Source organism: Oharaeibacter diazotrophicus (genome assembly GCF_004362745.1).
GTDB classification, from domain to species: domain Bacteria; phylum Pseudomonadota; class Alphaproteobacteria; order Rhizobiales; family Pleomorphomonadaceae; genus Oharaeibacter; species Oharaeibacter diazotrophicus.
Map to the genome: position 1 here is coordinate 2,501 of NZ_SNXY01000010.1, position 57,671 is coordinate 60,171.

Sequence of the window (57,671 nt, forward strand, 5' to 3'; positions counted from 1 at the left end):
ATGGCCCCGCGGGGTTTGACCGCACCGTGGTCGGATGGACATGTCTCGTGAAGTGAAAGGTCTCTGGTACGTCGCCCATTCTGCCGAGTGGTGGCGACGTACGGGATCGCGTCGAGTGACCCGAGGACGGGGAGGAGCAAAAGGCTCCCCGTTCGCGAGAGGGTGCGTCGACAATGAGAGCGATCAAGTGAAAGAAGGGCATCTGGTGGATGCCTTGGCGCTGAGAGGCGATGAAGGACGTGGTACGCTGCGATAAGCCCCGGGGAGCTGCGAACAAGCTTTGATCCGAGGATCTCCGAATGGGGAAACCCACCTTCAGCGACCGGAGTTGCGAACGACCGACGCGGATCGATCCTTCGGGAGAGATCGGCGGCGGGAGTTGGCATCTTCGGTTGCAAGATGAAGGTATCTAGCCCTTGAATCCATAGGGGGTTAGAGGCGAACGCGGGGAAGTGAAACATCTAAGTACCCGCAGGAAAGGACATCAACCGAGACTCCGCTAGTAGTGGCGAGCGAACGCGGACCAGGCCAGTGGTCATGGATGAAGAAGCGGAACCGGTTGGAAAGCCGGGCCACAGCGGGTGACAGCCCCGTACGCGTAGATGTCGTCCATGATCCTCGAGTAAGGCGGGACACGTGCAATCCTGTCTGAACATGGGGGGCCCACCCTCCAAGCCTAAGTACTCCTCAGCGACCGATAGCGAACCAGTACCGTGAGGGAAAGGTGAAAAGCACCCCGACGAGGGGAGTGAAAGAGCACCTGAAACCGGATGCCTACAAACAGTGGGAGCCCGCAAGGGTGACCGCGTACCTTTTGTATAATGGGTCAGCGACTTAGTCTGACGAGCGAGCTTAAGCCGGTAGGCGTAGGCGCAGCGAAAGCGAGTCTGAACAGGGCGTTCAGTTCGTCGGATTAGACCCGAAACGAGGTGATCTAGTCATGAGCAGGCTGAAGGTGCGGTAACACGCACTGGAGGGCCGAACCCACGCCTGTTGAAAAAGTCGGGGATGACTTGTGACTAGGGGTGAAAGGCCAATCAAACCTCGAAATAGCTGGTTCTCCGCGAAATCTATTTAGGTAGAGCGTCGGACGAACACTCCTGGGGGTAGAGCTACTGGATGGGCTAGGGGGTCCCACAGACTTACCAAACCTAACCAAACTCCGAATACCAGGAAGTGCTATCCGGCAGACACACGGCGGGTGCTAACGTCCGTCGTGAAGAGGGAAACAACCCTGACCTACAGCTAAGGTCCCGAAGTCGTGGCTAAGTGTGAAACGATGTGGGAATCCCAAAACAACCAGGATGTTGGCTTAGAAGCAGCCATCATTTAAAGAAAGCGTAACAGCTCACTGGTCTAAACAAGGGTTCCTGCGCGGACAATGTAACGGGGCTCAAGCCACGCACCGAAGCTTAGGATTTGGCAGCGATGCCAAGTGGTAGCGGAGCGTTCCGTAGGCCTGTGAAGCCGGACCCGTGAGGGCCGGTGGAGGTATCGGAAGTGAGAATGCTGACATGAGTAACGACAAGGGGTGTGAGAGACACCCCCGCCGAAAGTCCAAGGGTTCCTGCGTAAAGCTAATCTGCGCAGGGTTAGCCGGCCCCTAAGGCGAGGCCGAAAGGCGTAGTCGATGGGAATCAGGTGAATAGTCCTGAGCCTGCAGGTGGTGACGGATGCCGTGTGTGGTTCGCCCTTATCGGATTGGGCGGGCTTCGAAGGCGTTCCAGGAAACAGCCCCTGCATCATAGACCGTACCCGAAACCGACACAGGTGGACTGGTAGAGTATACCAAGGCGTTTGGGCGAATTGTGCTGAAGGAACTCGGCAAATTGCCTCCGTAACTTCGGGAGAAGGAGGCCCCGGTTCTGGGCAACCAGGATCGGGGGGCACAGACGAGGGGGTGGCGACTGTTTAACAAAAACACAGGGCTCTGCGAAATCGCAAGATGACGTATAGGGTCTGACGCCTGCCCGGTGCCGGAAGGTTAAGAGGAGGGGTGCAAGCTCCGAATTGAAGCCCCGGTAAACGGCGGCCGTAACTATAACGGTCCTAAGGTAGCGAAATTCCTTGTCGGGTAAGTTCCGACCTGCACGAATGGCGTAACGACTTCCCCGCTGTCTCCAGCACAGGCCCAGTGAAATTGAATTCCCCGTGAAGATGCGGGGTTCCTGCGGTCAGACGGAAAGACCCCGTGCACCTTTACTATAGCTTCACACTGGCATTCGTGTCGGCATGTGTAGGATAGGTGGTAGGCTTTGAAGCGGGGGCGCCAGCTCTCGTGGAGCCATCCTTGAAATACCACCCTTATCGTCATGACTGTCTAACCGCGGCCCGTCATCCGGGTCCGGGACAGTGTGTGGTGGGTAGTTTGACTGGGGCGGTCGCCTCCCAAAGAGTAACGGAGGCGCGCGAAGGTGGGCTCAGAGCGGTCGGAAATCGCTCGACGAGTGCAATGGCATAAGCCTGCCTGACTGCGAGACTGACACGTCGAGCAGAGTCGAAAGACGGCCATAGTGATCCGGTGGTCCCTCGTGGACGGGCCATCGCTCAACGGATAAAAGGTACGCCGGGGATAACAGGCTGATGATGCCCAAGAGTCCATATCGACGGCATCGTTTGGCACCTCGATGTCGACTCATCACATCCTGGGGCTGGAGCAGGTCCCAAGGGTTCGGCTGTTCGCCGATTAAAGTGGTACGTGAGTTGGGTTCAGAACGTCGTGAGACAGTTCGGTCCCTATCTGCCGTGGGTGTAGGAGTATTGAGAGGATCTGTCCCTAGTACGAGAGGACCGGGATGGACGTACCTCTGGTGGACCTGTTGTCGCGCCAGCGGCATTGCAGGGTAGCTATGTACGGACTCGATAACCGCTGAAGGCATCTAAGCGGGAAACGAACCTCGAAACCAGTGCTCCCTATCAGAGCCGTGGTAGACCACCACGTCGATAGGCCGGGTGTGGACGCACGGCAACGTGCGAAGCTTACCGGTACTAATAGCTCGATCGGCTTCATCGCTCTCATTGTCAACGCACCCTCGAGGCCAATACGGCCACGAGCAACAAACGAAACGATCCCCCGGGACGCCCCAACGGCAACCCGGACAGAGACCAACTTCCTGATCTTCGCCGGCCTGGTGGTCATGGCGGGGAGAAAAACACCCGATCCCATCCCGAACTCGGCCGTGAAACTCCCCAGCGCCAATGGTACTTCGTCATATAGACGCGGGAGAGTAGGTCGCCGCCAGGCCTGCAAAGCTCAGGAAACACACAAACGCAAGCGCGTCGTCGAAACATGACCGGCGCAGCCCAACTTCACGAACACGCCTTCTCACAACGACACCCGAACAATACCCGACACCATACCGACCAAGACGACATCAACCCGCCAGGCTAACCGCCGGCGGGCTAAACCCGCTCCGAAAACACACACACGACCACGCCCCGAACGGCACGCCGCAGCGCCCGAAGCCGCCGCAGAAGCCGCCCACCCGGCACGGAAGGGCGCCCGCCCGCACCCCGCGCTCAAAGTCTACCCGCACCGCGGCGACGCGCCGATAGGAGCGACGACAGCGCCGCGCCGTCCCGTCCACATTCCATGCAGATCCGCGACGGTCAGCGGGCGCATTTTGCGACCTTTCATTCGCGACGCGAGAGACAGGAAGAAGTTCTCCGGTCCAAAATACTGCCCGACCTCGACATGCCGCGAGGGCGGGCCGAACCTTCGAGTCAAACGCTCGATCAGAACGACCGCATCGTCGCCGTCTACGCCCAGGTCGAAGTTCACCCGTGACGTTCCGGCGACGTCCTCCAGCGGAATGCCGGTGATGGTCGACAGTTCCTCGCGAAACGAGAGCAGGTCGACGTCCTCGCGTTCCACGATAGCCTCGCGATGCGTTGCCCGGGCAGCCACTGTGCGGACCACTCGCAGCTGACGTCGTGGTCCATGTCACGTCTCCGGCGATGGCGGCGCAACCGCAGACGGCACGATCCCCGAGCCTGTCAGGGTGCCGACGAGTGTCTCGTCGACGCCACCGCCCGTCAAGCCTCCGGCCGTCCCCGCCACACCGCCGCCGCGCGGTCGCGCAGAGTAGGGGGCAGCGCCGCGATCACCGGCGGCAGCGCGCCGAGCGCGGCCCATGCGGCGCCCACCGCGAGGGAGCCGGCGAGCGACGTCGGCGCCGTCGCCTGCTCGAGCGCCCAGCCGACCGCGCCGGCCCAGACCGCGGCCGCCAGCGACAGTGCGCCGGCGCCGCCGAGTTCGGTCGCGAGGCCGGGGAAGCGTCGGCTGCGCGCCAGCGCCGGTAGGGCGACGACGCAGGCGAAGATCTCCGCGAGCGTCAGCGCCGCGGCGGCGCCGGCGACGCCGCTCGCCGCCAGACCGACCGGCACCATCGCGGCGGCGGCCACCATCTGGACCAGCCGCAACTGTCCGGGGATCCGGCTCTGGTTGGTGAATTGCAGCAGCGCCAGGATCTGCTGGAACGGCCCGGTCGCCACCACGGCCAACGCCAGCCACGCCGCGACCGCGGGATCGTAGAGCGCCGGCGACCCCGACCACAGCGTGACGACCTCTCGGCCGAAGCACAGCAGGCCGACGGACGCGACCGCCCCGACGACCGAGATCCATCGCCCGATCGCGGCCGACAGCCGCCACGCCCTGGCGAAGTCGCCGCCATGGGCGTGCGTGGAAATCTCGAGCCCGGCGCCGAGCGCGGCGAACTGGAAGAACTGCCGCAGCAGGTTGACCAGCGTGCGCAACAGCAGGAAGCCGGCGATCGCCGCGCCGGAGAGCCCGAACAGACCGAACAGCACGACCGGCAGCAACAGGAGCACCGTGGGCGCGAGGCTGACCGCGCCGAGCCAGCCGAGGTGGCTGCCGAGGTCGGCCAACTCGGCGCGGGTCGGCCGTGCGGGGCGGACCGCCGTGCCCGGGTGCCGGACGCTGCAGTCCCGCGCCGTCAACACCTGGATCACGACGCCGAAGAGCAGGAAGAACAGCGCCGCCAGCACGACCGGGCCGGCGCCGAGCAGAACGGCGGCGCTCGACGTCACCGTCAGTGCCAACTGCCCGACGGCACCGATGAGCGTGATCCGGGCGAAGTCGCCGAGGGCGATCGACCGCGTCGTGACGGCGGATCGCACCACCGCCGACAGGCTGCCGGCACCGATCAGGACAAGGACGAGCACGGTCTCGGCGGTGTCGAGCGGCGCGTTGCGGGCCAGCGCGGTGGCGAAGGGCAGGGAGGCGAGGCCGACCAGCGCGAGCGCCCCGCAGAAGACGACGAGCAGCCACAGGTGGATGGCGGCGAAGCGACGGAAGGCGGCGCGGTCGCCGCGGGCGAGGGCGCTGCGCTCGACGTTCTGGAAGTAGATCTGGACGCCGAAATCTCCGACCGCGAGCAGCGTCGCCCAGGACTGCAACACCGCGTAGTCGGCGAAGAGGTCGGGCCCCCATGCCCTGAGCATCAGGCCGACCAGGACGACGCGATCGACGAGAGAGGCGGCGAGGGCCAGACCCTGCGCCGCCACGTTGCCGCCGATCCGCTTCAGGCTCGCCATCGCGTCCCGCCTCCGCGCCGCGCGCCGAGCCGGCGCCGACGCGGCCGCCCGCCGGCGGGCGGACAGAGCGGCGCGGCACCCGTCACGGCGGCAGCACCTCGGGTTCGGCCGCCGCCGCGTCGCGCGAGCGGTGACGGCGCGTGCCGGTCAGCCCCGCCGCGAGCGCGAACAGCATCATGCCGGCGGCGGTGCGTAGCGGATAGTCCACCGTCGAGTGCACCGCCAGCAGGATGACGGCCAGGAAGGCCGACCGCCGGACCGACAGGTCGAGGTGACCGCCGCCGAGGTCGGGTCGGCGGAACAGGTCGACGCCGCGGCCGATCACCCAGGCGAGAACCAATGCCGCCACCACCAGGGCGACGGCGCCGGTCTCGAGCAGGAGCTGCAGCCAGTCGTCGTGGGCGGCGTTGACATAGGCGCGCGGAATGAGGTCGGCGGATTCCTCGTAGAGGGCGTAGACCTTCGGGAAGGAACCGAGGCCACTGCCGAAGGGAAAGAAGTCCTCCGCGGCAGCCAGCGTGTTCCGGGTGATGGCGAAGCGGCCGTCGACCCCGGTGTCGGAGGCGAGACGGTCCAGCATCCGGCCGAGACCGGCCTGCGCGGCGAACAATCCGACGCCGGCGAACAGGCCCGCGAACAGGACGATGCTGGTCCGGCGCCAGCGATTGTGCGGGCGCAGCACGAGCAGAACGCCGATCCCGACCACCGCCGCGAGGGCGAGCGCCGCGCCGGCGCGCGAGCGGGTCATCACCACCGCGGCGCAGAACAGCAGCGTCAGGGTCGCGGCCCCCATCAGGACCACGAGATGCTCGGCCCCGACCTCGCGCTTGCGCCGCGCCGCCAGGAAGCCGACGCCGCTCTCGATCAGGAACGGCGCCGCGAACAGGACGCCGACGTAGAGCGACGCCGCGAAGTGGTTGCGATTGGCGAAGAACCCGACGGCCTCGCTGGGATTGGTCATCGCGTAGAAGCGCAGCGGGCTCGCCGGCCCGCCCGCGAGTTGGGCGAGGCCGAGGAAGACGCCGACGGTCAGGAGCGCGATCGCAGCCAGCAGCAGCGCCCGCCGCTCGGAGCGCTTCAGCATCCTGATGCCGATGAAGAACACCGTCGGCGGCAGCAGCGACATCAGCGCGAGGCCGGTCGCCTCGACGTCGAGGCTGGCAGGGCGCCAGTCAGGCGCCATGCCGAGCGCGTCGAACGGCGCGAGGCGCAGATCCGCGCGCGGGAGCAACTCCCAGACCGCCGGCGGCAACGGCACGAGCTGGGCCACGGCGACCGCGGGACCGAGCAGCAGCAGCAGGATCTCGCCCCGCGACAGACGGGGCGTGCGACCGCGCAGGCGGCCCGCGAGGACGGCGAGGGCGAGGGGAATCGAGACGACCTGCACCACGAAGTCGCCGGGCATGCCCGGCAGCGAGGCGCCGCCGACGCAGAGCCCCGTCGCGAGAACCAGCAGGCACAGGATGAACATACCGGCTTCCCTGGCCGAACGGCGACGCGGTTACGATGGGCGCCGCGCCGGGACCGGCGGGCAAGCGGGACCGCGTCTCTCGGGGAGGTCGTTCGTCAGGGGCTCGAAGAGTTGTTCACCGCCAGGGCGGCGATGCCGCCCGCCGCGCCGAGGATCGCGAAACCACCCACCACCGCGGCCGTCGACACGCCGGCGCCGGTGCCGAGAACGGCAACGCCCGCCGCACCGGCGACGCCACCGGCCTTGAGCGCGCACGGCGAGGGAAGGCCGATCTTGACCGAGCTGTTCGGCGCGATGCTGATCTTGCAGCCGTCCTGATAGGAGACGATCGCGCTGCTGTCCTTGCCGGTGCCGATCAGGTCGCCGACGGCGAGGGCGCCGCCCGAAGCCTTGGCGCCGTTGACCGTCACGCTTCCGACGACCTTCAGGAGCTTGCCCGCGACCTGCGGAGCGGCGGCGAGGGCGGCCTGCCCCGAAACGATCGCCATCACCGCAACGATCAGAACTTTCCGCATCGCCCTAGAAACCCCCGCTGCGACCGAGTCGGCCGTCCCCGACAACTAGCAGAAACACCACCGCCTGGGAAGGCCGTGGCGACCCGGATCTCGCGTTGCGTGTGGATCGACGCGCTTGCATCCGCTTGCGATCGGTTGCGGCGTTGACCGCCGCGCCAAAGCGTGACACCTCACCGACCGCCGCCGACACGCCCGCACGGGATGTCGGATGGTTGTCAGGGGGGTGCATGGCCGAGGTCGTGTCCGGTTCCGTGGTGGCGCGTCTGCTCGCCGGCGCCTGGCGCACCGCGCCGCCGCCGCTGGAGGTCGACGCGGAGGCTCTGGCCGAGGCGGTACCGCGGATCGTCGCGCCCGGCGCAGCCGCTCTGGTGTGGCGCCGGATCGCCGCGGGTCCCCTCGTCGCCGACCCGCGCCTCGTCCCGCTGAGGACGGCCGCGGTGTCGGGGGCCCTCGCCAACGCGGCGCGACTCGACCGTTTCCGGCCCCTCGTCCGGGAGCTCGAGGCGGCCGGTGTCGTGCCGGTGCTCTTCAAGGGGCTCGCGCTGGCCGGCGCCTATCCCGGACCCAATCTCAGGCCGCTCGGCGACTTCGATCTCGTCGTCCGCGCCGCCGATCACGCCCGCGCCGTCGACGTCCTGTCGCGCGGGGCGACGGAACAATCCCTGCCGCACGAGGGCCAGTTCCGGTACGCCGGCCTCTCGGCCGGAATGCCCGGCGCGGCCGTCGACCTGCACGGCGGCCTGCCGGCCGCCTACGGCCTCGCGCCCGACAGCCTGTTCGGCGAGGCGGTCGCGCTCGGGGTCGGCGCGGACGTGCGGGTGCTGGCGCCGCGGCCGGAGCATCACCTGCGCCTCGTCGCGATGCACATGCTCCGCCATGGCGGCTGGCGTCCGCTCTGGCTGGTCGACGTCGCGGCGCTGGTCGAGACCGCCGGTCCCGGGTTCGACTGGGATGAGGCGCTCGGGCGCGATCCGCTCGCCCGGGCCTGGACCGCCACCGCGATCGGCCTCGCCGCCACCCTGCTCGACTGTCGCCCGCCCGCAGGCGTGGCGATGCCGCCGCCGGCCTGGGTGGTGCGGGCGGTGCTCGCCGAGTGGTGCGATCCGAGGGCCGCCCGCTTCCTGTCGCCGGCGGTCGAGTTCTCGCCGGGCTTCGTCCGTCGGCGCCTCGCCTCTTACTGGATCAACCCCGTCGCCGCCGCGATCGCGCGCGGGGTGCCGCCGTCGGTGTCGTCGCCGCGGGCGGTGCAGACCGCCCATTTCGCCGCCTCGGTGGCGCGGGCGGCGTTGAAGGCCGCGTCCGGCCGGGGGTGGCGGCCGTGACCGCCGACGCCGCCGCGCCGGCGCTCGGGGAGGTGGTCGCGCTGCTCGGCGACGCCTTGGCCACGGCGCCGCGGCGCTTCGGCGGGCTGGTCGCGCTGTCGATCGGCTCGGCGGTGCTGGAGAGCGCCGCGCTGATGCTGCTCCCGGTCGTGCTCGGCGGCCCCGCCGTGCTGCCGGGGCTGCCGGCGCTCGGCCCGGTCGCCCTCGGGGGCGTCTATCTCGCCCTGGTCGGCCTCGCCGCCGCCGCGCTCTACGGTCAGGCGACCGAGTCCGAGGTGCTGATCCGCCGTTTCGGCGAACGGCTGCGGACGCGCCTGCACGAGGCGGTGCTCGGCGCGGCCTGGGGCAGCCCCGCGCTGGCGCATCCGAGCGAACTCCAGCACGCGATCTTCGCCGAGGCGGGCCAGTGCGCCTTCGCCGTCCGGCTCGGCATCGACCTGGTCGGTCGTCTGGTGACCCTGCCGGCGCTGCTCGTCGCGGCCCTGGTGCTGTCGCCCGGCGTCACCCTGGCGGTGGGGGCGATGGCGCTCGTCCTCGGCCTGCCGACGCTGCGCCTCGCGCGGCGCGCCTACCGCCTCTCCGGCACGCTGGTGCGCGAGAACCGGGCGCTGGCGGCTACGCTCTCCGACGAACTGTCGGGCCTGAAGCCGATCAAGGTGCTCCGGGCCGAACCGGCGCGCGGGCTCGCCTTCGCGGCGCGGCTGGAGGCGCTCGGCGAGGCGACCGCCGCACAGGCGCGCGCGACCGCCGGCGTCCGGGCGTGGCAGCGCCTCGCCACGGCCTGCGCGGTCGCCGGCGGCGCCGGCTACGGGCTCGCCGTCATGGAGATCGACGGCGCCTCGATGATCGCGCTCGCGGTCGCGGCGCTCCGTCTCGCGTCCGGCGGGATGCAGACGGTCGAGACCTGGCGCCAGCTCTCCAGGCTGCTGCCGATCTACGAGCAGGTCCGCCGCCGCGAGGCCGACTGCCTCGCCGTCGGCGAACCCGCGGCGGCACCGACGCCGCCGCGGCTCCGCCGGTCGCTGTCGTTCGCCGCGGTCGCCTACGTCCACCCCGGTGCACCGGCGCCGACGCTCTCGGGCATCGACCTCGAACTGCCGGCCCGCGGCGTCACCGCGCTGGTCGGTCCGTCGGGCGCGGGCAAGTCGACGCTTGTCGACCTCGCCATGGGCCTGATCGCGCCGACGGCGGGGACGGTCGCGGTCGACGGCGCGGTGCTCGGTGCCGCCGACCGGGTGGCCTGGCGCGGGCGCGTCGCCTACGTGCCGCAGGACGGCTTCCTGTTCCACGACAGCATCCGCGCCAATCTCGCGGTCGCCGCGCCGGCGGCCGACGACGCCGCGATCGAGGCGGCGCTTCGCCGTGCGGCCGCCGATTTCGTGTTCGCCCTGCCGGACGGGCTCGACACCCGCGTCGGCGACCGCGGTTCGCGCCTGTCCGGCGGCGAACGCCAGCGCATCATGATCGCCCGCGCCCTGCTGCAGGACGCCGACCTCGTCGTGTTCGACGAATCGACGTCGGCCCTCGACGCCGACACCGAGGCCAAGGTGCTCGCCGCGGTCGCCGAACTCGCGAGCCGGGCCTGCGTGATCCTCGTCGCCCACCGTCCCGCGGCGATCGCCCTCGCCGATCGGGTGGTGCAGCTCGAGGCCGGCCGGATCGTGGCCGTCCGCGAGAGGCGGGGCGCCGCGGCGGGTTGACGTCGGCTCGTCAGGCGCCCCGGAAGTCCGCGGTCGCCGCGAGGAAATCGCGCTCGAACACCCCGTAACGATGGCGTTCGTGCCAGCGGTGGTGGCCGGCGGCGCCGAACCGCCGCGCGAGGTCGCCGTCGCGCAGGAGGTCGACCAGGGCGTCGACGACGGCGTCGGGGCGGGCGCGGCTGCGGGCGAAGCCGGTGACACCGTCGGCGACGAGGTCGCCGCCGGCATCCTCGGTGGAGCTCAACACCGGCAGGCCGCGCCGCATCGCCTCGATGAAGACCAGCCCGAAGCCCTCGCCGCGGCTCGGCATCGCCAGGACGCGGGTGCGCCGCCACAGCGCCTCGACGTCCGCGGCCGGCACGAAGCCGGTCACCTCGATCGACGCCGCGGCGGGCGAAGCGGCCGCGAGCGCGCGGACCGCGGCGACGCCGACGCCGCCGCCCGCCAGCACCAGACGGGCGCCGGGCACGGCGGCCGCCACCCGCGGCCAGATCGAGATCAGGAGGTCGTGCCCCTTCGGCAGGCCGTCGTCGATGCGCCCGAGCAGCAGCACCGTCGGCGGCGCGTCGGCGGGGCCGACGGCGTCCGGCGCCTCGTCCTCCTCGGTGGCGAGCCGGCAGAGCGCGACGCGCCGGCAGCGGCCGAGGCTCGCGGCCGCCCGCTCCAGCGTGTAGCCGCTGTTGACGAGCACGAGGTCGGCGCGCGCGAGGGCGTCGGCGTAGTCGGGCCGGGGGCGGTCCCAGATCTCCTCCCCGTGGGCCCAGGCGGCATGGCCGGCACCGCCGAGCGCGGCGAAGGGGCGGGCGCGCAGGGTGCCGGCGAAGTCGTGGTAGACGTGATCGGCCCGCGCGGCGGCGACGGCGAGGCGGGCGACGAAGCCGAGCCGGCTGCCCGCACAGCCGCGCACCGGCACGTCGTGGACGCGAAATGCGCCGGTCTCCATGCACGACAGGCCGCGCGCCGGACCGATCCGGCCGAGCACCTTCGCGGTGAGCCGGGCGACGACGGCGATACCGCCGGCGCCAGGGGCGAGATACTGCGCCGCCACCAGCGCCCGCGGCGTGCTCATGCGCCGGCGACCGGCGCTCGGCGCGCCGTCGCACCGATGAAGCCGAGGACGGCCGGCTCGACCTTGTCCAGGATCGCCATCAGCACGAAGACCACGGTCAGCATCGCGAATTGGGTCGTGGCGAAGTCGCTGTCCGAACGCATGCCGCACCAGGCGCTCAGCATCACCACCGGAAAGTGCAGCCAGCGCTCCCGCTGCAGGATGTCGTAGACCAGCCGCGACGCCACCTCGTAGCCGAGCGCCAGCGGAATCAGCATGATCGGCAATCCCCACCAGCCGAAGTTCCAGTAGGCCTCCGCGAACAGTCCCATCCAGGTCGACGAGTTGTCGTCGCCGATGACCATCAGATTGAACGTCGCACCGACGTTGTAGACGGGTTTTTCCGGCCACAACGAGCGCGGTATCAGAACGGTGAGGACGTTGTAGAGGGAGTATCCGGGATTGCCGTTGTCGTAGCTCGTGACGGAAGCCGCCATGACGTGGGCATAATACATTCGGCTCAGTGAGTTGTATTCACGTGATCGCTCGACGTAGGCCGATGTGTCGTTCATGTAGTTGCCGAGGATCTCGAGCCGGTCGGACACGGTGCCGATGTTGATGCTGCCGGTGCGACGTTCGAGTTCCGCACGGCCGTATTGCACCGCGGGCACCAGCGTCAGGAAGGTCACCCACACGACGGCGGCGGCCGCGATCAGCGTGCGCGGCGACCACCAGGTCATGACCAGGCCGAGCAGGTAGAGGATCAGCGGCAGCAGAACGTTCACCTTGGCGAGCTGCAAGCTCCCGAGCAGCATGTCCGCGCACAGCAGCAAGGTGGGAACGAACAACAGTCGCCGCGCATAGCGCGCGCACCACACCGTCAGCAGGAACAGGCCCACGGACGCCGCATGGGTCAGGTTCAGCACGATGCCCGGCAGCGCCGTGGGGTCGGTGTTGACGAACGTGTAGGGTACGACGACGGCGAACTTCAGCGTGTAGCCGATGGTGCAATAGGTCGCCGCGCACAGGAACAGCAGGCGCGAGCGGTTCTCGCCGGTCGGTGGCTTGGGCGCGAACGGCCAGACGGAATGAATGAGAAAGCTGGTCAAATAGAACAAGAAGCCGCCGGCCGAACAAATGACGTTGACCTTGAACAGTTCGCTGGGCTGGATCCAATAATAGGAATCGATGATGTGGTTGGTAAGGTCGTTGAAGACCGCGCGGACGGAGGTTCCGAGGCCGAAATAGATCCCGCAACTCAAGCGAAACCAGAAATAGGGTAACCAGAGCGCCTTGCGGTCGATCAGGGCGATGCGCAGGGCGCCACCGCAGAGGATCAGCCCGAACAGGCCCGGGCCGACCACGTTGACGACGGCCATGCCGCCTTCGTCGAACATCTCGCGCGACAGCAGATAGCCGAGGGTCAGGAGGCCGAGGCCGATCACCTCCCACGTCGCGGGCCTGATGACGTCGCCCTGTACCATGTGTTCCGCCACGCTGGAGCGTACGGCGCCGGGGCGCCGCGACGCGGGAACGCTAATGGACGCCGACCCGGCCCGCAACGCCGCCCGGTCCGGGGCCGCCCGGCCCGGGGCCGGCCGGCGCGACCGTCAGAGCTTGACGAGCCTCGGACCGGCGAGGCCCTCGCGCTCCGCCCGGTTGCGGGTGTCGACGACGAGCCGTGCCTCGGCGAGCGCGGACCAGTCGACATTGTCGTGGTCGGTGACGATCAGCACCGCGTCGTAGTCGGCGATCGTCGCCGGATCGAGCGGCACCGAGCGGCGCCCGCCGAGCGCGGCGTGCTCGCGCGTCGGCGGGATCACCGGCGCCCACGGATCGTGGAACGAGGTGCGCGCGCCGCGGCTCTCGAGCAGTTCGATCAGCCGGAGCGCCGGGCTCTCGCGGGTGTCGTCGACGTTCTTCTTGTAGGCGATGCCGACCACCAGCACGTGGGCGCGGCTGAGCCCGGTGCCGGCGCTGCGGTCGAGCGCCTCGGCGAGGCGGTCGACCACCCAGCGCGGCATCGCCGAGTTGATCTCGCCGGCGAGCTCGACGAACTGCGAGCGGACGTCGAACTCCTTGGCCTTCCAGGAGAGGTAGTAGGGGTCGATCGGGATGCAGTGGCCGCCGAGGCCCGGCCCGGGGTAGAACGGCATGAAGCCGAACGGCTTGGTCTTGGCCGCCTCGATCACCTGCCAGATGTCGATGCCCATCGCCCGGTAGACCACCTTGAGCTCGTTGACGAGCGCGATGTTGACCGAACGGAAGATGTTCTCGAACAACTTGACCGCCTCGGCCGTCGCCGCGTTCTCGACCGGGACGATGCGTTCGACGAACAGGCCGTAGAAGGCGCAGGCGGCCTCGCGCGCCTCGGCGCCGTCGCCGCCGATCACCTTCGGGATCCGGCCGGTGGCGTCGTATTCGGCGTTGCCGGGATCGGCGCGCTCGGGCGAGAAGGCGACGAAGAAGTCGCGGCCGCAGGAAAGTCCGGAGGTCTCGAGGATCGGCTTCAGCACCTCGGTGGTCGTGCCGGGCCAGGTCGTCGATTCCAGCACCACCAGCCGGCCGGGTGCCAGGTGCGGCGCGATCGACCGCGCGGTCGCCTCGACGTAGGAGAGGTCCGGCTGCATGTGGCGCGTCAGCGGCGTCGGCACGCAGATCACGATCACGTCGGCCTCGGCGAGCGTGGCGAAATCGCCCGTCGGCCTGAGACGCCCGGCCTCGACGAGCGGGGCGATCCATTCCCCGCCGGTGTGCTTCAGATAGTTCCGACCGGCCTTCAGCATCTCGATCTTGGTCGGATCGGTGTCGATGCCGATCGCGGTCAGCCCGCTCTCGGCGACCGCCCGGATCAGCGGCAAGCCGACGTAGCCGAGCCCGATCACGGCTACGATCGCCCGGCGCGACGCCAGCTTGTCGAGGAGTTCAGTCGCGCAGGTCGTCATCCGATGCCCCCGGAGATTTCGTGCCGGTCGGTGGCGTCGAACGACATCGATCGTGGTGCCCCGGCCGGTTCCGTCGCTGTATACGGGTGGTGGCGAGGCTCCACAAGGAAGCAGGACCGTCGCTCCAGGGGTTTTGCCCGGTTCGGTCCCCGTCTTCCGCTCGCTCGTCCGCGACGAATGGCGCGCATCCAGCAACCGGAGGGTGTGGACAGGGGCCCCGGGTCCGTCAGTCCGCGGTCGAGAACAGGCGGATGGCGCCGGCCTCGAACACGGCGCAGGTCAGCACGTCGGTCATGTAGGCGCCGGTGTCGAGCGCGATCCGGTTGGCCTTCAGCACCGGCGCGCGGACGGGCGTGTGGCCGTGCACCACGATCTTGCCGAAGTCGCCGTCGAAGTCGAGGAACGGCGAGCGGATCGTGGTGAGGTCCTCCTCGGTCTGGGCGTCGAGGGCGACGCCGGGGCGAACGCCGGCGTGGCAGAAGAAGAAGTCGCCGCTGACGAAGGACGCCCGGGCACCGGCCACCAGTTCGAGGTGGGCGGGCGGCAGCTTGTCCTTGAGGGCGGCCACGGCCTCGCTGAAGCGTCCGCCGCGGACGACGTCGACCACCGGCACGCCGTAGGAGGCGAGCGTCTCGAGCCCGCCGTGGCGCTGCCACGCCGCGAGGCGCCGCGGCTGGTCGAGGACGGCGAGGAACTCGGTCTCGTGATTGCCGCGCAGTACGACGGTCCCGGTCGGCCAACCGGTGGCGATCGCCTCGAGGACACCGGCCGAATCGGGGCCGCGGTCGACGAGATCGCCGAGGAAGACGGTCAGGCGTCGCTCCGGCGCGGTGGCGAGGTCGTCCACGACGAAGCCGCGGACCCGACCGAGCAGGTCGGCGCGGCCGTGCACGTCGCCGATGCAGTAGATCCGGGTGCCGTCCTCGACGCGCCCCTCGGGCCCGCCCGTCGGCACGGGGGGCGGCGCTGCGGGGGTCTGCGGGGCGGCGGGGGCTTCGCTGCGGGCACGTCTGAAGAATCGCGTGAACAAACCGGCGGCCTCGATTGCCTTGGCAGGGCGGTCGGACGGAGGGTATAGCGCTCCGACGTGATCCGCGATCGGCGGTGCGCCGGACCCCGCGGCGGAGGATATCCGTGAATCATGGCCGACGAAACCGCTGAAGCCCCTGCCGGCGTCGACTACCACGAGCGACTGGCGTCGGGATGGACGGATCGTTACGCCGGCGGTGGATTCCGGCGCCGCTACGACTTCGTCGCCGGCTCGGTGCTGCCGGACACGCTCGCGGGTCAGACCTGGATCGACGTCGGCTGCGGCAGCGGCGTGTTCACGCGACTGCTCGCCGAGCGCGGCGCCAGGGCGCTCGGGGTCGACGGCGCCGCGGCGATGGTGGCGGCCGCCGAAGGCGGCGGTACCGCGGGCGGGGCACTGCGCTACCGTCGGGCCGCGGTCGAGGAACTCGGCGGGATCGGCGAGCGCTTCGACGGGCTGCTCTGTCTCAGCGTCGTCGAATACGTCGACGATCCCGACGCGGCCTTCGCCGATTTCGCCGCGCTGCTGGTGCCGGGCGGTCGGCTGGTGATGTCGGTGCCCAACGCCCTCGCCCCGGTGCGGCTCGCCCAGCGGGCGGCCCGCCGCCTCGGTCGCGTCGTCGGCGTCGACGTCGCGCCCTATCTGGCGATCTCGCGGCACGGCTTCACGCCGCGCCGGCTGGTGCGGGCGCTCGCGGCGCACGGATTGGCGGTCCGGCGCGTCCTCGGCTTCGATCCCCTGATCGGCGGTGCGGCGGGGCGGCTCCTGCCCGCCAGCCTCACCTTCGTGGACTGCGAGCGGAGGGGCGGCGATGGTCGCGCCTGAGGCTCGTCCGGATCGGTCCGGCACGGTCGGGGGCACGCTGCGCATCCTGATGGTGGCCGAGCTCTGGCACGGCAGCGACTCGCTGGCGCTCGCGCGCGCCCTGATCCGCCTCGGCCATTCGGTCGCCGTCGTCTCCGACGAGATGTTCCAGGCGCCCGGTCTGCGCTCGCGCGTGCTGCGCGCGGCCCGCCGGCTGGCGATGCCGCTGATCAAGCGCGACTTCAACGCCGAGCTCCTCGCCGGCGCCGACCAGTTCGAGCCGCATCTCCTCCTCGTCTGCAAGGGCGTCCTGGTCCGTGCCGAGACGATCCGCGCGATCAAGGCGCGCGGGGCGCGGGCGTTCCTGTGGTGGCCGGACATCAGCATGATCGGCCACGGCCCCGAGGTGCCGCGGGCCGTGCCGCACTACGACTGGGTCTTCACCACCAAGAGCTTCGGCGTCGACGACCTGCGTGCGCGTCTCGGCGTCGACGCCGTCACCTTCATGCCGCCGGGCTTCGACCCCGAGACCCACGAGCCGATCGTCCCCTCCGCGGCCGACCTCGAGCGCTACCGGGCCGATCTCGCCTTCGTCGGGACCTGGTCGCCGAAGAAGCAGGCGATCCTGGAGGCGATCCTCGCCGCCCGTCCGACGCTGGATCTCGCCATCTGGGGCGACCAGTGGGAGAAGGCGGCCGGCGGCCCGCTCGCGCGCCATTGCCGTCTGCGACCGGTCTACGGCCGCGAGTACAGCAAGGCGATCACCGTCCCGCGTATCGCGCTCGGCCTGCTCAGCGAGATCCGCGCCGGAGCCTCCGACGGCGACCGCATCACGGCGCGAACCTTCCAGATCCCGGCCGCCGGCGGCTTCATGCTGCACGAACGCAACCCGGAGGTCGCCCGCTACTTCACCGACGGGGTCGACTGCGCGATGTTCGCGGACGTCGACGAGGCGGTGGCGCTCGTCGACCGCTACCTCGCCGACCCCGCGGCCCGCGACGCCGTCGCCGCGGCGGGCCGGGCACGGTGCGTCGCCGCCGGCTATTCGGTCGACGATCGCGCCCGTACCATCGTGGCGCAGTGGTCGGCGACGACGGCGCGCGGCGGACGCCCGGGCGAACCCGCGCTCCCGCCGTGCACAGGAAAAAGCGCATCGTCCTTGCAAGCCGACGCGCATCCGTAGAAGATGACGATCCAACCTGAGGGGGCGTGACGGCGTCATGCGCGCGGGGATCGTGGCGATGTGGACGGCCCCGGACGGCGGGAGCGGCGGTGGACGCACGCCCGTGCGGCCGGGGCGCCGCCGTGGCGGAGCACGGTCGTGACCGACGCGAGCCTCGGCGGCGAAGCCCTGCGTGCCATCCACGGTGTCGACGCGATCGTGTCGGGTCGCCGTTCGGCACCGCGTCGCATTGTCGAGCGCATCCGCTTCCAGCTGCCGACCGGTCTCGTCCTGGCCGCCGTCGTCCCGCTCGCCTTCCAATACGACGTCCTGACGACGACCTCGCTGCCGAACGTGGTCAACACCGCGATCGGCGTCGCGGTCGCTGTGCTCGTCGGCTACTACGCCCTGCGCCGGCTCGGCACCTATCCGACCATGCGCGAGGTCGGCGCGGTGCTGCCGGTGTTCTCCGTCGTCTTCATGACGGTGGCGGCCACGTTCCTGGCCTTCCGCTTCGACTACAGCCGTTTCCAATTCCTGCTCGGCTACGCCGTCGCGGTCGCCTGGTTCGCCGGCGTGACCTACGCCTCCTGGCGCGGGCGCCGCACCTGCTACGCGGTCGTGCCGGTCGGTGAGGCGCTGAGCATCCGCGACGTCGGGGCCGCCGACTGGGCCGTGCTCGACGCGCCGGTGCAGCTGCCGCGGACCTGCGCGGGGGTGGTCGTCGACCTCCACGCCGACCTGCCGAAGCACTGGGACGCCTATGTCACCGGCTGCGTCCTCGCCGGCGTGCCGGTCTATCACTACAAGCAGATGCGCGAGACGCTGACCGGGCGCCTCGAGATCGAGCACCTGCACGAGAACATCCTCGGCGCCCACGATCCGCATCTCGGCTATCTGAAGATCCGCCGGATCTTCGACGTCGTCACCGCCGCGACGGGGCTTCTGGTGCTCGCCGTTCCGCTGCTGGTGCTCGCCGCGGTGATCCGGTGGGATTCGCCGGGGCCGGCCCTGTTCACCCAGGCGCGGGTGATGCGCGGCGGCCGCGTCTTCACCATGTACAAGTTTCGCACCATGTACGCGGGCACGTCCGACCCCCGCAATCACGAGGACGCCATGACGCGGACCGGCGATGCCCGGATCACCCGCATCGGCGCCTTCCTCCGGCGCTCGCGGATCGACGAACTGCCGCAGATGGTCAACATCCTCAAGGGCGAGATGAGTTGGATCGGCCCGCGCCCCGAGGCGTTGCCGCTCGCCGCGTGGTACCGCGACCAGCTGCCGTTCTACGACTATCGCCACGTGGTGCCGCCCGGCCTGACCGGTTGGGCCCAGGTCAACCAGGGCCACGTCACCCGCCCCGACGACGTGCTGAGCAAGCTCCACTACGACTTCTACTACGTGAAGCACGTCTCGCTCTGGCTCGACCTCTTGATCGTGCTGCGCACGATCCGGACGATCCTGACCGGCTTCGGCGCGCGCTGAGAGCCTGTTTCAAAAAGTCGGCGGATCGACCCGGCCGACTTTTGAAACAGGCTCCGATCCTCAGCGCGCCTCCGCCCCGTCCCGCCCGATCGCCTGCCGCACGGCGCGCTTGACCGCGGCGACGCTGCGGCGGCCGTCGTGATCGGCCGAGATCCGGTCCGACGCCGCCGCAAAGCGCGTGCGCAGGGCCTCGTCGTCGCGCAGGCGGGCGATCGTCGCCGCTAGGGCGTCGGCGTCGCCGCAAGGATAGAGCAGCGTGTTCTCGTCCGGCCGGGCGGTGGCGGTGGCGCCGACGGCGCCGACGCGGTCGCTGACGATCAGCGGCAGCCCGAGCGCCGCGGCCTCCGCCATCACGACGCCGAAGGGCTCGAATTCCGAGGCGTGCACGAAGGCGTCGGCGGCGGCGTAGACCTGCGGCAGCCGGTCGAGATTGACGAAGCCGAGGAAGCGCACGTCGACGCCGCGGGCGGCCGCGAGCGCCTCGAGGGCGCCACGCTCGACGCCGTCGCCGGCGACCACGAGCACGGTGCGCCGCGCCGCGGTCGCGACCGCCGGACGGGCCAGCGCCTCGACCGTGTCGGCGACGCGCTTGTGCGGCTGCAGCTTGCCGGAGGCCATCACGACGAAGTCCTCCTCGGCGAGGCCGTGCTCGGCCCGGAAAGCCGCCCGGATCTCCGCGCGTGCCGCCCGCGCCGCCCAGAAGCTCTCGTCCATCAGGTTGGGGACGCGGTGCAGCCGCGCACGCGGATAGCCGAAGCCGGCGAAATAATCCTCGCTGCGCTCGCCCCAGAGCAGGAGGCCCGCGTAGCAGGCGAGCAGGCGCGGCACGATCCGGTACTTGATCCAGCGCCTCAGGCCGGGCGGGACCTGATCGGCGGAGGAATCCGCGATCATCAGGGCCGGGATCCGGTGGAGCCTGCACCAGGCGAGACCCTTCAGCATCGTCGGGAGGGCGTAGCCGTGCAGGATCACCGCGTCCGGTCGGAACGCGGCGAGGGCGCGGCCGACGCCGGGATTGTACACCTGCCGGAAGCCGACGCTGTCGATCTCGTCGGCGCGCGGCAGGAATTCGTGGTCGTAGCCGTCGGTCAGGGGGATGGACCAGACCACCGGCACCCCGAAGCCGGGATCGACCACCGGGCGGATGCCGACCTTGGTGGCGAAGAACAGCTTCAGCTCGACGTCCGGTTCCTTCGCCAGCAGGCGGAATAGCGGGACGAAATACTGCACCGGGTGCGAGAACACGATGGCGATGCGCATCCGTGCGGTCATGGCCGCGGGTCTCCTGTCGTGCCGGCGAGGGCGGCGAGCATCCGGCGATTGGCGGCGACGGCACCGCTCGCCTCGGTCCAGGCGAGCGCGCGCGCCCGGGCGCCGGCGCGCCAGCGGGCGCGTTCGCCGGGCGGCATCGCGGCGAAGCGCTCGATCGCGGCGACGAAGTCGTCGGGCCGGTCGAGCGAGAGGTCCCAGCCGGCGGTGGCGGCGGCGAGGTCGCGCCAGGGCGTGCGGTCGCTGATCACCACCGGCACGCCGCAGGCGAGCGCCTCGTAGATGGCGTGGCCGAAATTCTCGCCGCCGGTCGGCGACAGGAACAGGTCGGCGCGCCCGAGCGCGGCGGCGACGGCTGCGCCGTCGACGGCACCGTGCCGGCGGACGGCGACGTGCGCCGGCAACGCCGCGGCCCGTTCGAAACAGGCCCGGGCGTGGGCCTCGTCCTCGGCCGGGCCGTAGACGTCGAGGACGACCGGAACGCGGACCTTGGCGAGGACCTCAAGGGCGAAGTCGAGCCGCTTGATCGGCACGATCCGCCCGACGAAGGCGATGCGCAGGCGGTCGTCGCCCGCCGGCTCGAAACGGGTCTCGATCGGCAGGCGGACGTTGGGAGCGACCACGATCGGGCGGTTCGGGCCGAGGCCGGCGCGCATTGCCGCCGCCTCGGCCTCGCCGGTGGCGTGGAAGGTCACGCCCGACCACAGGCCCGAGCGGCCGGCGAGCGCGAGGAAGGCGCGCTTGCGCGCCGATCGGATCGCCAGCGCGCCGTCGTCGAACTCGCCGCGCGGCGACAGCAGCGTCGGCCGCCGCGGGATCAGGCCGAGCCGGCGCAGCGTCAGGGCCGGCAGGGTGTAGCCGCGGTCGAACACGCTGTTGAGGCAGAGCACGTCGTGCGGGGTCTCGCGGAGCAGCCGGGCGAGGCCGCGCGCGCCGAACCGGCCGTCGTCGAGGTAGCGGGCGCGGGCGAAGCCGAGGTCGCGCCAGTCGGCACGGGCGTCGACCAGCGGCGCGGCGCCCGGCGGGCCGCTCGCCGCCACCACGGAGAAGTCGAAGGCGTCGCCGAGTGCGGTCGCGAGGCCGCGGAAGCTCTGGTTCGGGCCGCTGGCGTCGTTGCCGGGCCAGAAGCAGCCGAGCAGCATGAGGACTCGGGGCTTCCGGCCAGCCGGCGGGGTGGGCCCGGTCACAGCCGGATCCCGTGGCGCTCGGCGAGGCGCTCGCGGAAGGCGTCGAGGCCGTCGCGGCGGATGATCTCGCGCGCCTCGTCGATCTTGGCGTCGATCAGCAGGTGGAGCCAGAGCCCGTGCAGGGTGTGGAACAGGAAGCCGACCTTGCCGTCGACGAAGCCGAGGCGGAAGACGTAGCGGTAGACGTAGAGCAGCACGGCGCGGAGATAGAGCGGCGCGCGGCCGTAGACGCCGTGCTTCAGCGCCCGGTTGCGCCGGGCGGCGCCGCCGGTGGCGGCGACGCGATCGTCGTCGGCGGCGAGCCCGTATTCGCGGACGACGGCGTCGGCCATCGCCAGCGTGGCGTAGCGGTTGTGCTTGGCGGTCCAGTGGTCGAGGTCGTTGAGATTGTGATCGACGAGGTCGCCGCCCTCGAAGGCCGCGGTGCGGCCGGAGACGAGCACCATGTGCTCGTCCATGAAGCGCTGCTCGCACACCGCCGCGCCGGTACGCCAGCACCGCAGCAGCACCACGGGATAATAGCGGCCGTGCCGGATCCAGCGGCCGCGGAACACGAACTTGCGCCGCAGGGTGACGCCGGTCACCTCGCCGGGCTGAGCCGCCAGCATCGCACCCAGCGCGGCGAGCGCACCGTCCTCGAAATACTCGTCCGCGTCGACGCGCATGGTCCACGGCGTCGTCGCGGCCGCCGCCTCGATCGCCCAGTTGACCTGGGCGGCGTGGGTGGTGAAGGCGTGCTGCAGCACCTCGGCGCCGTGGGCGCGCGCGATCGCCGCGGTGTCGTCGCGCGAGAAGGAGTCGACCACGACGACGCGCTCGACGTAGGGCACCAGCCGGTCGAGGCAGCGCGCGATGTGGATCGCCTCGTCGAAGGCGATCACCACCACGGTGACCGGTAGCCGGGCCGCGGCCTCAGCCATGGCGCAGCGCCTCCTCGATCGCGATCGTCGCCCGGCTGACCGCCTCGATCTCGTCGAACGGGATCGGCGCCGGGCCGCCGGTGCGCACCGCCTTCAGGAAGGCGGCGACGAGGCCGGCCTGGCCCTTGTCCTGGCGACCCTTGACGGTGCGGGTGCGCCCGTCGACGTGGAGCGTCAGGCGGGTGAAGTCGTCGAGCCGGGCGACGACGCCGTCGGCCATGACCTCGAGATACTCCTTCGGCGCCGACGCGTCGCCGACCGGCGAGTAGACGATCGTGCCGGTCGAGCCGTCGGCGAAGCGCAGGAGCACCGACACCGCGTCGCGGACGCCGGTGGCGGCGACCGCCTGCACCTCGACCGGCAGGCTGCCGGCGAGGAAGGTCAAGGTGTCGACGAAGTGGCAGACCTCGCCGAGGACGCGGCCGCCGCCCTCCTCGCGGCCGATCCAGCTGTCGGCGGGCAGCTTGCCGGCGTTGACGCGGTAGAGCATCACCTTCGGGCCCGGACGGCCGGAAAGGGAAGCTTTCACCTCTGCCATCAGTGGCGCGAAGCGGCGGTTGAAGCCGATCGCGAGCAGCGCCGGCGTCGCCGCCGCGGCGGCGGCGACCCGGTCGAGGCCGGCGTGGTCGAGCGCCAGCGGCTTCTCGCAGAACACGTGCTTGCCGGCCGCGAGCGCCCGTGCGGCCAGGTCGGCGTGGCTGTCGTGGCGGGTGGCGACGAATACGACGTCGATGTCGGCGCCGAAGGCCGCCTCGGCGTCGGTGGCGGCGTGGCGGAAGCCGAGGCCGGCGGCGGCGTGGCCGGCGGCGAGCCCGGTGCGGGTGACGACGGCCGCGAGGTCTACGCCCGGATCGGCCTTCACCTTCGGCAGCAGTACCGAGCGGGCGTAGTTGCCGAGGCCGACGAAGGCGACTGCGAGCCGCTCGCCCGCCGGCTTCGGCCGGAGCGCGAGGTCGCGCCGGATCGGCGCGGCGGCGCCGGCGTCCGGATAGGTGATCAGGATGGCGAGATAGGGCTCGTCGCCGTCGAGCAGCGCATAGGCCGCCTCGGCGCCGGCGATCGGGAATCGGTGGGTGACGAGGGCGGCCGGCGTCACCCGGCCCTCCTCGACGAGGCCGAGGAAGGCGGCCATGTTGCGCTGCTCGGTCCAGCGCACGTAGGCCTGCGGATAGTCGTGGCCGCCGGCCTCGTAGGCGGGATCGCCGCGGCCGGGACCGTAGGACATCGACAGCTTGAGCTCGAGCTCGCGGCGGTAGAACGGTTCGCGGTCGATCGACAGCCCGACCATGCCGACCACGACGATGCGGCCCTTGAGCCGGCTCACCTCCGCGGCGAGGTTGACCGGCGCGCTCGACGGGGTCGAGGCCGTCACGATCACCGCGTCGGCGCCGAAGCCGCCGGTGGCGGCGGCGACCGCCCGTTCGAGGCCGTCGGTCACGGCCACGTCGGCGCCGAGGTCGCGGGCGAGGGCGGCGCGGGCGGCGTTGGGGTCGAGCCCGATCACCCGGCAGCCCGCGGCCTTCAGGATCTGCACGGTGACGAGGCCGATCAGGCCGAGGCCCATCACCACCACCCACTCGCCGAGCGTCGGCACGGCGAGGCGGACGCCCTGGAGCGCGATGGCGCCGAGGGTGACGAAGCTGGCGTCCTCGTCCGCCACCCGGTCGGGCACGCGGACGACGAGGTTCTTCGGGACGCAGTTGTACTCGGCGTGGTTGGCGAGGCCGGCCCCGGCGCAGGCGACGCGGTCGCCGGGCGCGAGGCCCTCGACGCGCCGGCCGACCGCCACCACCTCGCCGACGAGGCTGTAGCCGAGCGGGATCGGCGTATCGAGCCGGGCCAGCACCTTGCGCGCGGTCTCCATCACCCCCTCGCGGCGGGCGGTGCGGATGACGCGGCGGACGAGATCGGGCCGCGCCGCCGCCTTGGCGACCAGCGACGACTTGGCGAGTTGCATCAGCTGGCGCTCGGTGCCGGCGCTGATCAACGAGACCGTGCTGCGCACCAGCACCTCGCCGTCGCCGGGCATCGGCACCGGCACCTCGGCGACCTCGAGCGTACCGTGGCGATAACTCTGCTGGACCTGTTTCACGTCGTCTCCGCCCCGCCGCCCTCGTGCACGGTGAACGTGCTTACCACCTCGGCGCGGCCGGGCTCAACGCGGATGCGGATCCGCCGCGTGGCCTCCTCCACACCCATGTCCGGCCACCACGGCGCCGGCTCGACGGCGACCGTGCCGCCCGTGATCCGCAGACCGATCCGGACGTCTCCGACCGCGAGCCGGAGGCCGCCCGTCTCCGCCGTCAGCGCGACGGCCGGGTGCAGCAGGAACCCGATCCTGGCGCCGACCCGGGGGCGGCCCTCGATGCGGTCGACGATCTCGAGCCGGTCGGGGCCCGCGACGATCCGGCGGGCGTGGCGCGGCCGACCTGGGAGGTGCGAAAAGCCGTCGTGGCCGCCCGCGAACAGGGTGGCGTCGCCGACGTCGGCGAAGCGTTCGAGCCGCGGCGTCGGGCGCCGGCCGAAGCGGAAGGCGCCGAAGAAGTCGGCCTGATCGGCGCCGTCGAGGCAGAGCGTGTTGTGCGAGGCGGCCGAGCGGGCCATCTGCCGGCGCGGGCCGGCGACATACTCGTAAACGCCCTGGTCGACCACGATCCGGCGGCCTCCGACCGACCACTCGAAGGACAGGAGGTCGCCGTGGCCGTGGGCGGGCAAGGCGTCCGGCGCGAGGCGGCCGCAGTCGACCACCAAGAGGCCGCCGGGGTCGCGCCGGCCGAAATAGCCCGCGTCGGCGAAGGCGAAGCGCGGCCGCGGCGCCGGGGCCGAGCCGGTGATCCGGGCGTAGGCGTCGAGGCAGGCGGCGGGCGCCTCCGCCATGGAGAGGCCGGCGTCGTTGAAGAGGGCGATGCCGCCGTCGGGATGGCGGAGGTCGGCGATCGCCTGCGCCATCCGGGCGAGCGCGTCGTCGAGCGCGGCCGGGGTGGCGGCCCCGAGCGCGACGCGGCAGTCGAGGAGGTCGGCGAAGACCTGGGCGTGGTAGGCCGGCGAGCGCTCGAAATGGACGCCGTCCGCCGGCACCTGCTCGGCGAGCACGGCGGCGAGGTGCCGGAGGCCGAGCCGGCGCCAGCCGTCCGCCTCGGGCCCGGCGAAGAAGGCGCCGGCGCGGATCAGCGCCCGGACGTTCTTGACGAGGTGGTTGCCGCCGATGTCGGTCTCGAGCGTCGCCGCGAGATGGCGGATCTGGCGGGCGAGGCTGGCCTCGGCGACCGGCGGCGTCACGCCGCGCGCGGTCATGCCGTCCATCCAGGCGACGGCGCGCAGCGACAGCGCGTAGGGGTTCCAGGCGTCGCGCCAAGCGCCCGGGCCTGGCTCGCCGGCCGCCGCGATCCAGCTCTCCACCGCCGCGGCGAACAGGGCGTCGTCGCCACGGCCGGTCCACTGCATGTAGTGCAGCGTCATCCGCGCCAGTTGGTGCTCCGGCCCGGGGCCGGGCGCGGACCAGTCGATCGCCCCCTCGAAGGCGAGCGTCCGCCCGAGCATCGTCAGCCGCAGGCCGTCGCCGATCCGCTCGGGCGCGGGTGCCGGCGGCGGCACCGGCGAGACCGTGGCGTCCCGCGCGCGCGGGGGCGGCGGGGCCGGCGGCGGGGCGGCGCGGAGGAGGCCGCGGTCGGCGGCTGCGTGGCGGAGGCGCAGGGCGATCCGGCGCAGGATCCGGCCGGGCGGCACGTGGCGGGCGAAGGCGAACGCGCGGGCGGCGCGCCCGATCCGGCCGGTCATAGCCGCGCGACCCGCTCCAGGAGGTCGAGATAGTCGAGGGCGATCCGGCCGCGGTCGAGCCGGGCCTCGGCGTAGGCGCGGCCGGCCCGGCCGTGGGCGGCGGCGGCGGCGGGGTCGTCGGCGAGCCGGACGACGGCGGCGGCGAGCGCGTCGGCGTCCTCCGGCGGTACGGCGATGCCGGCGCCGGCGGCGCGGAGCACGGTCTCGGCCTCGCCCTCGACGCCGAGCACGATCGGGCGCTCCATGCCCATCGCCTCGGCCATCTTCGAGGGCAGCACCTTCTTGAAGAGGTCGGACCGGCGCAGGTGGATCAGGCTGACGTCGGTGGCGCTCCAGATCGCCGGCATGTCCGACTTCGGGCGTTGGCCGAGCATGACGACGTTGTCGAGCCCGCGCGCGGCCCGCGCCGCCTCCAGCGCCTTGCGCTCGGCGCCGTCGCCGACCAGCAGGAACACGATGTCGGGCCGGTGGCGCAGCCGGTCGGCGGCGTCGAGCAGGGTGTCGAGGCCGTGGGCCATGCCGTGGGTGCCGACGTAGGCGGCGACGAAGCGGCCCTCGAGGCCGAGCGCGCGCTTGGCGGCGGCACCGTCGCCGCCGGGCGAGAAGGCGGAGAGGTCGACGCCGTTGACGAAGACCTCGACGCCCTCGGCGCGGCCGCGCCGCTCGGCGATGTGCGGCACGAAGGCGTTGGCGACCGCCACCACCGCGTCGGCACGGCGGTAGGCGAAGGCCTCGAGGCGCTCCAGCATGCGGATCGCCGGGCTCGCCTTCATCGCGCCGACGGCGACGATGCTCTCCGGCCAGAGGTCGCGGATCTCGAGCACCCAGCGCGCCCGTTTGGCGAGCCGCATCGGCCAGCCGGCGAGGCCGCAGAAGAACTGCGGCGAGGTCGACACCACCACGTCGGCCTTCGGCAGGAAGGGCGCGGCGGCCGTGGCGGCGGCGGCGTAGGAGACGTAGTTGGCGGTGCGCCGGCCGAAGCCCTCGTTCGCCGCCAGGAAGGTCCACAACCGCACGACGTCGACGCCGTCGACGGTCTCGCGGCGCCAGATCGGGTTGCCGTAGCCCGGATAGGGCGTGCCCTGGGGGTGATTCGGCGTGCCGGTGACGACGGTGACCTCGTGCCCGGCGCGGGCCCAGATCCGGCAGTGTTCCGCGGTGCGGGACGCCGGCGCATTGACCTCCGGCGCATAGTAGTGTGTTAGGAAGAGGATACGCATCGAAGGTCCGAGACCGATCCCGCGGACGGCTAGTGGCCGGACCATTGCACGCCGCCCGCCGCACCGCAACGCGGGCATCCGGAACGGAAGGATCGCTCGCCTTGCTGATCGACTGCGTGGTCGGGACCCGGCCGAACTTCGTCAAGATGGCCCCGATCCTGCGCGCCTTCGCCGCGCGACCGGGCGTTGCGACCCGCCTCGTCCATACCGGCCAGCACTACGACGAGGCGATGGACCGCGTGCTGTTCGACGAACTCGGCCTGCCCCGGCCGGACGTCAACCTCGCGGTCGGCCCCGCGCCCTCCGGGCCCGAGCAGGCGGCGCGGATGATGGCCGCGCTCGCCCCGCTGATGCGCGAGCGCCGGCCCGACCTCGTCGTCGTGGTCGGCGACGTCAATTCCACGCTCGCGGCCGCCCTGACCGCGTCGGGCCTGAAGATCCCGCTCGCCCACGTCGAGGCGGGCCTGCGCAGCTTCGACCGCGCCATGCCGGAGGAGCTCAACCGCATGGTCGTCGACCAGCTCGCCGACCTGCACTTCGTCACCGAGCAAGCCGGCGTCGACAACCTCCTCGCCGAGCGGATCGCCGCCGAGCGGATCCACTTCGTCGGCAACGTCATGATCGACAGCCTGTTCGCTTGCCGCGAGCGGGCGGTGCCGATCGCGACCGTCTTCGCCGAGGCCGGCGCGGACGCCGACTTCGTCGCCGCCGCCCGCGACGGCTTCGGCTTCGTCACCATGCACCGGCCCTCGAACGTCGACGACGGCGCCAAGCTCGCCGGCCTGCTCGACGCCCTGGTCCGGATTTCCGAGCGCCTGCCGCTCATCTTCGCCGTCCATCCGCGCACGGCCGCGGCGATCGAGCGCTTCGGCCTCGGCGGCCGGCTCGCGGCGCCGCGGCTGCTCGTCACCGGGCCGCTCAGCTACCTGCGCGCGGTCGGCGCGATGAGCGCGGCGACCGTGGTGCTGACCGACAGCGGCGGCCTGCAGGAGGAGGCGACCGCGCTCGGCACGGCCTGCCTCACCATCCGCGACAACACCGAGCGGCCCTCGACCCTCGGCGAGGGCGTCAATCGGCTCGCCGGCTCCGATCCGGCCGCGCTCGAGGCCGCCACCCACGACCTGCTCGACCGCGGCGCGCCCTCCGGCCGCCTGCCGCCGCTGTGGGACGGCCGCGCCGCCGAGCGCATCGCCGACGTGGTCATGGCCTGGGGCGCCTCGCGGGGCTGAGTCGGGCAGGGCTCAGGCCCGGGGCCGAGCCGTCGGTTCAGGCCGCGCCGTAGGCCCCGAGCAGCCGGCGCACCCGGTAGCGGCTCCAGGCGGCGGGCGCGACCGGCGCGCCGAGCCATTCGCGCACCGGGATACCGAAGCCGGTCTTGCGGCGGGCGAGGATCTCGTCCGGCAGCGGGACTGTCGGGGCGGCGGCGAGCAGGGCCTTGCCGGGGGGCGGGGCCCTGCGGGCGAACACCGGGGCGAGCCGGCCGAGCAGTTCGGCGTCGACCAGCGGCGTGCGGATCTCGAGGCCGTGCGCCATGCCGGCCCAGTCGGCGTCGCGCAGGAGCTGGTTGCGCAGGTAGAAGGCCGATTCCAGGGTGGCGACGACGCCGAAGTCGGTCGCCGGCATCGGGTCGAGCGCCGCGGCGACGAGGCCGGCGGGGTCGAGCGCCGCGAGGCCCTCGGCGGCGAAGGCGGGATCGGCGAAGGCCGCGCGGACGTCCTCGGGCAGAAAGGTCGCGCGCAGCAGCAGGAAGGCGCCGCCGGGCGTGCCGCCGTGGCGGAGCACGCCCGCGGCCTTGGCCGGCAGCGGCGCACCGAGCCGGCGCAGCGCACGCACCGCGACGTCCGCGAGCGGCGCGATCCCGGGCACGGCGGCGAAGGGCGCGACCCGCCGCACCATCCGCGGCAACCGGTGGAAGGTGTCGTAGCCGCCGAGCAGTTCGTCGCCGCCGGCGCCGGTGAGCGCCACCTTGAGGCCGAGTTCGCGCGTCGCCTTGGCGACGAACCAGGTGTTGACGCCGTCGACGCTCGGCTGGTCCATCGCCGCGAGGATCCGCGGCAGGTCCTCGGCGTATTCCGCCGCGCCGACGGTGCGGACCACGTGGCGGGCCCCGTAACGCGCCGCCACCGTCGCGGCGAGCGGCGCCTCGTCGCGCGCCGTGCCGCGGAAGTCGTCGTAGGCGAGGGTGACGGCGGTCGTGCCCACCGCGCCGGCGTCGCGCATCAGTCCGGAGAGCGCGCCGGAATCGACCCCGGCCGACAGGAACAGCCCGACCGGCACGTCGGCGACCAGATGGGCGGCGACGCTGTCGCGGAGCGCCTCGCGCACCAGCGCCGGCACGTCGGCCGGATCCGGCGCGGGCGCCGACTCGGCGGCGGCGATCGTCGCGGCGAGCGAGAACCACCGCCGCGGCGCCGAGGGGCCGGCCTCGTCAACGACCATCAGGCTGCCCGCCGGTAGCGCCCGCACCGCGGCGACCGCGGTGAAGGGCTCCGGCACGCTGCCGAACAGGGCGAAGCCGACCAGCCCGGCCGGCGAGGGCGCGTCGGCCACGGCACCGCCGGCGACGAGGCCCTTGACGGTGGAGGCGAAGCGCAGCGTGGCGCCGTCGTCGGCGTAGTAGAGCGGCTTGATGCCGTAGGGATCGCGCGCCATCACGAGGCGGCGGCGGGCGTGGTCGTAGAGCGCGAAGGCGAACATGCCGCGCAGCCGGCGGACCATGTCCGGGCCCTCGGCGTCGTAGAGTTGGCAGATCACCTCGGTGTCGGAGCGGCTGCGGAAGACCCGGCCGGTCGCCTCGAGCTCGCGGCGGAGGGCCGCGTGGTTGTAGATCTCGCCGTTGAAGACGATGGTGACGCGGCCCTCGGCCGCCGTCATCGGTTGGATGCCGTCGTCGGAGAGGTCGATGATGGCGAGACGGCGGTGGGCGAAGGCGAGGCGGCCGTCGTCCAGCACCGCGTCGCGGGCGGCGTCGGGGCCGCGGGCCGCCTGGGCGAGGCTGGTGCGCCGGGCCTCGTCGAGGTCCGCCCGGCCGCCGCGGTAGGCGAAGATGCCGTTGATGCCGCACATGCCGGCGCGCCCTCCCGGCGTCGGTTCAGCTGCCGCCGAGCGGCCGGATCGAGATGTCGGTGAGGTAGAGGTCGCCGCGCACGATCCGATCCGCCTGCGCGACCGTGTCGAACACGAGTCTCAGGATCTGCACCGGGCAGTTCTCCCGGGGGATCTCGATGTCGAAGGAGAAGGGTGACCAGCCCTCGCCGCCGCCGAACAGCTCGTCCGAACCGCCGAGCGGCGCGGCGCCCGGCCGCCGGCAGATCATCTCCCAGCGCAGACCGCGCCGGCTCTCGAACGTGCCGGCCTGCGATCCGGCGATGCGGTAGCGGCCGGGGTCCAGCACCGTGACCTGCGTCACGGTCATTGGCTCGACCATCTGGCCGGCGAACTCGAGGGCGAGGGCCTTGTCGCCCGGCCGGCCCGGCGCCGCCGTCGTGGTGATCCGCACGCCGCCGCCGAAGGAGAAGGCCCAGGAGAACGGCGTAGCACCCGGGCGATTGCGGAAGCCGCCGTCGAACACGAGGTCGGCGGGGTGCTCCTCGCCGTCCATCGGGAAGACGCGCCAGGCCTCGTGGGCGAGGCGATAGTCCTCGCGGGCGACCAGGACGGTCAGGTAGGACATCACCTGCGACGACGTCGGCGGCGTCGGCCCGCGGGCGAGATCGCGCAGCAGCGCGAACGGGAGGCGGGGATCGGCCGCCAACGCCGGCAGTTCGGCCAGGAAACCGTCGCGCCAGGGCGGCGCCGCGGCGAGCGCCGCGACGATGCGCGGACGTATCGCCTCGTCCGCGGTCAGCGCCGTCAGCATCGGCGCCACCGTCGCGGCGAAGTCGGGCTGGGCGCGCAGCAGGATGTCGGCGTGGCGCAGCACGCCGTCGACGTCGCCGGCGAGGAAGGCGTGCTGGATCAGCCAGTAGAGCGCCAGCGGGTCGTGCCGCGACAGCGCCACAGACTGTTCCATCAGGCGGCGGCCGGTGCCCTCGTCCTCCGAGAGCTGGCCGAGCAGGCGCGGCGCACGCGGATCGAGCGGCGCGGCACGCCACGCCGCGGCGGCCAGCGCCGCCACCGTGGCACGGTCGGCGGCGGTGACGTCGGGCGGCAGCAGCGGCCGGGCGATGCCGCGCGCGACCATCGTGGCGGCGGCCTCGACGACGTCCTCGCGCTCGGCCGCGGGCAGGGCGTCGGCGTCGTTGCGGGCGGTCGGATCCTGCCCGAGCCGGCGCTCGGCGAGCAGCAGCAGCGCCCGCGGGTTGCCCTCGGCGAGGATCAGCGCCGCGCCGGGATCGTAGGGCGCCAGCACCGCGGGCAGGGTGCGGGTCGCGACCTGCCAGCCGAGCAGACCCGCGACCGCGGCGAGGATGGTCCAGCGCACGGCGCGCCCGCCGCGGCGGGGCCGGGGCGCCGTCATTTGAAGAGCAGCGTCTTCACGCTGCCCAACAGCTTCTTCTCGCGGCGATCGTCGATGTCGCCGCGGCGGTCGCCGGCATTGCGGCCGTAACCGTAACCGTAGCCGTATCCGTAGCCATAGCCGTACCCGTAGCCGTAGGCGTGGATGTCGCCGTTCTGGCGGTACTGGGTAAGCACGGTGCCGATCACGTTGCACCGCGTCGACCGCAGACGCTTCAGCGTGGCGCGGATCTGGTGCTTCGGCGTCTTGCCCGAGCGCACCACGAACACGGTGGCGTCGGTGGCGCGCGAGATCAGGTGCGCGTCGGCGAGGCCCATCAGCGGCGGGCCGTCGACCACGACGAGGTCGAACTGCTCGGCGGCGAGCTGGATCAGCACCGGCAGCTTCGGCGACCCCAGAAGTTCGGACGGGTTGGGCGGCAGCGGCCCGGCCGAGATGAAGGACAGGTTCTGGTAGGGGGTCGACTGGATGACCTCCTCCAGCGGCGCGCCGGCGATATAGTTGCTGAGGCCGGTGTCGTGCTCGACGCCGAGGCGCTTGTGCAGCGTCGGCCGGCGCAGGTCGCCGTCGATCAGCAGGACCTTGAGGTTGAGGTTCGCGAAATGGCGCGCCACCGCGAAGGACGACAGCGACTTGCCTTCGGCCGGGTTGGAGCTGGTGAAGAACAGCGTCCTGGGCAGGCCGTGGTCCGTGGAGAACTGCAGGGCCGTCGACAGCGACCGATAGGCCTCCCACAGCCGCGAGGCGTGGTTGCGGATCTCCTCCTGGATGTTGGCGCCCTTGGCGATCAGCGGCACCACGCCGAGCGTCGGCAGGCCGGTGATGCGCTCGAGTTCGTCGATCTTCAGGATGGTGTTGTCGAGGCGCTCCAGCAGGAAGGCGCAGCCGAGGCCGGAGATCAGGCCCAGCATCGCCGAGATCAGCATGTTGCGGTTGAAGTTCGGCGACGACGGCGTGGTCGGCACCTCGGCCTTGTCGACGATGAAGACGTTGCTCGCCCCGACGCCGCCGGCGACGTCGACCTCCTTGTAGCGCTGCAGCAGGTCCTCGTAGATCGTCCGGTTGCTGTCGGCCTCGCGCTTCAGGATGTTGAACTGGATGCTGCGCTTCTGCAGGTCGAGCAGTTCTGTGCGCAGACCGGCGACCCGCGCGTTCATTTCCTCTTCCTGCTTCAGCGCCGCGTCGTAGGCACCCTTCAGCGATTCCCGGATGGTCTGGATCTCGGTGGCGATCTGCCGGTCGGTCTCGGCGATCTTCTTCCGAAGCTGGACCATGCTCGGATAGTTGTCGCGCAGGACCTGGCCCTTCTCCTGGAACTCGATGTCCAGCGCATTGCGCCGCTCGCGCAGCGCGACGATCACCGCGTTGGTCAGGAACTGCGGCAGCGTGGCGTCGGTCGCGCCCTCGACCTGACGATACTGCTGCTCGGCGCGGATGCGCTCGTTGATGATCCGGTCGAGGTTGCTGTTGGCGGCGGCGAGGTTGGTCTCGGCGATCGAGGTCTTGTCGGGCCCCGAATCGATGATCTGTTCCTTCTGGCTGAAGTCGATCAGCGCGTTCTCGGATTCCTGGAGGCGCGCCTTCAGCTGGCGCAGCTGGTCCTCGAGGAAGCTCTTGGCGTAGGCGGTGGTCTCGAAGCGCTTGTCGCGCAGCGAGTTGATGTACTCGTTGGCGAGCCCCATCACGATCGCCTGCGAGCGCGCCGGGTCGCTGTCGGTGTAGGAGATGTCGACGAGCCGCGAGCCCGGGATCGGCTTGACCACGCGCGCGCCGACGATCATGCCGACGAGACGGCGCTCGATCGAGGCGCGGTCCTCCGGCGGCGGGGCCGGACGGGGCATCACGAAGTCGGTCAGGCGCTGGACCAGACCGGGCGGTGCCGGCGCGGTGAGCTGGGCATCGTCCGCCAGCTTGAGGGCGGCGACGGTGCGCTCGGCGATGTTGCGGCTCTGGATCAGCTCGTACTGCGTGCGCAGATATTCGAAGTCGCGGCCCTCGAGCGACGTCAACTCGCCCTTCTGCACGATCTTGGCGCTCGAGCTCGACACCTCGAGGCGGACGGTGGCGGTGTAGAGCCGCGTCGCCATCAGCGTCTGTGCGAAGCCGATCAGCAGCGCCGCCACGATCACGCAGGCGATCACCCACTTGAACCGGCGCACCACGCGCAGGAACTCGTGGACGGCGAACAGGAAGCTCTCGTGGGCGAGCGTGTTCGCGGGCGGCGCGTGCGGGGCGAAGCCGCCCGGCCCGTCGTGCCGGAATCCGGCGACGGCGTGGTTGGCGGCGACGAGGTCGTCGCCGGTGCGCAGGGGGGTGACGTTGCCCGGGCTCACGGGATCAATCCGATCAGGCCGCCGACCGGGGCGATCTTGCCCAGTCCGTTGAGGACGGCTTTGCCGTTGGAGGTCTCGACGATCACGGAATCGCCGTTGGCGAGGGCGGGGTCGACCGCCTTGCCGGCGCGGATCGCGCCGAGGTCGAAGCGCAGGGTCTGCTGTCCGCCCGGCACCTGCCGGACCACGACGACGCCGCTGCCGGCGGTGTCCGGATCCTGGCCGCCGGCGAGGGCGATCGCCTGGGTGAGGGTGACCTGGTCGCGCAGCGGGAACACGCCGGCCTTGCGTACCGCGCCGTCGACGGTGATGCGCTGGCTGTTGAACTCCTTGATGCTGACCGACACGTGCGGGTCGCGCACGTAGCCCTGGTCGAGCCGCTTGGCGATGTCCGCCTCCAGGTCGTGGGCCGAACGGCCGGCGGCCGGCACGTCGCCGATCAGCGGGAAGTTGATCGTGCCGGTACCCGAGACTTGCAGCGTGCGATTGAGCTCGGCGACCTCGAACACGGTGATGTCGAGCGTGTCCTGCGGACCGATCAGGTAGACGCCGGCGACCGTGGCCGGCTGGACGGCGGCCGGCTGCAGCACGACCGGGCCGCCGACCGTGGTCGACGCCGCCACCGGCCCGCCGGTCGTCGGCGGCGTCACGGCGGCCTTCACGGCCGGGCCGGCGTCGCGCCCCTCGGTGGCGCTGCAGGCGGCGAGGACCAGGACCGTCGCGCCGACGGCGAGGGAGCGGTGGATCACCCGGGCCGCCCGGACGCGCGATCGACGGTCAACCAGCACGGCCCCCACTCCCACACGCGCGGTCATAGGAATGCCGCACGACCGCACAACCATGGCACGACCGACCATGGTGAATTCCACTTCCTTCGGTTACCAAAAGGCGCCCGCACTGTCCAGCGAACCCGCCGGGCCGTCCACGGTGCCGAGGGACTCCGGCCGTGATCCGCGTCAGCCGCCGGCGTCGTCGACCTTCAGGCCGGACGGCACCCGGTCCGGGATCGGCAGCCGACCGCCTGCGACCGCGACGGGGTCCTCGAGCGCCTTCAGGAAGGCGAGGAGGTCGGCGAGTTCGGCCTCGGTCGGCACCATCGGCGCCAGGGTCACGGCCGCGGCGATGGCGGGATAGTTGGCGGCGCCCTCGTCCGGGGCGAAGTCCGGCTTGGCGGTCTCGAGCGCCGGCAGCACGGCGGCGTCGGGTCGATAGCCGGACAGGGCGGACCCGGGCGCGCAATGCTGGCGGACGTAGGCGGCGAGGTCGCGGAAGGCGCCGGCGTGGCCGTAGGGCGCGGTCAGCGTGACGTTGCGCAGCGACGGCGTGCGGAAGGCGTAGGCGTCGGCGGGGTCGTTGGAGACGCGCATCCGCCCGATGTCGCGCTGGTGGCGCTCGAAGCGCTCGGCCTTGCCCGGTCCGAGCTGCGGGTCGCCCATGGCGTGGAACTTCATGTCGGTGAGGAGCGGCCCGGAATGGCAGGTCGAGCAGCCCGCCTTGCCGTAGAACAGCGCCATCCCGGCGGCGGCCGCCGGCTCCAGCCGACCCTCGCCGCGCAGCACCGCGTCGAAGGGCGAGCCGTCGGAGCGGAAGTCGAAGGTCATGTAGGCGGCGACGGCGTTGGAGATGTCGGTGAAGGCGATCGGCCGTCCGGCGGCGACCTCCGGATAGACCGCGGCGAAGCGGGTGGCGTAGTCGGGGATGTCGGCGACGCGGCGGGCGATGGCGGCCCAGGCGCCGTCCGGTCCGGTGATGCGGCCCTGGCGCACCAGTGTCGAGACGTCGTTCTCCTCGTAGTGCCCGGCCATCTCGTCGTTGGAGAGCACGGGGAACATCGTCTGCGCCGACAGGAGCGAGGCGAAGCCGGCCACCATCTCGTCCTCGAGCGGCGTGCGGAAGCCGGACGGGCGCTTCGGGTCGACCTCGATGCGGCCGTCGGCGAACATCACGGTGAAGCCCTTGGCGCCGACGTTCCACAGCGCCGGCGCGTTGCGCGGGATGCGCTGCTCGGGATGGTCGGCCGGATCGGGCCGGCGGTCGGGTCCGAGGCCGATGCCGCCCTCGCCCATGCCGAGCGACAGCCCGTCGGAGGTGCCGAAGCGGGGGTGGTGGCAGGTGGCGCAGGCGATGTTGCGGTTGCCGGAGAGGACGCGGTCCCAGAACAGCAGCCGGCCGAGTTCGACCTCGTCGCGCGAATGGACCGGGAAGTCCGCGTCGGTCAGCGGCGACGGCAGCACCGGATCGGCGGCGCCCGCGGGCGCGACCGCGGCGGCGGCGAGGACGGCGGCGGTGGCGGCGGATCGGAGGAGACGGCGCATCGCTCAGGGCTCCTTGGCGACGGGCGGCGCGCCCTCGGCGCCCGCGTGAACGACGGAGTCGGCGCCCTCGACGCCGGTCTCGGCGATGGAAAGGATGCCCTCGGCGCCCGGGGAGACCCGCAGCACCCGGTCGGCGGCGACCGGCGTCCAGGCCGAGGCCGTTCCGCCCGGCCAGGTGACGCGGAGGTCGACCGCGTCGGCGGTGCCGAGGCCGAAGTGCAGCGGGCCGGCGTCGCCGGAGGCGTGGCCGCCGCCGACCGTGTGCTCCTGCGTCAGCACCCGCCCGCCCGGCAGCCGCACTTCGACGAAGGCGCCGACGGCGCGGCTGTTCGGGCCGGGGGCGCGGAGGTCCGCGGCCAGCCAGTGGCCGGTGCCGGGCGTCGCGTTCTGCCAGATCTCGAAGGGCGCGCGGCGGTTGACGACCAGCAGGTCGAGCCGGCCGTCGCCGTCGAGGTCGGTCAGCGCCGCCCCGCGCGAGCGCTCCGTGGTGCCGATCCCGGCGACGCCGCCCTTCTCGACGAACCGGCCGTCTGCGGTCTGCATCAGGAGGTTGTTGGGGTCGTGGATCGCGTTCGAAGGCATCTGCTCGACGTTGCCCTTGGCGATGAAGAGGTCGTCGCGACCGTCGTTGTCGACGTCGCCGAACTCGGCGTGCCAGCCGGTCGAGGGCCGGCCGTCGTCGCCGGAATAGGGCGTGGTGGCGTAGCTGCCGACCGAATAGGGCGCGTCCTTCATCCGACCGCCGCCCTGGTTGTACTGCAACAGCTGGTCGCCCATCGAGGTCAGCATCACCTCGGGCAGGCCGTCGCCGGTGATGTCGCGGCTGGCGATGCCCATGCCCCAGAGCTTCAGCGTCGGCCAGCCCTCGGCCTCCGTGTACTCGGCGAGCGGGTCGAGGTGCCACATCTGCTCGCGGCCCTTGCGGACGTAGTACTGGCGGTCGTTGGAGATCCGGAGGTCGGGTTCGCCGTTGCGGCGCCAGTCCGAGATCAGCATCGAGAGCGCGCAGAAGCCCGGCTCGAGCGGCCGGCGCGCGCCGAAGCGGCGGCCGTCGGGGCGGACGAGCCAGTTGCGGTCGCAGACCTCGAACGGTCCCTTCGGATCGGTGCGATCGACGTAGCTGCCGAACACGAGGGTCGGCCACGCCTGTCCGCGCTCGAAGGTCGCTGTGAACGCGGTGGTCCATTCCCGGCCGCCGTCGAAACCCCAGTCCGCCGGCGCCCGCGAGAAGCGGCAGCCGCCCTCGCCGCGCAGGAGCACGTTCGGCCCGTCCGTGAGCACGACGAGGTCGAGCACGTCGTCGCCGTCGACGTCGAGCGGATAGGCGCCGGTGACGTCGGCGAGGTCCTCGACCGCGGCCTTGGCGAAGGTGATCGGGCCGCCCTTTTCCGTGGTGTTGACGTAGAGCCGCGACGGCGCCGCACCCCCGGCGGCATAGAAGTCGGGCCGGCCGTCGTCGTCGCAGTCGAGCACCGCGACGCCGCCGCCGACGTAGTGGTTCCAGTCGCCCTCGTAGCTCTGCCGGTGCGGCAGACCCTTCGATCTGTCGACGAAGGCGACCTCGGCCGCGGCGTCGGCGAGGCCGAGGCCGGCGGCGGCGAGCGAGACGGCGGCGAGGAGGGCGAGGCGCGCGGGCGGGAACATCCGGTCTCCGGGCCGGCGCGGCGAAACACGGGATCCGCGGCCGGGTCGGCGCACGCTAACGCAAGCGCGCGGCGCGCGCCACGGGGCGCCGTGCCGGTCGGGGCTTGGACGAGGCGGCGTGCGCCCCTATGGTCGCCGGAAACGACGGACCGGCGATCCGCCGCCGGGCCGGCACTCGAAGGGACGAGCAGACCATGACCGACGCCCCCGCCAAGCCGCCGATCGGCCCGAGGACGCGGCTGTGCATGTCGCTCGCCGGCCGCCCGGGCAGCTTCGGCTCGCGCTTCCACAACCGGCTCTACGAGCGCCTCGGCCTCGACTACGTCTACAAGGCGTTCACGACCACCGACCTGCCGGCGGCGATCGGCGGCGTCCGTGCCCTCGGCATCCGCGGCTGCGCCGTCTCGATGCCGTTCAAGGAGGCGGTGATCCCGCTGCTGGACGGCCTCGAGGGCTCGGCCGCGGCGATCGACAGCGTCAACACCATCGTCAACGACGACGGCCGGCTGACCGGCCACAACACCGACTACAGCGCCATCGCCGACCTGTTGGACCGCGAAGGGATCGACCCCGCGACGCCCTTCCTGCTCGCCGGCTCCGGCGGCATGGCCAAGGCGGTCGCGGCGGCGCTGCGCGACCGCGGCCACCGCGACGGCACCGTCGTCGCCCGCAACCCGGTCTCCGGACGTGCCCTCGCCGACCTCTACGGCTTCGCCTGGGCGCCCGACACCGTCGGACGGACCGCCGCGCTCCTTGTAAACGCGACGCCCGTCGGCATGGCCGGGGCGGACGCCGACCGGCTCGCCTTTCCCGAGGCGGCAGTCGCGGCCGCCGAGGTGGTGTTCGACGTCGTCGCGCTGCCGGTGGAGACGCCGCTGATGCGGGCCGCCGCCGCGCTCGGCCGGCGCCGGATCTCCGGCGCCGAAGTGGCGGTCCTGCAAGCGCTGGAGCAGTTCGTGCTCTACACCGGGGTGCGCCCCGACCGCGCCGTGGTCGACGAGGCCGCCGCCTACGCGCGCTCGGCCTGATCCGGTTCAGGCCGGCAGCGCCAGCCGCAGCACCAACCCGGCGGCACCGCAGAGCACCAGCGTCGGCACCAGTCCGACCCTGAAGCCGAACAGGGCGACGAAGGCGACCACCGACAGCGCCACCGCCGCCGGGTCGACGCTCGCCGGATCCGGCACCGCGACCACGAGCGGGCCGGCACGCAGCGTCTCGACGCTGCGGAACAGCACGTGGAGCGCGAACCAGAGCGTCAGGTTGGCGATCACGCCCACCACCGCCGCGGTGACCGCCGCGAGCGCCGCCGCCGCGACCCCGCCGCGGCGCAGCCGCTCGACGTGGGGGGCGCCGAGGAAGATCCACAGGAAGCAGGGCACGAAGGTGACCCACGTGGTCATCGCCGCGCCGAGGAAGGCGGCGGCGTAGGGGGCGAGCGGGCCGGGGTCGCGGAAGCCGGCGAGATAGCCGACGAAGGTCAGCACCAGCACCAGCGGTCCGGGCGTCGTCTCGGCGAGGGCGAGGCCGTCGATCATCTCGCCGGGCTTCAGCCAGCCGTAGGCCTCGACCGCCTGCTGGGCCACGTAGGCGAGCACGGCGTAGGCGCCGCCGAAGGTCACCACCGCCATCTTCGAGAAGAAGGCGGCGATCGGCACCAGCACGGTATCGGGGCCGAGGATCAGGGCGGCGAGCACGGCCGGCGCCGCCCAGGCCGCCGCGCCGAGGAGGACCGTCCCGACCACGCGCCCCGCCGTCGGCCGTGCCGCCTCGGCCTTGCGGTCGACGACGCCGTCGTCGGAAGCGCCAGCGCCGCCGTGGCCGCCGGCCGGGAACGCGGCCGGCGCGATCCGCGCCCCGACGAGGCCGACGAGGCCGGCGCCGAGCACGATGACGGGGAAGGGCACCGCGAAGGCGGCGATGGCGAGGAAGGACACCACCGCGATCGCCGTCGCCGCCCTCGTCTTCAGCGCCCGCCGGGCGATCCTGAGCAGCGCCTCGACGACGACCGCGAGCACGGCGGCCTTGAGGCCGAAGAACAGGCCGGGCAGCCACGTGGTGCCGTGGAAGGCGACATAGGCGGTCGACAGCGCCAGCAGCACCAGGAAGCCCGGCAGCACGAACAGCGTGCCGGCGACGAGGCCGCCGCGGGTGCCGTGCAGCAGCCAGCCGACGTAGGTGGCGAGCTGCTGCGCCTCCGGTCCCGGCAGCAGCATGCAGAAGTTCAGCGCGTGCAGGAAGCGCGCGTCGGAGATCCAGCGCCGCCGCTCGACCAGCTCGCGGTGCATCAGCGCGATCTGGCCGGCCGGTCCGCCGAAGGACATCAGCCCGATCCGCGCCCAGACCGCGGTCGCCTCGGCGAGCGTCGGATGCTCCGGCACGTCGCCGGCCCGTGCCGTCTCCATTCCCGCCCTCGTCCTCCCCGCCCGCGCCGCCGTCGGTGCCGTCCGCGGCGGTGGACCCTCCCCGCGGACGGTGACGTTTCGATGTCGGTCGGCGCCCGTTCCGAACACGACCCTCAGCCGGCGTCGAAGGCGGCGAAGGCGGCCATGTTGACGATGTCGGTGTCGCGCGCCCCGAGCGGCACGATCTGCACCGGCTTGTCGAGGCCGACCAGCAGCGGGCCGATCACGGTGGCGGCGCCGAGTTCCTGCAGCATCTTGGTGGCGATCGAGGCGGCGTGGAAGGCCGGCATGATCAGGACGTTGGCCGGCCCGGTCAGCCGGCAGAACGGATAGAGCGCCATCTTGCGCGGATCGAGCGCGACGTCGGCGGCCATCTCGCCGTCGTATTCGAAGTCGACCCGCATGCGGTCGAGTAGCCCGACCGCCTCGCGCAGCCGCGCCGACCGTTCGCCCTCCGGATGACCGAAGGTGGAGTAGGCCAGCATGGCGACCCGCGGCGTGTAGCCGAGCCGGCGGGCGAAGCGCGCCGCCTGGACGGCGATGGCGGCGAGCTCCTCGGCCGAGGGCATGTCGTGCACGGCGGTGTCGGCGATCAGCACCGTGCGGCCGCGGCAGAGCGCGATCGAGACGCCGATCATGCGCTGGCCGGGCTTCGGGTCGAGCACGTGGCGGACGTCGTCGAGCACGACCGAATAGTTGCGCGTCACGCCCGAGACCATGGCGTCGGCGTCGCCTAGCGCCACCATGGTGGCGCCGAAGTGGTTGCGGTCGGTGTTGATCATCCGCGCGCAGTCGCGCTGCAGGAAGCCGCGGCGCTGCAGGCGGGCGTAGAGGTGGTCGGCGTAGTCGCGGGTGCGGGTCGAGAGCCGCGCGTTCTGGATCGACAGCCCCTCGCGCGAGAGGTCGATGCCGGCGGCGGCCGCGGTGGCGCGGATCTGGTCGTCGCGGCCGAGCAGGACGGCGCTGCCGAGGCCCTGGGCGACGAAGCTCGCGGCGGCGCGGATCACCTGCTCCTCCTCGCCCTCGGCGAAGACGACGCGGCGCGGCTTCTCGCGCACCTTGGCGAAGATGCGCTGCAGCGTGCCGGCGGCGGGGTCGCGGCGGGCGGAGAGCTGGTTGCGGTAGGCTTCCCAGTCGACGATCGGCCGGCGTGCGACGCCGGTCGCCATCGCCGCCCGGGCGACCGCCTCGGGAATGGTCGAGATCAGGCGCGGGTCGAACGGCACCGGGATGATGTAGTTGCGCCCGAAGCGCGGGCGCTGGCCGCGGTAGGCGTCGGCGACCTCGTCCGGCACGTCCTCGCGGGCGAGCCGGGCCAGCGCCTCGGCGGCGGCGATCTTCATCTCCTCGTTGATCGTGGTGGCGCGCACGTCGAGGGCGCCGCGGAAGATGTAGGGAAAGCCGAGGACGTTGTTGACCTGGTTCGGATAGTCCGACCGGCCGGTGGCGACGATGGCGTCGGCGCGGATGGCGCGGGCCTCCTCCGGCGTGATCTCCGGATCCGGGTTGGCCATGGCGAAGATGATCGGGTCCTGGTTCATCGAGCGCAGCATGTCGGCGGTGAGGGCGCCCTTGGCCGAGAGGCCGAAGAACACGTCGGCGCCCTCCAGCGCCTCGGCGAGGCTGCGCGCCGGGGTCTCGACGGCGTGCGCCGACTTCCACTGGTTCACGCCGGCGGTGCGGCCCTTGTAGACGACGCCCTTGGTGTCGCAGAGCGTGACGTTCTCGGCCGGCATCCCCATCGCCTTGACGAGTTCGATGCAGGCGATGCCGGCGGCACCTGCGCCGTTGCAGACGAGCCGGGTGGTGCGGATGTCGCGGCCGGTGAGATGCAGGGCGTTGAGGAGCCCGGCGGTCGAGATGATCGCGGTGCCGTGCTGGTCGTCGTGGAAGACCGGGATGTCCATCAGCTCGCGCAGGCGGCTCTCGATGATGAAGCACTCCGGTGCCTTGATGTCCTCGAGGTTGATGCCGCCGAAGGACGGCCCGAGGAAGCGCACGCAGTTCACGAAGGCGTCGGGATCCTCGGTGTCGACCTCGAGGTCGATGGAATCGACGTCGGCGAAGCGCTTGAACAGCACCGACTTGCCCTCCATCACCGGCTTGGAGGCGAGCGGACCGAGGTTGCCGAGGCCGAGGATGGCGGTGCCGTTGGTGATCACCGCCACCATGTTGCCGCGGGTGGTGTACTCGAAGGCGAGCGCCGGATCCTCGGCGATCCGGCGCACCGGCACCGCGACGCCGGGCGAATAGGCCAGCGACAGGTCGCGCTGGGTCGCCATCGGCTTGGTCGGCATCACCTCGAGCTTGCCCGGCCGGCCCTGGGCGTGGAACAGCAGGGCTTCCTGCTCGGTGAAGGACGGGCCGGTCTTCTTTTCCTCGGACACCACGGTGCTCCCGGTGCGGATTGGGGCGGAGAGGGGCGGTTTTTCGCCGCGGACCCTAGCCCTCCCGCCGGTGCCGCTCAACACGTCCAAGGGCGCGGAACGTGCCCGGCGCCCTCGGCATTTCGGCTATCCGTGCTATTCCCTGTAGTGGACTTCGTTGACGCCGATCCGATCCCGGGTGCAAATCGACGGGCCTTCGCCGGGGGAGCCACCGTCCATGACGTGCCCGCATCTCGCCGCCGCGCTCTTCACCGCCGCCGTCCTCGCCGCCACGCCCGCCGCCGCGGTCGTGCTGACCCAAGGTGACGACGAGGTGACCGACATCGCCGGAGATCCCGCCGGAAACCCCGCCGGCTTCCTGCTCGTCTGGCAGCGCCGGGTCTTCCACGAGGCCGACCACTCCGTCCGCGTCCGCCAGTTCACGCCGGCCGGCGCGGCCGTCGCCCGGGAACTGGTTCTCTTCCGCGAGGTCCGCCACGACAACGAGTGGCCCATGTACAACCCGGTGGTCGTGGCCCCGGGCGGATCGCGGCTCGCGGGGTTCTGGGCCTACGCGAACGACGGCGTGTTCGGCCGCACCGGCGACACGACCACCGGCGCCCTGGGGCCGGTGAAGACGGTGATGACCGTGATCGGCGAGCCCCACGTCGACGCCGCGGCGATGGCGGGCGGGCGCACCGCCGTCGTCGCCTACCGGTTCGACCTTTCCGCCGGCTTCCACCGGCGCCTCGCGGTCTCGGTGCTGAACGCGGCGCTGCAGCCGATCTCGAAGCCGACCTTCTTGCCCGGCCCGCCCGCCCCCTTCAAGAACGTCTCGGCCAAGGACTTCTCGGTGATCGGGCTGAAGTCCGGCGGCGCCATGGTGGTCTACCGCAACCGCTTCGACGGCAACGTCTACGCCGTACCGGTGGGCGCCACCGGGGCCGTGGCGGCGACGGCGGTCCGCGTGAACCCGACCACGATGCCGAAGGGCCGTATCGACGCCCCGATGCACTACCAGGTCGAGGCGGCCCAACTCGCCGATGGTCGCGTCGTCGTCGTCTGGTTGCGCTTGTCCGGCAGTCAGTGGAACGCGACGCTGGACGTGCGCTACCGCCTGCTGTCGTCGCGCGGCGTGCCGGTGGCCGACGAGCGTTCGGTCGACGCGGATGTCGTGGAGGATCGGATCGGGCCCGAGGTGGTGCCGCTGCCGGGCGGCGGTTTCACGATCGCCTGGACCGGTGGCGGGCGCTACTGGACGCGCCACTTCGCGCCGGACGGCACGCCCGTCACCGCGCCCTACGGGTTCGACATCCCGGTCGGAGGCGTCGTGTCGAGCGGCACCGAACTGACGGCCGCGGGCTCCGGGCAGATGCTGATCTACGACCGGGGCTTCGGGTATGGCCAGAGGATCGAGGGCGTCGCGGTCCCGCCGCCGTGACCGCGCCGACGCGCTCGGACTTTCGGCTATCGGGGACTTTCCCGGAGGCCGTCGTCGTTGACCCGGCGGTAACGTCGGTTACAAATCGACACGCATCGCCCGGGGAGCTTCCGTTCATGACGTCCACGCGTTTCGCTGCCGCCCTCCTGACCGCCTCCGTCCTCGCCGGCGCGTCGCCCGCGGGCGCGATCGGACTGACGCTGCCCGACGGCAAGTCGATCGACGCCGTGGGCGAGGCGATGGGCAACCCGGCCGGCTTCGTAGTCGGTTACACCCGCATCGTGCTCTCGCCGACGGTCGCCATGACGGTCCGGGCCCGTCAGTTCACGCCGGACGGCAAGCGCGCCGGCAAGGAACTCGTGTTCGACACCCAGGCCGGCGGCCTGTTCGATCCGGTCGCGATCCCGCAGGGCAGCGGCAGCAAGGTGACGGCCTTCTGGATGCGTCCGGCGACGACCGGCATCGTCGCGCGCGTCGGCGACACCGCGACGGGCAAGCTCGAGGCGGAGAAGACCTTCCTCGCCGCGGCCACGGACCGGCCGGCCGAGGCCAACATGGACGTGGTCCCGCTCGCCGGGGGCAAGTTCGCGCTGGTCACCTATCGTTTCGAGCTCGTGGGGACGACGGCCTACAAGCGCGTCGCCGTCACTACGATCGGCCCGGATCTCAAGGTGATCGCCGGCCCGACCTACGTGCCGGGCCCGCGCGCCAGCTACGTGGCGACCGGCGCGTCCGACTTCACCGCCGTCGACGTCGCCGGGGGCGGCGCCTTGGTCGCCTACCGCAACCGCGCCGACGGCAACGTCTACGTCGTGCCGGTGAGCGCGACCGGCGTGCCGGCTGCCGCGGCGCGGCGGATCAACCAGCAGACCATGCCGATCGGCTCTGGCGGCCAGCAGGCCGAAGCCCAGGTCGAGGCGGCGCGGCTGCAGAGCGGGCGCATCGTGGTGACCTGGACGCGCATCGGCAGCACCGACCGCGACGACGCCTTCGACGTCCAGTACCGTGTGCTGTCGGCCAACGGCGTTCCCGTCGGCAAGGAGATGCGCGCCCACGCGAGCGCCAAGGAAGAGCAGGTCGCCCCGGAGGTCGTGGCGCTTTCCGACGGCGGTTTCGCGCTGTCCTGGATCAACAACGGCGGCCCGGTGGAAGGGCGGCCGCGGTCCTACTGGGTGCGCAGCTTCGGGGCCGACGGCAAGCCTCGGGCGGCCGCCAAGATGCTGTTCAAGGGCGAGCGCGGCTACGAGGGCAACGTGTCCGAGCTCACCGCCAACGGCCAGGGCAAGCTGATGCTGGTGCGCAATTTCGGCATCGCGCCGACGACTCTCGAGGGCATCCTCACCGCGCCCTGACGGGAGACGGGCCCTCCGGGGCCGCCGCGACCGGGGGCACGCCGCCGGAGAGGCCGAGGTCGGCCTCGTCCGCCAGGCGGGCCTCCGCGTCGTGGTCGAGCAGCCACTCGTCGAGCTGGGGCGGGGCCACCGCCGTGCCGGCCAGCATCGCGTGCAGCTGGCCGCGGTGGTGGATCTGGTGCTGGAAGAGGTGGAGCAGCAGCGCGTCGACCCGCTCCGGCACGATCCGGCCGGGGCCGCGGTCGGTCGGCACGCGGCGGGCGAGGTCGGCCTCGCCGAGGCCGTCGCAGAAGGCGACCAGCCGCCGGTCGGCCTCGCCTTGCGCGGCGGCGAGCACGACCGGGTCGTGGTGGGGCCGGAAGTCGTCGAACACCGCCCGCCCGCGCCCGCCGCCCTCGAGGGCGTCGAGATAGTAGAGGTCGACCTCGAGCACGTGGTTCGCCGTCTCGAACAGCGACGGGAAGAAGCCGGTCCGCGCCGCCGCGAACTCCGCCGCGGAGAGGCGCGCCAGGGCGGCGCCGATTCGCCGGTTGGCGAAGGCGTTGTTGCGGGCGAGGGCGGCGAGGAGGGCGGTGCTCATGGGGCCGTCCGTTCGTGAGCGGGATCGGGTGTCCGCCGACGGTGACAGCGCCCCGCCGCGCGGGCAAGTCTCGCGGCGGTGGACCCGGACGCCCCCGACGGCGATTCGGGGCCGCGCCAGTCCCCGTTCCGCGAAGGCCCGACGCCATGTCCGACGACCCGGACAACACCGCCCAGAAGAACTCCCCCTCCTACCGGCTCGCCGCGCTCGACCCGGATTTCATCCTGTCGGACGCCCTGCGCGGCGCCCGCTTCATGCTGGAGTACGAGAAGGTCGAGCTGGCGCTGCGCGCCTGGGGCGTGCGCTCGACCATCGTGGTGTTCGGCTCGGCCAGGATCGCCGAGGACGGCCCGGGCGGCCACGCCCGCTGGTACGCCGAGGCGCGCGCCTTCGGCCGGATCGCCTCCGAGCGCGGCGGCGCGCTCGCCCCCGTCGACGGCGTGCGCGACAACGTCGTCGCCACCGGCGGCGGGCCCGGCATCATGGCGGCGGCCAACCGCGGCGCCCGCGACGCCGGTGCGCCGACCATCGGCTTCAACGTCACCCTGCCGCACGAGCAGCAGCCGAACCCCTGGACGACGCCGGAGCTGACCTTCCGCTTCCACTACTTCACCATGCGCAAGATGCATTTTTCCATGCGCGCCAACGCCTTGGTGGTGTTCCCCGGCGGCTTCGGCACCTTCGACGAATTGTTCGAGGTGCTGACCCTCGGCCAGACCAACAAGGGCACCCGCCTGCCGGTCGTCCTGGTCGACCGCGACTACTGGACCTCGGTGATCCGCTTCGAGGAACTGGTCCGCCACGGCATGATCCGGGCCGACGACGTCGAGCTGTTCCGCTTCGCCGAGGACGCCGAGGAGATCTGGCGGGTGCTGGTCGAACTGAAGCTCGGCACCCACCGCCGCTTCGACAAGGCGGTCGCGGTCTGGCGCTGAGGGCTCTCACCGAGCGCGTAAAGGTCCGACCCGTGGTCGGAGCCTTGCGGGCGAGAAGCGCCCGACCGGGCGCCGGCCGAAAGGCCGAAACCTCGTAAAGCCCCGACGAGTCGGGGCTTTACGAGACAGGGCTCACCCCTCCTCGAGCGCGCGGCGGATCCGCCGCAGCACCGCGGCGCGGGCGCGCTCGTCGGCGGCTTCGCCGACCTTGTCCCGGACGTCGAGCATCAGCCGGCTGAGCTCGTTGTGCCAGTCCTGCCGGCCGCTCGCCCGCGGGTCGATCCGGGCGGGTGCCGCCGCCGCGCCGCCGAGCGGGCGGGCGGCGTGCTCGCCGAGGGCGTAGGCCGCGTCGATCGTCGGGACGTGAACGCGCGCGGCGGGAACGGTCCCTTCGACGCGGGCCGCGAGGCCGGCGAGCGCCGGCCCCTCGCCGTGCACCAGGAACAGGCCGGCGGCGATCGGCGCCCGCGCCGCGACCCAGCGCGCGAGCTCCGGGCCGTCGGCGTGGCCGGAATAGAGGTCCGTCGAGCGGATCCGGGCGCGGACCTTGATCTCCTCGCCCTGGATCCTGACGGTCGCCGCGCCGTTCTCGAGGATGCGCCCCAGCGTGCCCTCGGCCTGGTAGCCGACCAGCAGCACGGTGGCCTCCTCGCGCCACAGCCAATTCTTCAGCCGGTGCCGGATCCGTCCGGCCTCGCACATGCCGCTCGCCGCGATCACGATGTGGAAGTCGTGCAGGAGGTCGAGCGCCTTCGACTGCTCGACGCTCTCGGTGAAGCGCACGTTGCGCGCGGCCATCGCCCGGGTCAGCGTCGCGCCGTCCTCGATCTCGCCGGCGTGGGCCGCGAACACCCGCGAGGCGCGAGTGGCGAGCGGGCTGTCGATCACCAGCGGCACGACCGGGATCTCGCCGGCCTCCATCAGGTGGGTGAGGTCGACCAGCAGCTCTTGGGTCCGTTCCACCGCGAAGGACGGGATCAGCAGCGCGCCCGACGGCCGGATCGCCTCGCGGACGACGGTGCGCAGCGCGCGGCGGCGCTTCTCCGGCGAGGTCTCCGGGCGGTCGGTGTCGCCGTAGGTGGATTCGCAGATCACGTAGTCGAAGCCGGCGGGCGCCTCGGGGTCGTGCTGCAGCAGCTTGTGGTCGGGGCCGAGGTCGCCGGAGAACAGCAGCCGGCGCCGGCCGCCTCCGGCCTCGACCTCCATCTCCACCGACGCCGAGCCGAGCAGATGGCCGGCGTTCCACAGCCGCACCCGGACACCGTCGGCGACGGTCTGCCAGTGTCCACAGGCGAGGCCGCGGAATTGGGTCAGGGCCGCCTCGGCATCCTCGGCGCGGTAGATCGGCGCGACCGGGTCGCGGCCGCGGCGGGCGTTGCGGCGGTTGAGCTGCTCGACCTCGACCTCCTGGATGTGGCCGGAGTCCGGCAGCATGATCGAGGCGAGGTCCACCGTGGCGGGCGTCGCGTGGACCGGGCCGCGGTAGCCGGCCAGCACCAGCTTCGGAATCAGCCCGGCATGGTCGATGTGGGCGTGGGTCAGCACCACCGCGTCGAGCGTCGCCGGATCGAACGGGAACGGCCGGTAGTTCAGCTCCTTCTCCGTCTTCGAGCCCTGGAACATGCCGCAATCGACGAGGACGCGGGCGCGCGCCGTCTCCACCAGGAAGCACGAGCCGGTCACCGTGCCGGCGGCGCCGTGGACGTGGAGGACGGGATCGGAACCGGGCATGGCGAGCTTCTCCGGGCGGGCGGGAACCGCCGGAACCATAGTCCTCGCGCGCTCGTCTGGAACCCTCGCACGATTGCGGAAATTCGTATGTCCGGAGCCGGGGGGCTCCGACCCGAGGGACCGACCAATGACGACACCGTCCGTACCGCGCGCGCCGCGGCGAACGACCCTGGATCCGTGCCGGCGGGAAGGGGCGTCGTCGTGAACGGCCCCTTCTCCGCCGCCGAACTCGACCGTCTCGCCGACCTCGCGCTCGCCTGGACGCTGGCCTTCGTGCCCCGGCTCGTGGTCGCTCTCCTGATCTTCGCGATCGGCGTCGCCCTCGCCAACTGGGCGGGCCGGGGCGTGCTCGCCCTCTTGCGCCGCTCCGGCCACGTCGACGCCACCGTGCAGCCCGTCGTCGCCTCGGTGGTACGCTATGCGCTGGTGGTGCTGGTGGCGGTGTGGGCGCTCGGCCAGCTCGGGGTGCAGACCGCCTCGCTGCTCGCCGTGCTCGGCGCCGCCGGCCTCGCCGTCGGCCTCGCCCTCCAGGGCACGCTCACCAACATCGCCGCCGGCATCATGCTGCTCTGGCTGCGGCCGTTCCGGATCGGGGACTACGTCGAGGTCGCCACCGCGCCGATCGCGGGCACCGTCCGCGAGATCGGCCTGTTCGCCTGCCGGCTCGAGACCGTCGACGGCGTCACCGTGTTCGCGCCGAACCAGACGCTCTGGAACACGGCGCTGCGCAACTACGCCGGCGGCGACGGCCGCCTCGTCGCCGTCGAGGTCGCGCTGCCGAAGGAAGCCGACGCCGCGGCGGCACGGGCGGCGATCTCCTCGGGCCTCGAGGGTGTCGAGGGCATCTCCGACCGGCCGCTGCCCGACGTCTTCGTCGACGGCCTCACCGGCGACGGCCTCGTGCTCACGGTCAGGGTCTACGCGCTGCCGGGATCCGTCGGCGCGCTGATGCGCACCCTGCCGGCGGCGATCCGCGCCGCGCTCGACGCCTGCGAGGACGAGACGCTCCACCCGCTGCGGGTCGTCCGCACCGCGCCCTCGGCGGCCGACCCGAGCCGGCTGATGCGCTGAACCCCGCGCTTTCCACGGGAATCCGCCCCGGTTCGGGGTGAACGGGCGGACGCCATCTGCTAGCGTCCGCCGCCATGAACGAGATCGCGCCCATCGAGGAGAGCGCCGGCGAGGCCGGTTACGTCACGCCGGTGATGGCGCAGTACGTCGAGATCAAGGCCGCCAATCCGGACTGCCTGCTGTTCTACCGGATGGGCGACTTCTACGAGCTGTTCTTCGAGGACGCCGAGACCGCCTCGCGCGCCCTCGGCATCACGCTCACCAAGCGCGGCAAGCACCTCGGTCAGGACATCCCGATGGCCGGCGTGCCGGTGCACGCCGCCGACGACTACCTGCAGCGCCTGATCGCCCTCGGCCACCGCGTCGCCGTCTGCGAGCAGCTCGAGGATCCCGCCGAGGCGAGGAAGCGCGGCTCGAAGGCGGTGGTGCGGCGCGACGTCGTCCGCCTCGTCACCCCCGGCACGCTCACCGAGGAGACCCTCCTCGACGCCCGCCGCTCCAACTTCCTCGCCGCCGTCGCCCGCCAGCGCGGATCGGAGGGCGCGACCGACCGTTTCGCGCTCGCCTGGATCGACATGTCCACCGGCGCCTTCCGCCTCGCCGAGACCGCCGCCGCCGGACTGCCGGCGCTGCTCGCCCGGGTCGAGCCGAAGGAACTGCTCGTCCCCGACAACCTCTTCGACGAGGACGAGCTCCGCCGCACCTGGAAGGCCTCCGGCGCCGCCGTCGCCCCCGTGCCGCGCGCCTTCTTCGACGGCGCCACCGCCCACGACCGCCTCGCCGCCTATTACGGCGTCCGCGCCCTCGACGGCTTCGGCGCCTTCTCGCGGCTGGAGCTGTCGGCGGCCGCCGCCGTGGTCGCCTACGTGGAGAAGACCCAGGTCGGCGGCCGGCCGCCGCTCGACCCGCCCGCCCGCGACGCCGAGGGCGGCGTCATGGCGATCGACGCGGCGACCCGCGCCAACCTCGAACTGGTGCGCACTCTCTCCGGCGAGCGCCGCGGCAGCCTGCTCGCCGCCGTCGACCGCACCGTCACCGGTGCCGGCGCCCGCCTCCTCGCCGAACGCATCGCCGCCCCGCTCACCGACACCGCGGCGATCCGCGACCGGCTCGACACCATCGACCTCCTGGTCGCCGAGACCGGGCTGCGCACCACGCTGCGCTCGGCGCTCGCCCGCGCCCCGGACATGGCGCGCGCCTTCACGCGCCTCTCGCTCGACCGCGGCGGCCCGCGCGACCTCGCCGCCATCGCCGCCGGCCTCGAGGTCGCCGACCGGCTCGCCGCGGCGCTGGCCCCGCACGGCCACGGCGGCGTCGAGATCGCCGCGATCGTGGACGGGCTCGCCGGCGCCCCGCACGCGCTCGGCGAGCGCATCGCCGACGCCCTCGCCGACGAGCTGCCGCTCTTGAAGCGCGACGGCGGCTTCGTGCGCGGCGGCTTCCGCGCCGACCTCGACGAGGCCCGGGCGCTGAGGGAGGACAGCCGGCAGGTCATCGCGGCGCTGCAGGCGACCTATGCCGAGACGACCGAGATCCGCGCCCTCAAGATCCGCCACAACGGCGTGCTCGGTTATTTCGTCGAGGTGCCGCCGGCCCACGGCCCGGCGATGATGTCCGACCCGCTCGCGCGCACCTTCATCCACCGCCAGACGCTCGCCAACTGCGTGCGCTTCTCCACCACCGAGCTCGGCCAGCTCGAGGGCCGGATCGCGTCGGCGGCGGAGCGCGCGCTCGCGATCGAACTCTCGGTCTTCTCCGACCTCCTCGCCGCCGTGGTCGAGGCCGGCGAGGGCATCAAGGTGGCAGCCGCGACGCTCGCCACCCTCGACGTCGCCGCCGCCCTCGCCGAACTCGCCGACGCCGAGGGCTGGGTCCGCCCGCGCGTCGACGACAGCCTCGCCTTCGACGTCGAGGCCGGCCGCCACCCGGTGGTCGAGCAGGTGCTGAAGGAGGAGGGCGCGAGCTTCGTCGCCAACGACGCCCGCCTCGGCGGCGAGGACGCCGGCCGGCTCTGGCTCGTCACCGGCCCGAACATGGCGGGCAAGTCGACGTTCCTGCGCCAGAACGCCCTGATCGCGGTGCTGGCCCAGGCCGGATGCTTCGTGCCGGCCCGGCAGGCCCGGATCGGCGTGGTCGACCGCCTGTTCAGCCGCGTCGGCGCCGCCGACGACCTCGCGCGCGGCCGCTCCACCTTCATGGTCGAGATGATCGAGACCGCGGCGATCCTCAACCAGGCCGGCCCGCGCGCCTTCGTGGTGCTCGACGAGATCGGCCGCGGCACCGCCACCTTCGACGGCCTGTCGATCGCCTGGGCGACCATCGAGCACCTGCACGAGGTCAACCGCGCCCGCGCGCTGTTCGCCACCCACTACCACGAGCTCACCGCGCTCGCCGAGCGGCTGCCCCGCATCGTCAACGCCACGGTGAAGGTCAAGGAGTGGAAGGGCGACGTCGTGTTCCTGCACGAGATCGTGCCCGGCGCCGCCGACCGCTCCTACGGCATCCAGGTCGCCAAGCTCGCCGGCCTTCCGCCGGCGGTGGTCGAGCGCGCCCGCGCCGTGCTCGCCGAACTCGAGCGCACCGACGGCGGCAAGGCCGCGGCCATCCTCGACGACCTCCCGCTGTTCTCCGCCGCCCGCCGCCGCGCCCCGGCTCCGGCCGCGGCGCCCGACCCGGCCGAGACGGAACTCCTCGCCGCCCTCGACGCGCTCGCGCCCGACGACCTCACCCCGCGCGAGGCGATCGACGCGCTCTACCGCCTCAAGTCCCTCCGCGCCCGAGCGCGGAGGGACTGAGCGGCTGCGGCCGGGACGGGGGCGACCCGCTGCCGCGCGCCGGGCTCCCCGCTCAGGCGAGCAGGGACGAGGATACCCAGACCTGATCGAAGTCGACGCGCGACCAGCCGCCGGACGTTTCGTGGACGAACACGACCTCGTCCTTCTGGAACACCGTGACGACCGGGTACTGCGTGCCCGGACCGGTGCGGCCGTTGGAGTCCGGCGTGGTGACGCGCCGCCGCGTCACCGTCGCGGTGTAGGTGCCCGACACCCATTCCTGCTTCGACGCCGAGATCCTGAGCCAGCCGCTCTTTTCCTCGTACACCCTGAGGATGGTGCCGAGCTTGGCGGGCGGGACGCCCGGAACCGGCGGGTTGGCCGTTCCCGGTCCGGAGCGGATCGTCAGCGTCGCCGACGTGACGCGGGCGTAGCGGTCCACGGGCGGCGGCGGCGTCGCCACCCCCATCGCGGCGGCGACCAGCGGCAGGAAGTTGGCCTGGCAGTCGGGCACCTTGTTGCCGCCGAAGAAGGCCGTGCCCGGGCAGGACTTCGTCGAGCCCGACAGCCCGTTGGTGCGGGCGCCGGTGTTGAGGTCGTACCAGTGGTGGTAGACGACGTTGTCGGTGTCGGGCGCGCCGAGGCCGAAGCGCTTCAGCAGCGCGGCGGTGACGGCCACGATGGCGTCGCGCTGGGCGGTCGTCATGGCGTCGTGGCCCTGGTCGAAGTTGCCGAGGTTCTCGATGCAGATCGAACCGGCGTTTCGACCGTAGATGCAGGCCGGGGTGTTCGCCAGCGGCCGGCCGGTCATCACGACGCCGTCGGGGAAGATCGTGAAGTGCTGGCCGATGTCGGACCAGCCGTTGTTGCCGACGTGATGGGCCTTCATGCCCTTCTGGAGTTCGAAGTGGTTGGCCCCGTTGAAATGGACATAGGCCGGGCTCCACGTGTGGTGCTCCTGGACCCGTGCCAAAGCCCGCGTCACCGAGATGGTCGGCAGCCACGCCTGGAACTCCGCCACCGTCATGGCGGTGAAACCGTATTTGGTCTGCATCCGGTCGCCCTCCCGCAACCATGAGGAACGGGAGCGACAATGAACCCATCATCGATCGTCGTCCAGGGCAATCATACGCGTCCAAGACGCATCGATCGTCGTCGACACCCTCGTTGTGGGCCGGAAGCGCGTGGGTGGCGATCTTCACCATTTCCGCCTAGGTTCGGCCCCGACCGAACGACTGGTGCATTCGATGACGAGAGCGGCCGACACGGGCATTCTGATCGACGAGGCGGCGGTGCGCGCCGAGATCGCGGCGCTGTGCGCGGCGAGCGGGGGGACGCGGCGCGACGGCCGGGCGACCGATCCGCGCGCCGGCATCCTCGCCGTCCTGAAGCGCGTCAACGCCGAGGGCCGCGAGAAGGCACGCCTGCTGCTGGTCGAGGAGCGCCACGGCATGCGCTGCGCCGAGCGGCTGTCGGCGATGATGGATACCATCATCCGCATCGTCTACGACCACGCCGTCGAACGCGTCTTCAAGGTCGACAACCCCTCGTCGTCCGAGCACATGACGCTGGCCGCCGTCGGCGGCTACGGCCGTGGCACGCTCGGTCCCGCTTCCGACATCGACCTGTTGTTCCTGCTGCCCTACAAGCAGACGCCCTGGGGCGAGAGCGTCGTCGAATACGTGCTCTACATGCTGTGGGACCTCGGGCTGAAGGTCGGTCACGCCACCCGCCGCGTCGACGAGTGCATCCGCCTCGCCCGCTCCGACATGACGATCCGCACCGCCCTGCTCGAGGCCCGGCGGATCTGGGGCGACGAGGCGCTGTTCGCCGAACTCCGGCAGCGCTTCTCGGCCGAGGTGGTCAAGGGCACCGGGCCCGAGTTCATCCTGGCCAAGCTCGCCGAGCGCGACGAGCGCCACCGCCGCCAGGGCACCTCGCGCTACCTGGTCGAGCCCAACGTCAAGGAGGGCAAGGGCGGCCTGCGCGACCTCCACACCTTGTTCTGGATCGCCAAGTACTTCTACGAGACCGACGACACCGGCGACCTCGTCGCCCGCGGGGTGTTCTCCAAGGCCGAGATGGCGCGCTTCCACAAGTGCGAGGACTTCCTCTGGGCGGTGCGCTGCAACCTCCACTACCTGACCCGCCGCCCGGACGACCGCCTCGGCTTCGAGTGGCAGCGCGAGATCGCCGCGCTGCTCGGCTACCAGGGCCACCCCGGCCTGTCGCCGGTCGAGCGCTTCATGAAGCACTATTTCCTGGTCGCCAAGGACGTCGGCGACCTCACCCGCATCTTCTGCGCCGCCCTCGAGGAGACCCACGCCAAGCCGATCCCGGTGCTCGACCGCGTGTTCGGCCGCGCCGGCCGGCGCCGGCGCAAGTCGTTGCCGGACACGCCGCAGTTCGTGGTCGAGAACGAGCGGCTCGGCATCGCCGACGACGGCGTGTTCGAGCGCGACCCGGTCGACCTGCTGCGCATCTTCCACGTCGCCGACAAGTCCGGCCTCGACTTCCACCCGGACGCGCTGAAGCTGATCACCCGTTCGCTGCGCCTCGTCGACGCGCGCCTGCGCGACGACGAGGAAGCCAACCGGCTGTTCCTGGAGATCCTGACGTCGCGCAAGCACGCCGAGACCGTGCTGCGCTCCATGAACGAGACCGGCGTGCTCGGCCGCTTCATCGGCGACTTCGGCAAGGTCGTCGCGATGATGCAGTTCAACATGTACCACCACTACACGGTGGACGAGCACACGCTGCGCGCCATCGGCATCCTCGCGGCGATCGAGCGCGGCGAGGGCGGCGGCGAGCACCCGCTCGCCACCGACCTGATCCGCAAGATCCAGCACCGCAGGGAACTCTACGTCGCGCTGTTCCTGCACGACATCGCCAAGGGCCGCCCCGAGGACCACTCGGTCGCCGGCGCCCGGATCGCCCGCCGGCTCTGCCCGCGCTTCGGCTTCACACCGGCCGAGACCGAACTGACCGCCTGGCTGGTCGAGCAGCACCTCACCATGTCGATCGTGGCGCAGTCGCGCGACCTCGCCGACCGCAAGACCATCCGCGACTTCGCCGCCGTGGTGCAGACGATCGAGCGGCTGAAGCTCCTGCTGATCCTCACCGTCGCCGACATCCGCGCCGTCGGACCGGGGGTGTGGACCGGCTGGAAGGGCCAGCTGCTGCGCACGCTCTACTACGAGACCGAGCCCTTCCTGCTCGGCGGCCACTCGCAGCTCTCGCGCGACCAGCGCGTCGCCGCCGCCAAGGCCGAACTCGGCGCCAGCCTCGCCGACTGGCCGGCGGCCGCGCGCGAGCGTGCGCTCGCCCGCCACTACGACCCCTACTGGATGCGGGTCGACCTGCCGGTCAAGATCGCCCACGCCGAACTCCTGCGGAAGAGCGACGAGGCCGGCCGCCGCCTCGCCACCGCCTTCACCGCCCGCGCCTTCGAGGGCGTCACCGAGATCACCGTGGTCGCCCCCGACCACCCGCGCCTCCTGTCGACGCTCGCCGGCGCCTGCACCGCCGCCGGCGCCAACATCGTCGACGCCCAGATCTTCACCACCACCGACGGCCTCGCCCTCGACACCATCATGGTCAGCCGCGAGTTCCCGGCCGACGAGGACGAACTGCGCCGCGCCGAGCGCATCGCCAAGCTGATCGAGGCCGCCCTCGAGGGCCGCGAGCGCCTGCCCGAGATGATCGCGCGCCGCGTCGTCCAGCAGAAGAAGCCGCCGAAGGCCTTCGTACTGCCGACCGAGGTGACGATCGACAACGACCTCTCCGAGCAGTTCACGGTGATCGAGGTGTCGAGCCTCGACCGGCCGGGCCTGCTCTACGAGCTGACGCGCTCGATCTCCGACCTCGCGCTCAACATCGCCTCGGCCCACGTCGCGACCTTCGGCGAGCGGGCGGTCGACGTCTTCTACGTCACCGACCTCACCCGCCAGAAGATCCAGTCGAGCGCCAAGCACACCGTCATCCGCAAGCGCATCCTCCAGGCGCTCGACGAGACCGGCGAGGCCAAGGCCGCGAAGAAGGCGGGGTGAGCGGGGGCGCTTCCCAACGCGGCGCCGACGCGCTACTCCCGCGGTCCGGAGCGCTTTCCGACCCGATGGAATTATCGGGTCGACGAGAAATCGCTCCAGAATCTCTGAACTGGAGCATTCTCCCCTCGACCAAGTCGTGCAACTCGGTCGGAGAATGCTCCGGTCCTGCAACGGCAGCGGTGGTCGGCGCCCCATGAGCCTCGTCAAGAATTTCGCGACCGTCGGCATGGCGACGCTGTCCTCGCGCGTGCTCGGCTTCGTGCGCGACGTGTTCATGGCCAACATGCTCGGCTCCGGGCCGATCGCGGACGCCTTCTTCGTCGCCTTCCGGCTGCCGAACCTGTTCCGCCGCCTGTTCGCCGAGGGCGCCTTCTCGGCCGCCTTCGTGCCGCTGTTCGCCCGCGCCCTCGCCGAAGGCGGCGACGCCGGCGCGCGCCGGCTCGCCGAGGAGATCCTGGCGGTCTTCCTCCTGACGCTGACCGTGGTCACCGTGATCGCCGAACTCGCCGCGCCGCTCCTGGTCGTCGTGCTCGCGCCCGGCTTCTCCGACGAGCCGGAGAAGTTTTCCGCCGCCGAGGCGATGAGCCGGATCATGTTCCCCTATCTCGCCTGCATGTCGCTGACGGCGATGGCGGCGGGCATGCTGCAGTCCTTCGGCCGCTTCGCCGTCGCCGCCTTCGCGCCGTCGCTGCTCAACGTCGTGCTGGTCGCGGCGCTCGGGCTGATCTGGTGGTCGGGTTGGGCCGGCACGCCGAACGCGGCCTACACGCTGTCCTGGGCGGTGTTCGTCGCCGGCTTCGCCCAGCTC

The 57,671-nt window shown here is 72.0% G+C and carries 39 protein-coding genes and 2 rRNA genes (1 of these 41 cut by a window edge); 16 read left to right on the forward strand and 25 right to left on the reverse strand.

From position 1 onward, the window contains the following. Nucleotides 1-181 precede the first annotated feature (181 nt). Both EDD54_RS17750 and rrf read left to right on the forward strand, forming a co-directional pair. A 23S ribosomal RNA gene (locus tag EDD54_RS17750) occupies nt 182-3,013 on the forward strand. Nucleotides 3,014-3,127: 114 nt separating this feature from the next. Then, nucleotides 3,128-3,244: ribosomal RNA gene (gene rrf, locus EDD54_RS17755) — 5S ribosomal RNA — on the forward strand. Between the two features lie 282 nt (nt 3,245-3,526). On the opposite strand, the gene EDD54_RS17760 is transcribed toward rrf, so the two are convergent. From EDD54_RS17760 to EDD54_RS17775, 4 genes are all read right to left on the reverse strand, one after another. Continuing rightward, nucleotides 3,527-3,874: an acyl carrier protein gene (locus EDD54_RS17760; RefSeq protein ID WP_126539586.1), complete on the reverse strand. Its 348-nt coding sequence runs from the start codon at nt 3,872-3,874 to the stop codon at nt 3,527-3,529. Between the two features lie 161 nt (nt 3,875-4,035). Further along, nucleotides 4,036-5,556, reverse strand: coding sequence for a hypothetical protein (locus EDD54_RS17765; protein ID WP_126539584.1), 1,521 nt, complete (start codon nt 5,554-5,556; stop codon nt 4,036-4,038). 82 nt (nt 5,557-5,638) lie between these two features. Further along, a complete protein-coding gene (locus EDD54_RS17770; RefSeq protein ID WP_126539582.1) occupies nt 5,639-7,027 on the reverse strand; it encodes an O-antigen ligase family protein in 1,389 nt (462 codons plus the stop codon). 95 nt (nt 7,028-7,122) lie between these two features. Continuing rightward, complete coding sequence (locus EDD54_RS17775) at nt 7,123-7,587, reverse strand: FecR family protein (RefSeq protein ID WP_126539580.1); 465 nt, start codon at nt 7,585-7,587, stop codon at nt 7,123-7,125. Between the two features lie 182 nt (nt 7,588-7,769). Here EDD54_RS17775 and EDD54_RS17780 point away from each other — a divergent pair, with 182 nt between their 5' ends. Both EDD54_RS17780 and EDD54_RS17785 read left to right on the forward strand, forming a co-directional pair. After that, nucleotides 7,770-8,864, forward strand: a complete 1,095-nt coding sequence (locus EDD54_RS17780; protein ID WP_126539578.1) for a nucleotidyltransferase family protein — start codon at nt 7,770-7,772, stop codon at nt 8,862-8,864. Then, entirely contained in the window at nt 8,861-10,564 is a 1,704-nt protein-coding gene (locus EDD54_RS17785) for an ATP-binding cassette domain-containing protein (RefSeq protein WP_126539576.1), read from the forward strand. Before EDD54_RS17780 ends, EDD54_RS17785 begins: the two co-directional genes overlap by 4 nt. Nucleotides 10,565-10,574: 10 nt before the next feature. Here EDD54_RS17785 and EDD54_RS17790 read toward each other — a convergent pair whose 3' ends face one another. The 4 genes from EDD54_RS17790 to EDD54_RS17805 form a co-directional block, all read right to left on the reverse strand. Beyond that, complete coding sequence (locus EDD54_RS17790) at nt 10,575-11,633, reverse strand: glycosyltransferase family 4 protein (protein WP_126539574.1); 1,059 nt, start codon at nt 11,631-11,633, stop codon at nt 10,575-10,577. Continuing rightward, nucleotides 11,630-13,096, reverse strand: a complete 1,467-nt coding sequence (locus EDD54_RS17795) for a hypothetical protein (RefSeq protein ID WP_126539572.1) — start codon at nt 13,094-13,096, stop codon at nt 11,630-11,632. The genes EDD54_RS17790 and EDD54_RS17795 overlap by 4 nt, the downstream gene beginning before the upstream one ends. Nucleotides 13,097-13,222: 126 nt before the next feature. Then, complete coding sequence (locus EDD54_RS17800; protein ID WP_126539569.1) at nt 13,223-14,557, reverse strand: nucleotide sugar dehydrogenase; 1,335 nt, start codon at nt 14,555-14,557, stop codon at nt 13,223-13,225. Nucleotides 14,558-14,783: 226 nt separating this feature from the next. Next, nucleotides 14,784-15,512, reverse strand: coding sequence for a metallophosphoesterase family protein (locus EDD54_RS17805; RefSeq protein WP_126539567.1), 729 nt, complete (start codon nt 15,510-15,512; stop codon nt 14,784-14,786). A gap of 186 nt (nt 15,513-15,698) precedes the next feature. On the opposite strand from EDD54_RS17805, the gene EDD54_RS17810 reads away from it, so the two are divergent. The 3 genes from EDD54_RS17810 (at nt 15,699) to EDD54_RS17820 (ending at nt 19,038) form a co-directional block, all read left to right on the forward strand. Continuing rightward, nucleotides 15,699-16,412, forward strand: a complete 714-nt coding sequence (locus EDD54_RS17810; RefSeq protein ID WP_126539565.1) for a class I SAM-dependent methyltransferase — start codon at nt 15,699-15,701, stop codon at nt 16,410-16,412. Next, the gene (locus tag EDD54_RS17815; protein WP_126539563.1) at nt 16,399-17,574 is read left to right on the forward strand and encodes a CgeB family protein; all 1,176 of its coding nucleotides are present in this window, start codon (nt 16,399-16,401) and stop codon (nt 17,572-17,574) included. Before EDD54_RS17810 ends, EDD54_RS17815 begins: the two co-directional genes overlap by 14 nt. Nucleotides 17,575-17,712: 138 nt before the next feature. Then, entirely contained in the window at nt 17,713-19,038 is a 1,326-nt protein-coding gene (locus EDD54_RS17820) for a sugar transferase (protein WP_126539561.1), read from the forward strand. Between the two features lie 60 nt (nt 19,039-19,098). On the opposite strand, the gene EDD54_RS17825 is transcribed toward EDD54_RS17820, so the two are convergent. The 6 genes from EDD54_RS17825 to EDD54_RS17850 are packed head-to-tail and all read right to left on the reverse strand — an operon-like array spanning nt 19,099 to nt 27,411. Beyond that, nucleotides 19,099-20,310, reverse strand: coding sequence for a glycosyltransferase family 4 protein (locus EDD54_RS17825; protein WP_126539559.1), 1,212 nt, complete (start codon nt 20,308-20,310; stop codon nt 19,099-19,101). Further along, nucleotides 20,307-21,449, reverse strand: a complete 1,143-nt coding sequence (locus EDD54_RS17830) for a glycosyltransferase (RefSeq protein WP_126539557.1) — start codon at nt 21,447-21,449, stop codon at nt 20,307-20,309. Before EDD54_RS17830 ends, EDD54_RS17825 begins: the two co-directional genes overlap by 4 nt. Before the next feature lie 41 nt (nt 21,450-21,490). Further along, nucleotides 21,491-22,414: a glycosyltransferase family 2 protein gene (locus EDD54_RS17835; RefSeq protein WP_126539555.1), complete on the reverse strand. Its 924-nt coding sequence runs from the start codon at nt 22,412-22,414 to the stop codon at nt 21,491-21,493. Beyond that, nucleotides 22,407-24,506, reverse strand: a complete 2,100-nt coding sequence (locus EDD54_RS17840) for a bi-domain-containing oxidoreductase (RefSeq protein ID WP_126539553.1) — start codon at nt 24,504-24,506, stop codon at nt 22,407-22,409. Before EDD54_RS17840 ends, EDD54_RS17835 begins: the two co-directional genes overlap by 8 nt. Further along, complete coding sequence (locus tag EDD54_RS17845; protein ID WP_126539551.1) at nt 24,503-26,191, reverse strand: heparinase II/III family protein; 1,689 nt, start codon at nt 26,189-26,191, stop codon at nt 24,503-24,505. Before EDD54_RS17845 ends, EDD54_RS17840 begins: the two co-directional genes overlap by 4 nt. Continuing rightward, entirely contained in the window at nt 26,188-27,411 is a 1,224-nt protein-coding gene (locus EDD54_RS17850) for a glycosyltransferase family 4 protein (RefSeq protein WP_133674036.1), read from the reverse strand. Before EDD54_RS17850 ends, EDD54_RS17845 begins: the two co-directional genes overlap by 4 nt. 101 nt (nt 27,412-27,512) lie before the next feature. Between EDD54_RS17850 and wecB the strand changes: the two genes are divergently transcribed. Further along, nucleotides 27,513-28,640 carry a non-hydrolyzing UDP-N-acetylglucosamine 2-epimerase gene (wecB, locus tag EDD54_RS17855; RefSeq protein ID WP_245515815.1) on the forward strand — a complete coding sequence of 376 codons (1,128 nt, stop codon included), beginning with the start codon at nt 27,513-27,515 and terminating at the stop codon, nt 28,638-28,640. Nucleotides 28,641-28,677: 37 nt separating this feature from the next. Here the strand turns inward: wecB and asnB are convergent, their stop codons facing one another. The 6 genes from asnB to EDD54_RS17885 form a co-directional block, all read right to left on the reverse strand. Further along, the gene (gene asnB / locus EDD54_RS17860; RefSeq protein WP_126539549.1) at nt 28,678-30,477 is read right to left on the reverse strand and encodes an asparagine synthase (glutamine-hydrolyzing); all 1,800 of its coding nucleotides are present in this window, start codon (nt 30,475-30,477) and stop codon (nt 28,678-28,680) included. A 25-nt stretch (nt 30,478-30,502) separates the two neighbouring features. Next, nucleotides 30,503-31,834 (reverse strand): hypothetical protein, encoded by a 1,332-nt coding sequence (locus EDD54_RS17865; RefSeq protein WP_208112231.1) that lies wholly within the window; start codon nt 31,832-31,834, stop codon nt 30,503-30,505. A 32-nt stretch (nt 31,835-31,866) separates the two neighbouring features. Further along, entirely contained in the window at nt 31,867-34,203 is a 2,337-nt protein-coding gene (locus EDD54_RS17870; protein ID WP_126539545.1) for a GumC family protein, read from the reverse strand. Further along, nucleotides 34,200-34,952, reverse strand: coding sequence for a polysaccharide biosynthesis/export family protein (locus EDD54_RS17875; RefSeq protein ID WP_166653466.1), 753 nt, complete (start codon nt 34,950-34,952; stop codon nt 34,200-34,202). Before EDD54_RS17875 ends, EDD54_RS17870 begins: the two co-directional genes overlap by 4 nt. A gap of 207 nt (nt 34,953-35,159) precedes the next feature. Further along, the gene (locus EDD54_RS17880) at nt 35,160-36,518 is read right to left on the reverse strand and encodes a cytochrome-c peroxidase (RefSeq protein ID WP_126539541.1); all 1,359 of its coding nucleotides are present in this window, start codon (nt 36,516-36,518) and stop codon (nt 35,160-35,162) included. Between the two features lie 3 nt (nt 36,519-36,521). Continuing rightward, nucleotides 36,522-38,162: a CRTAC1 family protein gene (locus EDD54_RS17885; protein ID WP_126539539.1), complete on the reverse strand. Its 1,641-nt coding sequence runs from the start codon at nt 38,160-38,162 to the stop codon at nt 36,522-36,524. A gap of 194 nt (nt 38,163-38,356) precedes the next feature. On the opposite strand from EDD54_RS17885, the gene EDD54_RS17890 reads away from it, so the two are divergent. Then, entirely contained in the window at nt 38,357-39,190 is an 834-nt protein-coding gene (locus EDD54_RS17890) for a shikimate 5-dehydrogenase (protein ID WP_126539537.1), read from the forward strand. 6 nt (nt 39,191-39,196) lie between these two features. Here the strand turns inward: EDD54_RS17890 and chrA are convergent, their stop codons facing one another. Both chrA and EDD54_RS23545 read right to left on the reverse strand, forming a co-directional pair. After that, nucleotides 39,197-40,564, reverse strand: coding sequence for a chromate efflux transporter (chrA, locus tag EDD54_RS17895; protein ID WP_126539535.1), 1,368 nt, complete (start codon nt 40,562-40,564; stop codon nt 39,197-39,199). A gap of 113 nt (nt 40,565-40,677) precedes the next feature. Beyond that, a complete protein-coding gene (locus EDD54_RS23545; protein ID WP_126539533.1) occupies nt 40,678-42,951 on the reverse strand; it encodes an NADP-dependent malic enzyme in 2,274 nt (757 codons plus the stop codon). A gap of 217 nt (nt 42,952-43,168) precedes the next feature. On the opposite strand from EDD54_RS23545, the gene EDD54_RS23095 reads away from it, so the two are divergent. Both EDD54_RS23095 and EDD54_RS17910 read left to right on the forward strand, forming a co-directional pair. Next, nucleotides 43,169-44,371, forward strand: coding sequence for a hypothetical protein (locus tag EDD54_RS23095; RefSeq protein ID WP_165644693.1), 1,203 nt, complete (start codon nt 43,169-43,171; stop codon nt 44,369-44,371). 116 nt (nt 44,372-44,487) lie between these two features. Then, nucleotides 44,488-45,723: a hypothetical protein gene (locus EDD54_RS17910; RefSeq protein ID WP_126539531.1), complete on the forward strand. Its 1,236-nt coding sequence runs from the start codon at nt 44,488-44,490 to the stop codon at nt 45,721-45,723. Here the strand turns inward: EDD54_RS17910 and EDD54_RS17915 are convergent. Continuing rightward, entirely contained in the window at nt 45,710-46,303 is a 594-nt protein-coding gene (locus tag EDD54_RS17915) for a DinB family protein (RefSeq protein ID WP_126539529.1), read from the reverse strand. The genes EDD54_RS17910 and EDD54_RS17915 overlap by 14 nt on opposite strands. A gap of 146 nt (nt 46,304-46,449) precedes the next feature. On the opposite strand from EDD54_RS17915, the gene EDD54_RS17920 reads away from it, so the two are divergent. Next, nucleotides 46,450-47,238 carry an LOG family protein gene (locus tag EDD54_RS17920; protein WP_126539527.1) on the forward strand — a complete coding sequence of 263 codons (789 nt, stop codon included), beginning with the start codon at nt 46,450-46,452 and terminating at the stop codon, nt 47,236-47,238. Nucleotides 47,239-47,370: 132 nt separating this feature from the next. Here the strand turns inward: EDD54_RS17920 and EDD54_RS17925 are convergent, their stop codons facing one another. Continuing rightward, nucleotides 47,371-48,969: an MBL fold metallo-hydrolase gene (locus EDD54_RS17925; protein WP_126539525.1), complete on the reverse strand. Its 1,599-nt coding sequence runs from the start codon at nt 48,967-48,969 to the stop codon at nt 47,371-47,373. A gap of 201 nt (nt 48,970-49,170) precedes the next feature. On the opposite strand from EDD54_RS17925, the gene EDD54_RS17930 reads away from it, so the two are divergent. Both EDD54_RS17930 and mutS read left to right on the forward strand, forming a co-directional pair. After that, complete coding sequence (locus EDD54_RS17930) at nt 49,171-50,040, forward strand: mechanosensitive ion channel family protein (protein WP_245515816.1); 870 nt, start codon at nt 49,171-49,173, stop codon at nt 50,038-50,040. 74 nt (nt 50,041-50,114) lie between these two features. Beyond that, the gene (gene mutS, locus EDD54_RS17935; protein ID WP_245515817.1) at nt 50,115-52,835 is read left to right on the forward strand and encodes a DNA mismatch repair protein MutS; all 2,721 of its coding nucleotides are present in this window, start codon (nt 50,115-50,117) and stop codon (nt 52,833-52,835) included. Nucleotides 52,836-52,887: 52 nt separating this feature from the next. Here mutS and EDD54_RS17940 read toward each other — a convergent pair whose 3' ends face one another. Further along, a complete protein-coding gene (locus EDD54_RS17940) occupies nt 52,888-53,868 on the reverse strand; it encodes an SH3 domain-containing protein (protein ID WP_126539521.1) in 981 nt (326 codons plus the stop codon). Between the two features lie 193 nt (nt 53,869-54,061). On the opposite strand from EDD54_RS17940, the gene EDD54_RS17945 reads away from it, so the two are divergent. Together EDD54_RS17945 and murJ are read left to right on the forward strand one after the other, a co-directional pair. Then, the gene (locus EDD54_RS17945; protein ID WP_126539519.1) at nt 54,062-56,863 is read left to right on the forward strand and encodes a [protein-PII] uridylyltransferase; all 2,802 of its coding nucleotides are present in this window, start codon (nt 54,062-54,064) and stop codon (nt 56,861-56,863) included. Nucleotides 56,864-57,056: 193 nt separating this feature from the next. After that, nucleotides 57,057-57,671 carry the 5' portion of a murein biosynthesis integral membrane protein MurJ gene (gene murJ, locus EDD54_RS17950; RefSeq protein ID WP_126539517.1) on the forward strand. Its footprint extends 957 nt past the window's final position, so the window shows 615 of its 1,572 coding nt (coding positions 1-615); it begins with the start codon at nt 57,057-57,059; its stop codon lies beyond the right edge, outside the window.

Excerpts from the sequence above, each read along its gene's own strand:
- EDD54_RS17910 (WP_126539531.1), top strand. The coding sequence starts at position 44,488 with ATGACGTCCACGCGTTTCGCTGCCGCCCTCCTGACCGCCTCCGTCCTC.
- EDD54_RS17765 (WP_126539584.1), bottom strand. The coding sequence starts at position 5,556 with ATGGCGAGCCTGAAGCGGATCGGCGGCAACGTGGCGGCGCAGGGTCTG.
- EDD54_RS17800 (WP_126539569.1), bottom strand. The coding sequence starts at position 14,557 with ATGACGACCTGCGCGACTGAACTCCTCGACAAGCTGGCGTCGCGCCGG.
- mutS (WP_245515817.1), top strand. The coding sequence starts at position 50,115 with ATGAACGAGATCGCGCCCATCGAGGAGAGCGCCGGCGAGGCCGGTTAC.
- EDD54_RS17890 (WP_126539537.1), top strand. The coding sequence starts at position 38,357 with ATGACCGACGCCCCCGCCAAGCCGCCGATCGGCCCGAGGACGCGGCTG.
- EDD54_RS17940 (WP_126539521.1), bottom strand. The coding sequence starts at position 53,868 with ATGCAGACCAAATACGGTTTCACCGCCATGACGGTGGCGGAGTTCCAG.
- EDD54_RS17925 (WP_126539525.1), bottom strand. The coding sequence starts at position 48,969 with ATGCCCGGTTCCGATCCCGTCCTCCACGTCCACGGCGCCGCCGGCACG.
- EDD54_RS17915 (WP_126539529.1), bottom strand. The coding sequence starts at position 46,303 with ATGAGCACCGCCCTCCTCGCCGCCCTCGCCCGCAACAACGCCTTCGCC.
- EDD54_RS17845 (WP_126539551.1), bottom strand. The coding sequence starts at position 26,191 with ATGACCGGCCGGATCGGGCGCGCCGCCCGCGCGTTCGCCTTCGCCCGC.
- EDD54_RS17795 (WP_126539572.1), bottom strand. The coding sequence starts at position 13,096 with ATGGTACAGGGCGACGTCATCAGGCCCGCGACGTGGGAGGTGATCGGC.
- EDD54_RS17770 (WP_126539582.1), bottom strand. The coding sequence starts at position 7,027 with ATGTTCATCCTGTGCCTGCTGGTTCTCGCGACGGGGCTCTGCGTCGGC.
- chrA (WP_126539535.1), bottom strand. The coding sequence starts at position 40,564 with ATGGAGACGGCACGGGCCGGCGACGTGCCGGAGCATCCGACGCTCGCC.
- asnB (WP_126539549.1), bottom strand. The coding sequence starts at position 30,477 with ATGTGCGGCATCAACGGCATCTTCGCCTACCGCGGCGGCCGGGCGGAC.
- EDD54_RS17880 (WP_126539541.1), bottom strand. The coding sequence starts at position 36,518 with ATGCGCCGTCTCCTCCGATCCGCCGCCACCGCCGCCGTCCTCGCCGCC.
- EDD54_RS17825 (WP_126539559.1), bottom strand. The coding sequence starts at position 20,310 with ATGACCGCACGGATGCGCATCGCCATCGTGTTCTCGCACCCGGTGCAG.
- EDD54_RS17815 (WP_126539563.1), top strand. The coding sequence starts at position 16,399 with ATGGTCGCGCCTGAGGCTCGTCCGGATCGGTCCGGCACGGTCGGGGGC.
- EDD54_RS17780 (WP_126539578.1), top strand. The coding sequence starts at position 7,770 with ATGGCCGAGGTCGTGTCCGGTTCCGTGGTGGCGCGTCTGCTCGCCGGC.
- EDD54_RS17850 (WP_133674036.1), bottom strand. The coding sequence starts at position 27,411 with ATGCGTATCCTCTTCCTAACACACTACTATGCGCCGGAGGTCAATGCG.
- EDD54_RS17810 (WP_126539565.1), top strand. The coding sequence starts at position 15,699 with ATGGCCGACGAAACCGCTGAAGCCCCTGCCGGCGTCGACTACCACGAG.
- EDD54_RS17885 (WP_126539539.1), bottom strand. The coding sequence starts at position 38,162 with ATGTTCCCGCCCGCGCGCCTCGCCCTCCTCGCCGCCGTCTCGCTCGCC.
- EDD54_RS17830 (WP_126539557.1), bottom strand. The coding sequence starts at position 21,449 with ATGCTGCTCGGCTGCTTCTGGCCCGGCAACGACGCCAGCGGCCCGAAC.
- EDD54_RS17920 (WP_126539527.1), top strand. The coding sequence starts at position 46,450 with ATGTCCGACGACCCGGACAACACCGCCCAGAAGAACTCCCCCTCCTAC.
- EDD54_RS17945 (WP_126539519.1), top strand. The coding sequence starts at position 54,062 with ATGACGAGAGCGGCCGACACGGGCATTCTGATCGACGAGGCGGCGGTG.
- EDD54_RS17835 (WP_126539555.1), bottom strand. The coding sequence starts at position 22,414 with ATGGCTGAGGCCGCGGCCCGGCTACCGGTCACCGTGGTGGTGATCGCC.
- EDD54_RS23095 (WP_165644693.1), top strand. The coding sequence starts at position 43,169 with ATGACGTGCCCGCATCTCGCCGCCGCGCTCTTCACCGCCGCCGTCCTC.
- EDD54_RS17790 (WP_126539574.1), bottom strand. The coding sequence starts at position 11,633 with ATGAGCACGCCGCGGGCGCTGGTGGCGGCGCAGTATCTCGCCCCTGGC.